We start from the raw sequence: 45,824 nt of genomic DNA on the forward strand, positions 1-45,824 counted from the left end.
ACGTCGTCGATCCTTGCCGTCTGGTTCTCATAATGCTGATTGTCTGAAATAAGCCTGTAATTCTCTTCGTCCAGTCGCATCACGCGCTTGATGTACAGCTCTTGGTGCCAAGTCAGTACGTAGATGCCCTCACCGATGAAGTCCTGCACGCCTTTGTCGACGATCACCAAGTCTTTATCGTTGATGGTTCCTTCCATGCTCTGACCCCAGCCACTGATCATGGCCAGAGCTGTCTTCGAGGTGTAGGTCACACCTTTCTCGCGAAGAATCTCCTCTCTGACAACCAAGTTGCGCACGACCTCATTGTAATCAGGCGGCACCTGTCCGTGACCCATCGCTGCACGTATGTCGTACTGGCGAATGACAATCTCTTCCTGGGTAGGACGAAGGGCGGCGTAATTGGCCGGAAGCACGTCTGTGCTCTGGTCATCCGGGTCGGCAGCCGCCGCCACAATCCGGTCCCGCGCCTCATTTGAAAAGCCTTTCACCTTGGCGAGGGACTGTTTGAGCTGTTCCAGTGCCGAAAGCCCGGCCTTCACTGCTGTCGCGGAAGTCTCGGACGCAGCAGGGCTGACCAGGCTTCCCGAAGGAAGGCCGATCTTCTCTTCCAAATTCGCAGCAGCTTTCTCGCCGAGATTTCTGTGCCCGTTAAGAATCTGGGACAGATACGACGCATCAAGGCCGTGCCTATTGGCGAAATCTTTCTGGGAGGCCCCGGCCATCAGGGCTTTCAGGGCGTCGGCTCTAAGCTTGTTAATGTCCATGTCCCATCATCGCTTCCGGTTAGCATACAGTAAATTACGGTCTGCTATCAGCCACATGATTAGCCTTTGCTAATGCTCACGCAAGCCGGGCAGGATGATCCGAAAGATGAAGATCAAATCCAGCCCAGCGAAAACCAGACCCCGAAAACGAAAAAAGCCCCGCATATGCAGGGCTTTTTACTGTGTTTGGCGGGGAACTAGGGATTCGAACCCTAGAAACGCTATTAACGTTCGCCGGTTTTCAAGACCGGTGCATTCAACCACTCTGCCAATTCCCCGAAGCATTTGGCGTCGAAGGTTTTTCACCCCTCCGTCGCTTTGCGGGCGCCATAATACCGTAATGAAACAAGCTGTCAAACTCTCCGGCTAGCGCGCTGCCTCGCCTCTGTTATGATCTTTGCAACTTGAGGTTTCAAACCCTTCGTTTTCACCACCAGGAGTAGCGCCATGCGCGAACAGGATTACGCAGTCAACAACCGCGTGCAGGTCGAGCAGCTAGAGGTTAGCCGCGTCCTGCGCAACACTTACGGCCTTCTGGCCCTCACCCTCGCCTTCAGCGGCGTTATGGCGTTCGTCTCCCAACAGATGAACTTCCGTTACCCGAACGTCTTCGTTGTGCTGATCGGCTTCTACGGTCTGTTTTTCCTCACCAACAAATTGCGCGATTCGGCGTGGGGTCTGGTCTCGGCGTTCGCGCTGACGGGCTTCATGGGGTTCATCCTCGGCCCGATTCTCAACCGCTACATCGGCATGCAGGGCGGCGCTGAAGTCGTTGCCTCCGCGTTCGCGATGACGGCCCTGGTCTTCGGTGGTCTGTCGGCCTATGTGCTGATCACGCGCAAGGACATGAGCTTCCTCGGCGGCTTCATCACCGCAGGCTTTTTCGTGTTGCTCGGGGCCGTAGTAGCCAGCATGTTCTTCCAGATCAGCGGCCTGCAACTGGCGATCAGCGCCGGCTTCGTGCTGTTCTCGTCGGTCTGCATTCTGTTCCAGACCAGCGCGATCATCCACGGCGGTGAACGCAACTACATCATGGCGACCATCAGCCTGTATGTATCGATCTACAATCTGTTCATCAGCCTGTTGCAGATCTTCGGCATCATGGGCAGCAAAGACTGATCCGTTTGCCCGCTTTAACAAAAAGCCCGCTTCTGCGGGCTTTTTGCTGTCCGGCGTTCGTGAATTCTTTATCATTGCGCCCATGTTCCCTGTCAGCGCCCGACCGAGCCGCCCATGAAGTTCGCCATTGCCCTGCATTCGCCCGCCCACGCGCCCTCCTCCCGGCGTGCATTGCTTTTCGCCAAAGCGGTTTTGGCGCAGGGCCATGAAATCGTGCGCCTGTTCTTCTATCAGGACGGCGTGCACAGCGCGTCCGGCAATGTGGTGTCGCCCCAGGACGAGTCGGACACCGCCGCGCAATGGCGCGATTTCGTCAGCACCCACCAGCTTGATGGCGTGGTGTGCATCGCAGCCGCCCTGCGCCGGGGGGTGTTGAATGCTGAAGAGGCGGAGCGTTATTCGCGACCTGCGGCGAACCTGTCGGCACCCTGGGAATTGTCGGGGCTGGGTCAGCTGCACGACGCAGTACAGACGGCCGATCGCTTGATCTGTTTTGGAGGGCCGTAACGTGGCGAAGTCGTTATTGATCATCAGCCGTCAGGCGCCCTGGTCGGGTCCGGATGCCCGCGAGGCCTTGGACATTGCCCTGGCCGGCGGCGCGTTCGATCTGCCGGTCGCCATGCTGTTCATGGACGACGGTGTGCTTCAGTTGGCCACGGCGCAGAACGCCAGCCAGGTGCAGCAGAAAGACCTGAGCGCCAACCTGCAGGCGTTGTCGATGTTCGGCGTGGAAGACCTGTTCGCCTGCCGCACCAGCCTGAATCAGCGCGGGATGCCGCCAACCGGGTTAAGCGTCGAACCGCTTCGGGTGCTGGACGACCCGCAGATCGCCGCGCTCATTGACCGTTACGACCAAGTGATTACGATCTGATGGCTACCCTGCACGTACTCTCTCATTCCCCTTTCACCGACTCGCGCCTGAGCAGTTGCCTGCGCGTGCTAGGAAGCGAAGACGCGATCCTGCTCTGCGGCGACGCAACCTATGCGTTGCGCGCAGACACCGCTGCCGCCCAGTCGCTGAACGCGAAAACCGGCAGCCTGAAGGTGTTCGTGCTCGATGAAGACGCCACCGCTCGACACATCGCGCTGCCTGACTGGGCACAAAGCGTCGACTATGCCGGCTTCGTGACGCTCTCGGTGCACTACGACAAGGTCAACACGTGGCTATGAAACAGCTCATCGTCGACGGGCGCGGTATTCAGCTGGACAAAGACGGCTATCTAGAGGACCTAAACGACTGGTCCAACGAAGTCGCCGAAGCCCTGGCCCTTGAGGAAGACATCGCCCTCACGCCCGATCACTGGGAAATTCTTGAACTGCTGCGCGGGTTCTATGCAGAATTTCAGCTGTCCCCGGCCACACGGCCGCTGGTCAAGTACACCGCGCTGAAACTGGGCGCCGACAAAGGCAACAGCTTGCACCTGAATCGTCTGTTCAACGGCACTCCCGCCAAACTTGCCGCCAAGCTGGCGGGCCTGCCCAAGCCGACCAATTGCCTATGACTGACTTCACCCCCCTCGTCACCGAAACCCCTGCCGAGCATCCCTTCGCGCCCTTCGTTCGTATTCTCGGCAAGGGCAAGCGTGGTGCGCGCAACATGACCCGCGCCGAAGCCCGGGAAGCCATGGGCATGGTGCTCGATGAAAAAGTCGAAGACACCCAGCTCGGCGCTTTCCTGATGCTGCTGCGGCACAAGGAAGAGAGCCCGGATGAGCTCGCAGGCTTCACCGAAGCGGTGCGCCAGCGTCTGCATGCGCCGGAACTGACGGTCGATATCGACTGGCCGACCTACGCCGGCAAGAAGCGTCACCTGCCGTGGTACCTGCTGGCCGCCAAGTGCCTGGCGCAGAACGGCGTGCGCGTATTGATGCACGGCGGCGGCGCCCATACCGCCGGCCGGTTGTACAGCGAGCAGTTGCTGGAGTTGTTGGGGATTCCGCTGTGTCGCAACTGGCAAGCGGTGGGTCAAGCGCTGGAGCAGCAGAACATTGCGTTCTCCCCCCTCGGCGACTGGGCGCCGCAGCTTCAGCGCATGATCGATCTGCGCAACACGCTGGGGCTGCGCTCGCCGATCCATTCGCTGGCGCGCATCCTCAACCCACTGGGCGCGCGGTGCGGGCTGCAGAGTATTTTCCATCCTGGCTATCAGGGCGTGCACCGCGACGCCAGCAGCCTGCTCGGCGACCACGCCATCGTGATCAAGGGCGACGGTGGTGAGGTCGAGATCAATCCCGACACCATCAGCCATTTGTACGGCACCACCGATGGCCAGCCGTGGGATGAGGAATGGCCGGCATTGTCGGACCGTCGCCACGTGAAGCCTGCCACCCTCGACCCGCTGCATCTGGTCGCGATCTGGAAAGGCGATATCGAGGACAGCTACCCGCAGCTGGCGCTGATCGCAACCATGGCGCTGGCACTGCGGGGCCTCGGGATGCCGCGGGCTGAAGCCTTCGCCCAGGCGGAGCAGTATTGGGCAAACCGGAACAGATCGATTTAGCCGATAGCTACTCCCCAGTCTTTGCGCCATTCGTTCGAACGATTGCCTTTAGACTGATCTCCAACGTACTTCGGTACAGCTCAATTTGGAGTCAGGCATGGGCCTTCTCGTTGAAGGACGCTGGCAAGACCAGTGGTACGAAAGCAGCAAAGACGGCGCGTTTCAGCGCGAGCAAGCCAAGCGCCGGAGCTGGGTGACTGCTGATGGCAGCCCCGGCCCGTCCGGTGAAGGCGGCTTCAAGGCGGAAGCCGGTCGCTACCATTTGTACGTTTCCCTGGCCTGCCCGTGGGCCCATCGCACGTTGATCGTGCGCAAGCTCAAGGGTCTGGAAAGCCTGATCGACGTCTCGGTGGTCAGTTGGCTGATGCGCGAGAACGGCTGGACATTCGACAAGCAGACCGGTTCTACCGGCGATGCGCTGGATGGCCATACCTTTATGTACCAGCGCTACCTCGCCGACACCGCCGATTACACCGGTCGGGTTACGGTACCGGTGCTGTGGGACAAGCAGCTGAATCGCATTGTCAGCAATGAGTCGTCGGAAATCATCCGGATGTTCAATTCGGCGTTCGACGAACTGACCGGCAATCACCTGGATCTCTATCCAGAGCCGCTGCGCAACGAGATCGACCGGCTGAACGACCGGATTTACCCGGCCGTGAACAACGGCGTCTATCGCGCCGGATTCGCGACGTCGCAAGGTGCGTACGAAGAGGCTTTCGATGGAGTGTTCGCCGAGCTGGATGCACTGGAAACGCTGCTCCGCGAGAAACGCTATCTGGCGGGCGAGTACCTGACTGAAGCGGACGTGCGCCTGTTCACCACGCTGATTCGCTTTGACGCGGTGTACCACGGGCACTTCAAGTGCAACCTGCGACGCATTGCCGACTACCCGAACCTGAGCAACTGGGTGCGCGAGATGTATCAGCTGCCGGGTGTTGCCGAGACGGTGGACTTCGTGCACATCAAGCATCACTACTACGGGAGCCACGCCACCATCAACCCGACCGGTATCGTGCCAAAAGGGCCGCAGCAGGACTTCAGCGGCGAGCATGATCGGGGGCGTTTGAACGGGAAAGGGATCTTGCACAACGGCTGAAGGGTTTCAGTTAACACTGAAACCCCACCTGGCTCTCCACCGCATAAACTTTGAAAGACTGCGGTGGAATCAGACGCTCGCCTGAGCCCCTTCGAACCATGCCAGTTTCTCCCGCAACTTCACCACTTCGCCCACAATCACCAGGGTCGGCGCATGGACTTCGTGCTCGGCGACTAACTGCGGCAGATTGGCCAGCGTGCCGGTGAAGACGCGCTGGTTAACCGTGGTGCCCTGCTGGATCAGCGCAGCCGGGGTATCGGCAGAGCGACCGTGCCGGATCAACTGCTCGCAAATAACCGGCAGCCCGATCAGGCCCATGTAGAGCACCAACGTCTGCGATGGCGACACCAGATCCTTCCACGGCAGGTCGGTAGAGCCGTTCTTCAGGTGGCCGGTCACGAAACGCACGGACTGCGCGTGATCGCGATGGGTCAGCGGAATACCGGCGTAGGCCGCGCAACCACTGGCCGCGGTGATACCCGGCACGACCTGGAACGGAATGCCATGGGCGGCCAGCTCTTCGATTTCTTCGCCGCCACGGCCGAAGATGAACGGATCGCCGCCCTTGAGGCGCACCACGCGTTTGCCCTGCTTGGCCAGGTCCACCAACTGCTGGTTGATCTGATCCTGGGGCAAGGCGTGGTCGGCGCGCTGCTTGCCGACGTAGACCCGGTCAGCGTCGCGTCGGCACAAGTCCAGGATCGCTGGCGCTACGAGGCGGTCGTAAAGCACCACGTCCGCCTGTTGCATCAGACGCAGTGCGCGAAAGGTCAGCAGATCAGGATCGCCCGGCCCCGCGCCGACGAGGTACACCTCACCGGTCGTGGGCGGCGCCTCGCCGTCGATCTTCGCTTGCAGCAAGCGCTCGGCTTCGGCGCCCTGTCCGGCCAGCTGCCGATCAGCGATGGGCCCCTGAAATACATCCTCCCAGAACGCCCGACGCTGCTGAACGTTAGGAAACAGCCCTTTCACCTGATGACGAAAGCGCGCGGCCAGACCGGCCAGATGCCCGTAGGTGGGCGGAATCCAGGTTTCCAGCTTGGCGCGGATCAGACGCGCCAGCACTGGCGCATCGCCACCGCTGGACACCGCGATCACTAACGGCGACCGGTCGACAATCGCCGGGAAGATCACGCTGCACAGCGCAGGCGCATCCACCACGTTGACCGGCACACCGCGCTGGCGGGCATCGGCTGACACCTGCGCATTGAGCGGCTCATCGTCGGTGGCGGCGATAATCAGCACGCAGCCGTTGAGGTCCGACTCGGTGTAGCCACGCAGAATCTGCTCGCCACCGCTGCGCTCGATCAGCTCGCGCACTTCCGCCCCGATCTCGGGAGCAACCACGCGCAGCACCGCACCGGAATCAGCCAGCAGGCGAGACTTGCGCAAGGCAATCTCGCCGCCGCCGACCACCAGCACCCGAGCGCCCCGAAGGTTATGGAACAGTGGCAGAAATTCCATTTAGCCGATGACCTCGATGCCGCCCATCCATGGCTTGAGAACGTCCGGCACGCGGATCGAGCCGTCGGCCTGCTGGTAGTTTTCCAGTACCGCCACCAGCGTGCGACCCACCGCAAGACCCGAACCGTTCAGCGTGTGAACCAGTTCCGGCTTGCCGGTTTCCGGGTTGCGCCAGCGCGCCTGCATGCGACGCGCCTGGAAGTCGCCGCAGTTGGAGCACGACGAGATTTCCCGGTATTTGTCCTGGCTCGGAATCCACACTTCCAGATCGTAGGTTTTCACCGCACTGAAACCCATGTCGCCTGTGCACAAAGCCAGTACGCGGTACGGCAATTCGAGCAGTTGCAGAACGCGCTCGGCGTGACCGGTCAGGCTCTCCAGCGCTTCCATGGATTTTTCCGGCTCGACGATCTGCACCATCTCGACCTTGTCGAACTGGTGCTGACGGATCATGCCGCGGGTATCGCGACCCGACGCGCCGGCTTCGCTGCGGAAGCACGGGGTGTGGGCGACGAACTTCAGCGGCAGCTGCTTGGCGTCGATGATTTCGCCAGAGACGATGTTGGTCAGCGACACTTCGGCGGTCGGGATCAGGTACAGATCGGCCTCGCCTTCGCGGGAGATCTTGAACAGGTCTTCTTCGAATTTCGGCAGCTGGCCGGTGCCCTGTAGCGCGGGCGCCTGGACCAGATACGGCGTGTAGGTCTCTTCGTAACCATGCTCATTGATGTGCAGCGTGATCATGAACTGCGCCAACGCACGGTGCAGGCGCGCAATCGGGCCACGCAACAACGCGAAACGGGCGCCGGACAGCTTGGCGGCGGTTTCGAAGTCCAGCCAGCCGAACTTCTCGCCCAGGGCGACATGATCCTGAACCGCGAAGTCGAATGAAGCCGGTGTGCCCCAGGTACGCACTTCGACGTTTTGTTCTTCGTCAGCGCCCACCGGCACCGATTCGTGGGGCAGGTTCGGCATGCTCAGGGCCATGGCATCGAGCTCGGACTGAATGGCGTCCAGTTCTTTCTTGCCAGTGCTCAGCTCTTCGGCCATGCGATCGATGTCAGCCATCAGCGGCGCGATGTCTTCGCCGCGCTGCTTGGCCTGACCGATGGATTTGGAACGGGCGTTACGCTCGGCCTGAAGCTGTTCGGTGCGGGTCTGCACCGTCTTGCGCTGGGCTTCCAGCGCTTCGATGCGGGCCACGTCCAGTGTGAAGCCACGGGAAGCCAGGCGATCCGCTACGTCCTGAAGTTGGGTACGTAACAGTTTGGAGTCGAGCATATCGGTCTCTCGTATATTAAATTCGGGTCAAAGACAGGCCAGCCCACGTTGCGAGCAGCCCGCCCAGTACGCTGATGAAGGCGTAGCCAATGGCCAGAGGAGCCTGGCCGCTCTCAAGCAGACGAATCGTGTCCAGTGAGAAAGACGAAAACGTCGTCAAACCACCGAGGAATCCCACCATCAATCCGGCGCGCAACTCGATCGGGACTTCCGGGCGAATCAGAAACAGCCCGTAGAGCAGACCGATCAGCAGGCAGCCGACCAGATTCACCGCCAGCGTTGCTGTGTAAAAGTAGCGCGGCCAGTTCGCGCCCACGACGTTAGCCGTGGCGAAACGCAGTAATGTACCAGCGACGCCACCGGCGGACACGGCAAGAATCAACTGAATCACTATTTTCTCCGTTGACGAGGGCTGGCGCGGTCGAGCGCCGACAGGTGTTTGAGTTTTTCGCCGATCTTCAGCTCAAGGCCGCGGGGGACCGGCTGGTAATACTGACGCGGTTCGAGTTCGTCGGGGAAGTAGTCTTCGCCGGCCGCGTAGGCATCCGGCTCATCATGGGCGTAGCGGTACTCTTCGCCGTAGCCGAGCTGTTTCATCAGCTTGGTCGGCGCGTTGCGCAGGTGCAAGGGCACTTCCAGCGAACCGTGCTCGGTGGCTTCGCGCATGGCCATTTTAAAGCCCATGTACACGGCGTTGCTCTTCGGCGCGCAAGCCAGATACACGATGGCCTGGGCGACGGCCAACTCGCCTTCCGGGCTGCCGAGGCGTTCCTGCACATCCCACGCCGACATGCACAGCGGCAAGGCGCGCGGATCGGCGTTACCGATGTCTTCGCTGGCCATGCGCACTACGCGCCGCGCCAGGTATAACGGATCACAGCCACCGTCGATCATTCGCGCGAACCAGTACAGCGCGGCGTCGGGGTTGGAGCCGCGAATGGATTTGTGCAGCGCGGAAATCTGGTCGTAGAACGCTTCGCCACCCTTGTCGAAGCGACGGCGACTGTCACCCAGCAGGCTTTGCAGCAACTCGGGATCGATTTCGCTGCCGTCTTCCGCCAGGTCCGAGGCGTTCTCCAGCAGATTGAGCATCCGCCGGCCGTCGCCATCCGCTGCAGCCAGAAGCGTCTTGAACGCCTCGTCACCCAAGGTCAGATGGCGATTGCCCAGCCCGCGTTCTTCGTTCAGCGCGCGGTTGACCAACTGGCGCAGCGCCCCTTCGTCCAGGCTCTTGAGCACATAGACCCGGGCGCGAGACAACAGCGCGTTGTTGAGTTCGAAAGAAGGGTTTTCGGTGGTGGCGCCGATGAAGATCAGCGTGCCGTCTTCCACGTAGGGCAGAAACGCATCCTGCTGGGACTTGTTGAAACGGTGCACTTCGTCGACGAACAGAATGGTGCGGCGGCCGTACTGACCCGCCTGCTGCTTGGCGACCTCCACCGCCTGGCGGATCTCTTTGACCCCCGCCAGCACCGCCGACACCGTTTCAAAATGCGCGTCGGAGACTTTCGCCAGCAACCGCGCCAGCGTGGTTTTGCCCACGCCGGGCGGTCCCCAGAAAATCATCGAATGCAGCGCACCCTGCTCAAGCGCTTCACGCAGGGGCTTGCCGTGGGCGAGCAGGTGCTGCTGGCCGACGTACTCGTCCAGATTGGTCGCTCGCAGGCGCGCGGCCAACGGTTGCGCAATCGGTTCAGTGCTGAACAGGTCCATGAAACAGGCGAACCCCTTTTATTCCTGAATGACGTCAGCGCCCTTCGGGATCTGGAACTGGAATTTGCTCGCGGCGACAGGCTCGTTGGCCTTGACGCCGGTGAACAGGATATTGGTGCGCTGGCCGACACTGTCGATCAGTTGCATGTCGTTGATCATGCCGTTGCGAAAGGACAGGCGCAGGCTGTCGAACAGGGTGTCCCGAGACTTGGGCTTGAGCACGAAGTCGATCACGCCGCCCGCCTCCTTGGCACTGATGTCGAAGCTCTCGCTGATTTTCGACACGTCGCCGGACAGCAGCAGCGCCGGGGTCTGGGTCAGGCGCTGGTCGAGGGTCTTGATGGTGACCTGCTCCAGGTCAGGGTCCCACAGGGAAACCTTCTTGCCATCGGACACCATCAGTTGCTCTTGCGGCGCGTCGGTGTGCCAGTAGAACAGGCCCGGGCGCTGCAAAGTCATTTGACCGGAAGTTTCCTGCAACTGCGTGCCGCCACCGTCGAGGGTGAGCTGGGAGAAGCGCCCGCTCAGGGTTTTCGAGTTTTCCAGCAGTTGGGTCAGGCGTGCCACGTCCTTGCTGTCGGCGTGGGCCGAGACAGCAGAAAAAGCCAGTGCAGATACCAACAGCATGCGGATAAGACGCATGGGATTCCTCTTTGAGTGTGGTTGAAGCCGGGCGCCGTCGCGATGGCGACGCCCGGTAACGCGTGGCCGGGAAGTGTCAGTCACGCACAGGGGCTGGCGCAATCACTTCGCGCGAGCCGTTGGTGTTCATGGGTGTCACGACGCCGGCGTTTTCCATGGTTTCGATCATCCGCGCGGCGCGGTTGTAACCAATCTTCAGCTTGCGCTGTACCGCAGAGATCGACGCGCGACGGCTTTCCAGCACGAACTTGACCGCTTCGTCATACAGCGCATCGCTTTCGCTGTCTTCGCCATCACCGCCGCCACCGCCACCGTCGAAGCCGCTGCCCGGCTCTTCAACGCCGGCCAGGATGTCGTCGTTGTAGTTCGGCGTACCCCGCAGCTTCCACGCCTCAACGACGCGGTGAACCTCTTCGTCCGAGACGAACGCGCCGTGCACACGAATCGGCAGGCTGGTGCCCGGCGGCATGTAGAGCATGTCGCCGTGACCGAGCAGTTGTTCGGCGCCACCCTGGTCGATGATGGTCCGGGAGTCGATCTTGCTCGACACCTGGAACGCCATGCGCGTCGGGATGTTGGCCTTGATCAGACCGGTGATCACGTCCACCGACGGTCGCTGGGTCGCGAGAATCAGGTGGATACCTGCCGCACGGGCCTTCTGGGCGATACGGGCGATGAGTTCTTCGACCTTCTTGCCGACGATCATCATCATGTCCGCGAATTCGTCGACCACCACAACGATGGTCGGCAGCTTGGTCAGCAGCGGCGCTTCGTCGTGAATGCTTTCGCGGTGGTACAGCGGATCGGACAGCGGCGTGCCGGCCTCCTCCGCTTCACGCACCTTCTGGTTGAAGCCCGACAGGTTACGCACGCCCATCTTGGCCATCAGTTTGTAGCGGCGTTCCATTTCAGCCACCGACCAGCGCAAGGCGTTGGCGGCGTCCTTCATGTCGGTCACCACCGGACACAGCAAATGCGGGATGCCTTCGTAGATCGACAGCTCGAGCATTTTCGGGTCGATCATGATCAGCTTGGCGTCTTCCGGGCCGGACTTGAACAGGATCGACAGGATCATGGCGTTCACGCCCACCGACTTACCGGAACCGGTGGTACCGGCGACCAGCAGGTGCGGCATCTTGGCGAGGTCGGTGATGACCGGTTTGCCGCCAATGTCGTGACCCAGCGCCAGGGTGACCGGCGATTTCGCGTCGTCGTATTCCGGCGTCGACAGGACCTCGGAGAAGCGCACGATCTGGCGATCTTCGTTGGGAATTTCGATACCGACGGTGGTCTTGCCGGGAATGACCTCGACCACACGGACGCTGGTCACTGCCAGGGAACGCGCAAGGTCTTTGGCCAGGTTCGAGATACGGCTGACTTTCACGCCGGCAGCCGGCTGGATTTCGTAGCGGGTGATCACCGGCCCTGGATGAATCGAGTCCACGGTGACTTCGACGCCGAATTCCTTGAGCTTGATCTCCAGCAGATGCCCCACCGCCGCCAGGGATTCAGGCGAATAGTTGAGCTGCTTTTTCTCAGCCGGATCGAGGATCGAGATGGGTGGCAAGGTGCCTTCCACGGCGCTGTCGACGAACAACGGCGCCTGCTTCTCTTTCTGCACGCGCTTGCTCGGCTCAGGTGCGCGTGGCGGTGCAGGCGCGATGACGGCGGGCACGTGCTTCTCACGGGCGACCATGTGCTCAGTCAGCGCCTGCTCGCGCTCGATGAGGCGTTCTTTGGCCTTGGCCTGCTCACGTCGATCCGGGGCCACCGGCGCGACCACTTCGTCGACACGCATGTCGACTTCACGCAACTGAGCCACCATCTGCTTGCGCTCATTGCGGGCGGCCCACCAGCGATTGAGGGAGCCGGTGAAGAGTTCGATCAGATCCAGGGTGATCTTGCCGGTGTTGTCCATCACCTTGAACCAGGACAGATCGGTGAACACGGTCAGGCCGAACAGAAACAAGGCGATGAACAGCAGCGTGCTGCCCTGAACGTTCAGCGCACGCTTGGCCAGATCGCCCAGCACTTCGCCCAGCACGCCACCGGCCGAACCCGGCAGGCCCGACGCCGAATGAAAGTGCAAGTGCGCCAGCGAAGCGCCAGCCAGCACGAGAAACACCAGCCCGATCATGCGCCAGGAAAACAGCCAGCCGCTCCATTGCCATGGCTCATGGCGCTGGCGGAACACCTGATAGGCCTTGACGCCCAGCAGCAACGGGAAGATGTAGGCGAAGTAGCCGAGGATCATGAACAGGATGTCGGCAGAATAAGCACCGGCGAAGCCTGCGGCGTTCTGGATCTGCGCCGAATTGCTCGAGCTGCTCGTGTGGCTCCAGCCCGGATCGGCCTGATCGTAGGTCAACAGCGCCATGATCAGATACAGACACAGCGCGCCGAACGCGATCAGTGCACCTTCCTTGAGCCGGTAGTGCAGGTGCTGCCGCCAGAGCGGAACGGGGGTGGGTGCTATGGTGGATTTCTTCAAAACGCTTCAATTCCTGCGCGCAAGCGCGAACATCTGATGATTGACTGTGTACGACTGCCTGGGCGAAATGGCAGTGGCTTTCCCGAACATCGGCCAGAAGAGCATCCTGGCAACAGGGAAAACCGCGCCTGCGATAACGCATGCTCGACAGGTGACTTGAAATGAGGTTAAACAACATCGGCATTGTACGGATTTGCGCGCCGCGCGCTACGTTAGTCTGGCGCGGTGCTTGCAGATGTTCAAGCTTCGCCGGCCGCTGACAATTTGAGCACGCATTTTCTTTGCCGACAAAGGCTTATGACGGGTTTTTGCGACTCGCTTGAACTATCAAAAGGCCATGTCTGGATGAAAAAGCCAACTGCTCCACTTTCCAGGCGCGATCAAGCGGCTTGTGACCGCATTTGCACTACGGAGTTGCACACCGCGTTGACTCCCCTCCCCTCTCGTAAAGTCTGGATGCCATGCTGACCTGGTTACAACGCGACACCTTCGATTTCCCTCCGCTGGAAAAAGCCATGCGCGAGCCCAACGGACTGCTGGCCGGCGGCGGCGATTTGTCCGCTGATCGCCTGATCGCTGCGTACCGGCATGGCTGCTTTCCGTGGTATCAGCAGGGCCAGCCTATTCTCTGGTGGTCGCCGGACCCGCGCACCGTGCTGTTTCCGGAAGAGCTGCATGTATCCCGCAGCCTGGCCAAGTTGCTGCGTCAGGGGCGTTATCGGGTCACCTTCGACCAGGATTTCGCGGCGGTCATTCAAGCGTGCGCCGAACCCCGGGCCTACGCCGACGGCACGTGGATCACCGGCTCCATGCAGGCAGCCTACATTGAACTGCACGCCCGCGGCTTCGCCCACAGCGTCGAAGTCTGGAACGGCGACGCGCTGGTGGGCGGCCTGTACGGATTGGCAATGGGCCAGCTGTTCTTCGGCGAATCGATGTTCAGCCGCGCCGACAACGCTTCCAAGGTCGGCTTCGCAACGTTGGTCGAATACCTGAAAGAATCGGGTTTTGTTCTCATTGATTGCCAGATGCCTACCGAGCACCTGCTAAGCCTTGGCGCGCGCTCGATTGCGCGCCAGACCTTCGCCGACTATCTGCACAAACACCTCGACGGGAGCCATTCAGCCAATTGGTCACCTAGGCGAGTTTGATTGGCCTGGCATACACTCATGTCTACAGTTTTTCTCGAGGGTTGATCATGACCGAGCTGGCGCGGCTGAAGTTCTATGCCACTCAACCCCACTCCTGTAGCTACCTGCCCGAGGAACAAGCCACTACGCTGTTTCTCGACCCCAGCCAGCCAATGGATGTCCAGGTCTATGCCGATCTCTCGGACATGGGGTTTCGCCGAAGTGGCGATCATCTTTACCGTCCGCACTGCCAGAACTGCAGCGCTTGTGTGCCTGCGCGCATTCCTGTGGGACTGTTCGTGCCCGATCGTCAGCAAAAACGTATTTTCAAAAGGAACGCCGACCTCGAAGTGACGAGCACTAAGCCGCATTTCAGTGAGGAGTACTTCGATCTGTATCAGCGCTACATCGAACAGCGCCATGCCGATGGGGATATGTTTCCGCCGAGCCGCGACCAGTTTTCCACCTTCCTGGTCCGGGACCTGCCGTTTTCGCGTTTTTACGAATTCCGTCTGGAAGGCCGGCTGCTCGCCGTGGCCGTCACCGACCTGCTGCCCAATGGTCTTTCTGCCGTTTACACCTTCTACGAGCCATCGGAGGAGCGCCGCAGCCTTGGGCGGTTCGCGATTCTCTGGCAGATCGCCGAAGCCGCACGCATGCAATTGCATGCGGTATACCTCGGCTACTGGATAAAGAACTGCAAAAAGATGAATTACAAGACCCAATATCGCCCCATCGAACTGCTCACCAATCAAAGATGGGTCACTCTTTACTGAAGCCCTTGGCTTAAACCTCAGTTTTCGGGCACAATGCAGCCCGCTTTTGCCTGGCTGCCGTTTGCACCGGGCCATTCATTGGATACCGAGGGCTTTACTGCATGTCGAAAGAAGACAGCTTCGAAATGGAAGGCACTGTCGTCGACACCCTGCCCAACACCATGTTCCGTGTGGAGTTGGAAAATGGGCACGTCGTAACCGCGCACATCTCCGGCAAGATGCGCAAGAACTACATCCGCATTCTTACCGGCGACAAGGTCCGCGTTGAGCTGACGCCCTACGACTTGAGCAAAGGTCGCATCACTTACCGCGCCCGCTAACAGGTCTTAACAAAAACGCCCGGCACATGCCGGGCGTTTTTGTGTGCGCGGGTTTAGTCCCGAGCCAGCCAGACACAAAAAAAGGCGCCTTTCGGCGCCTTTGAGGGTTATTGCGATAGCCAAAACCTCAGGCCATTTCAGCCGTGGTCTCGTAATCGAACGTGATCTCGCCGTCCTTGAAGTCGATGTGTACCACACCGCCATGCTCGGACAACTCGCCAAAGAGGATTTCCTCGGCCAGCGGACGCTTGATCTTGTCCTGGATCAGTCGTGCCATCGGACGTGCGCCCATCGCCGCGTCGTAACCACCTTCGGCCAGATAACCTCTCGCCGCTTCGGTCACTTCCAGCAGTACGCGCTTGTCTTCCAGCTGCGCCTGAAGCTCGGTAAGGAACTTGTCCACCACGCTCTTGATAACCTCATGGCTGAGGCGACCGAATTGAATGATGGTGTCCAGACGGTTGCGGAATTCCGGCGTAAAGCTCTTCTTGATCACTTCCATCGCATCAGAGGAGTGATCCTGATGGGTGAAACCGATCGAGGCCCGCGCCGCCGTTTCAGCACCGGCGTTGGTGGTCATGATCACGATCACATTGCGGAAGTCAGCCTTGCGTCCGTTGTTGTCGGTCAGCGTCCCGTGGTCCATCACCTGCAGCAGCAGGTTGAAGACTTCCGGGTGCGCCTTCTCGATTTCATCGAGCAGCAGCACGCAATGCGGTTGCTTGGTGACGGCTTCAGTGAGCAGGCCGCCCTGATCAAAACCGACATAGCCCGGCGGCGCACCGATCAGACGCGATACGGTGTGACGCTCCATGTACTCGGACATGTCGAAACGCACCAGCTCGATACCCAGCGCCTTGGCCAACTGACGCGCAGCCTCGGTCTTGCCGACACCGGTGGGACCTGCGAACAGGAACGAACCGACAGGCTTGTCCGGCGACTTGAGGCCGGCACGGGACAGCTTGATCGCGGTCGACAGCGAGTCGATGGCGGCATCCTGACCGAACACGGTCAGCTTCAGGTCGCGCTCCAGGTTACGCAGCAACTCCTTGTCGGAGCTGTTGACGTGTTTTGGCGGAATCCGCGCGATCTTCGCCACGATGTCTTCGACCTGTGGCACTTCAATGCGCTTGACGCGCATTTCCACAGGCTGCAGCCGCTGATAGGCGCCGGCCTCGTCAATCACGTCAATGGCCTTGTCGGGCATATGACGATCATTGATGTAGCGCGATGCCAGCTCGGCAGCGGCACGCAGGGCTTCGTCGCTGTACTCGATATTGTGATGCTGTTCGAAACGACCTTTCAGGCCACGCAGAATGCCGATGGTGTCTTCGACGGAGGGCTCGGACACGTCGACTTTCTGGAAGCGGCGGGCCAGCGCACGGTCTTTCTCGAAGATGCCGCGGAATTCCTGGAACGTGGTCGAGCCGATGCAACGGATATCACCCGAAGACAGCAGCGGCTTGAGCAGGTTGGAAGCGTCCATCACGCCACCTGACGCAGCGCCCGCACCAATGATGGTGTGGATTTCGTCGATGAACAAAATAGCGTGGGGACGTTTCTTCAACTCGCCGAGCAACGCCTTGAAGCGCTTCTCGAAATCGCCACGGTACTTGGTACCGGCCAGCAGTGCACCCAGGTCGAGGGAGTAGACGACGCTGTTGGCAAGCAGATCCGGCACCTGGTTGTCGACGATGCGTTTGGCCAGGCCTTCGGCAATGGCGGTTTTACCCACCCCGGCCTCGCCCACCAGCAGCGGGTTGTTCTTGCGACGCCGCGCGAGAATCTGAGCGACGCGCTCGACTTCCATCTCGCGCCCTACCAGCGGATCGATGCGGCCTTGACGGGCCAGCTCATTCAGGTTGCTCGCATAGGCATCCAGAGGATTGCCTGAGGAAGAAGACTCACCGCCCTCGTCATCCTGCATATCTTGCTCACCTTCAGATTGATCGCCATGCCCGGGCACTTTCGAAATACCGTGGGCGATGTAGTTGACTACATCGATACGGGCAACGCTCTGCTGCTTGAGCAGGAACACTGCCTGGCTCTCCTGCTCGCTGAAAATGGCCACCAGCACGTTTGCGCCCGTGACTTCCCGCTTGCCGGAACTCTGCACATGAAAAACCGCACGCTGTAGAACGCGCTGGAAGCCGAGTGTAGGTTGGGTCTCGCGATCCTCGTCGTGGACGGGAATCAGCGGCGTGGTGGAGTCGATGAACTCCTGGAGGTCGTGTTTGAGTTTGTCGAGGTTTGCGCCGCAGGCACGCAGTACGGTGGCGGCAGCCTCATTGTCCAATAAGGCCAGCAGGAGGTGCTCGACGGTCATGAACTCATGACGTTTCGAGCGGGCCTCCTTGAAAGCCAGATTGAGGGTGACTTCGAGCTCACGGTTTAACATAGCTTCACCTCATACCCAAGTGTCCGGCGGTTAACCGTCCTTCTCGATTTCACAGAGTAGCGGATGCTGGCTTTCCCTGGCGTACTGGTTGACCTGCATAGCCTTGGTCTCGGCGATGTCGCGGGTAAACAATCCGCAAACGGCCCGTCCCTCTGTATGGACGGCCAGCATGACCTTGGTCGCCAGCTCACGATTCAGGTTGAAAAACACCTCGAGTACTTCGACAACGAAATCCATCGGGGTGTAGTCATCATTGAACAAAACCACCTTATACATAGGCGGCACCTGCAATGTCGGCTTGGCTTCTTGTACAGCGATGCCCGACGCATCGTCCTCATGGGGCTGCGGGTCATCCTGATTGAATGTTAGTCGAATCTTGCTGAATGCATGCATGGTAAAGAAGGTTCACAGAGGACGTGATTGAAATAAGTGGTGGCGGTGATACCGGTTTTCAACTGGACCGCCGCTTGACCTTGACTATCGGCCAATCGGTGTTACAAACAATAGAACCCACATTGGGTAAAAAGGGTCCGCGCAGTCAACCAAAATTTTTTAGGTCCGGCGGATGAGAGGTGATGATACTCCCATCGGAGTCCTTTGCAGAGGGATGTGACTATGCACAGCGGTAAGGTCAAGTGGTTCAACAACGCCAAGGGGTATGGCTTCATCGTTGAAGACGGCAAGTCTGAAGACCTGTTCGCTCATTACTCGGCGATCGCTATGGACGGCTATAAAACGCTGAAGGCCGGACAGCCGGTCGAGTTCGAGATCATCCAGGGTCCAAAAGGTCTTCACGCCGTGGGGATCATTGCGCAGGTCCCCGCTGCTGCCCATGAAGCCGTCACTCAACACCAGAGACAGGAAGAGAAGCAGCGGGCATAGCGTAACAATCACGCCTGAGCCGGACCGTTCAAGCGCGAGATTCGAAAAGCCGGTCAATCCGTTCAGGGTTGACCGGCTTTTTTTTGTGCCGCTCCCCTCTCGCGACGTGCATCTATATAGCCGTGAGAAACGCTGCCGTGATGGGGATGCGCCTTTAGTCGAAATCCCTTGAGCGACCGAACCGGGTACATCGCCTTCAGACCACTGCGACAGCTTGCCGCAGGCCCCGCTGTACAAGGGCTGAAGGGTTTTCCGGGGAAATCATGACGCTTGCCTGAATCCGCGCGACCGCCCCGGGCACCGCAAAGCCGTCACACGAGTACCGTAGTAATGGCCGGGTGCAGTGATATACTCAGCGCCGGTGACCGTTGGGTCATTGAGGGCCGAACCACCTGAGACCAGGCTTTCAGCCCTCGACAGGCCAGACCGCTACCCGGGTCCGACCGTTTGACGCTCGACTGATGCACCCCCTATCACGCGACGAAATTCTCGACTTTCGGCTCATCGATACCTTGGGCGAAAGTGCCTACCCTGCGCATCTCGAAATTTTGTGTACGCTCAGCAAAGAAGAGAGTTATCCCGAATATGTCCAACCGCTCGAAGATCATCTACACCTTCACTGACGAAGCGCCAGCCCTCGCCACCTACTCACTGCTGCCTATCATCGAAGCGTTCACCGCCTCCGCTGACATCGCCGTTGAAACCCGCGACATCTCGCTTGCAGCCCGCATCCTCGCCAGCTTTCCCGAGCGCCTGGGTGACAAGAAGGTGTCCGACGATCTGGCAGAGCTGGGCCAACTGGCGACCACGCCGGAAGCCAACATCATCAAGCTGCCGAACATCAGCGCCTCGGTTCCACAACTGAAGGCCGCGATCAAGGAACTGCAAGCCAAGGGCTACGACATCCCGAACTACCCCGATGAAGTCGTGACCGAAGCCGACAAGGTTGCCCAGGCGGGCTACGACAAAGTGAAAGGCAGCGCCGTGAACCCGGTTCTGCGTGAAGGTAACTCTGATCGTCGAGCGCCGCTCTCCGTCAAGAACTACGCGCGCAAGCACCCGCACAAGATGGGCGCCTGGTCGGCGGACTCCAAGTCCCACGTGGCGCACATGGACAACGGCGACTTCTACGGCAGCGAAAAATCCTCGCTGATCGAAGCCGCTGGCGCCGTGAAGATCGAGCTGATCGGCAAAGACGGCAGCACCACCGTGCTGAAGGACAAGACCTCGGTACTGGCCGGCGAGATCATCGACTGCGCGGTCATGAGCAAGAAAGCCCTGCGCGCTTTCGTGGCCCGTGAAATCGAAGACGCCAAGAAGCTCGGCGTGCTGTTCTCCGTGCACTTGAAAGCCACCATGATGAAGGTCTCGGACCCAATCATGTTTGGTGAGTTCGTCGCTGAGTACTATCAGGAAGCGCTGAGCAAGCACGCTGACGTCCTGAAGGAAATCGGCTTCAACCTGCACAACGGCATTGGCGACCTGTACGCCCGCATCAAAGACCTGCCGGCCGACCAGCAAGCGCAGATCGAAGCGGACGTCAAAGCCGTTTACGCGACCCGCCCTGCTCTGGCGATGGTCAACTCCGACAAAGGCATCACCAACCTGCACGTGCCGAGCGACGTCATTGTCGACGCCTCGATGCCGGCGATGATTCGTGATTCCGGCAAGATGTGGAACAACGACGGCGTTCTGCAGGACACCAAGGCCGTGATCCCGGATCGTTGCTACGCGACCATTTACCAGGCAGTAATCGAAGACTGCAAGCAGCACGGCGCCTTCGACCCGACCACCATGGGCAGCGTGCCAAACGTTGGCCTGATGGCGCAGAAAGCCGAAGAGTACGGCTCGCACAACAAAACCTTCCAGATCGACACCGATGGCGTGGTCCGTGTGACCGACGACAAAGGTCAGGTCTTGATGGAGCAGACCGTTGAAGCCGGCGACATCTGGCGCATGTGCCAGACCAAAGACGCGCCGATTCAGGACTGGGTCAAACTGGCCGTCAACCGTTCGCGCCTGAGCGGCACCCCGGCCATTTTCTGGCTGGACCCTGAGCGCGCCCACGACGCGGCGATGATCAAGAAGGTCGAGCACTACCTGAAGGATCACGACACGGCAGGCCTGGACATCAGCATCCAGTCGCCCGTCGACGCGATGAAGGTTTCGTTGGAGCGTATCCGCGCGGGCAAGGACACCATTTCGGTGACCGGCAACGTGCTGCGCGACTACCTGACCGACCTGTTCCCGATCATGGAACTGGGCACCAGCGCCAAGATGCTGTCCATCGTGCCGCTGATGAGCGGCGGTGGTCTGTTCGAAACCGGCGCAGGCGGTTCGGCGCCCAAGCACGTTCAACAGCTGAACGAAGAGAACTTCCTGCGCTGGGATTCGCTGGGTGAATTCCTGGCGCTGGCCGCGTCTCTCGAGCACCTGGGCAACGTCTACGACAACCCGAAAGCGCTGGTACTTGCCACCGCCCTGGACAAGGCCACCGGCCAGTTCCTGGACAACAACAAGTCGCCATCGCGCAAGGTCGGCGGTATCGACAACCGTGGCAGCCACTTCTACCTGGCCACCTACTGGGCTCAGGCTCTGGCGGCACAGACCGAAGATACGGCGCTGCAAGCCAAGTTCACCGAGCTTGCAAAAACCCTGGCTGACAATGAAGCGACCATCGTCGCCGAGCTGAACAGCGTACAGGGCAAGCCATTGGACATCGGCGGCTACTACTTCCCTACCCCGGAACTGGCCAGCAACGCCATGCGCCCAAGCAAGACCCTGAACGACGCGATCGACGCGTTGAAGTAAGGCACGGCGACCGGCGGCTGAAAAGCTGTCTAGTGCGATAAGAAAGCCCTGGCCATTGCGCCGGGGCTTTTTTTGCTGACTGACACCGCTCCATGTAGGAGCCATCGGAGGTTACGACGGTCGCGAATGCGGTTCACCTGACACTCCGCATCGCGACCCTCGTAAACTCGGATGGCTCCTACAGATAACGAGAAGCCCCAATGACCTGGCACCCCCACATCACCGTCGCAACCGTCATCGAAGACAACGGCCGTTTCCTGTTCGTTGAAGAACTGAAAAACGGCAAGCTGGTGCTCAATCAGCCGGCCGGGCACCTGGAGCCTGATGAGACGTTGCGTGAAGCGGCCATCCGCGAAACCCTTGAAGAAACCGGCTGGGACGTCGAGCTGACGGGCGTCGTCGGCATCTACCTGTACACTGCGCCAAGCAATGGCGTGACCTATCAGCGTGTGTGTTTTTCGGCCAAAGCGACGCGACACCACCCCGAGCGTGCGCTGGACACCGGCATCGTCGGCGCCCCCTGGTTCAGCCGCGACGAACTCGCCAGCCAACCGGAGCGCTGGCGCAGCGAGCTGGTATTGCGCTGCGTGGACGACTACCTGACAGGTCCGATTCACAGCATCGAGGTTGTGCGCGACTGACCGGCCGCCCAGCGCAACTGAATAGCTTTTAGCCTTGGCGCCGACTCCCTGTTAGAATCGCGCCCTTTCCTGCTGCTACCCAATCGAATTCCTATGTCTGATTCAGCCTTTTCCGATACAGAAAAGAAGCGCGTCATTGTCGGCATGTCCGGCGGCGTGGATTCTTCGGTCTCCGCCCTTCTGCTCATGGAGCAGGGGTACCAGGTGGAAGGCCTGTTCATGAAGAACTGGGAAGAAGACGACGGAACGGAATACTGCACCGCCATGGACGACCTCGCGGACGCCCAGGCCGTGTGCGACAAGATCGGTATCAAACTGCACACCGTGAACTTCGCGGCCGAGTACTGGGACCACGTCTTCGAACACTTCCTCGAGGAATACAAAGCCGGGCGCACGCCGAACCCGGACATCCTGTGCAACCGCGAAATCAAGTTCAAAGCCTTCCTCGACTACGCCTTCATGCTCGGCGCCGACCTGATCGCGACCGGTCACTACGTGCGTCGCCGCGACATCGACGGCCGCACCGAACTGCTCAAGGGCCTGGACCCGAACAAGGACCAGAGCTACTTCCTGCATGCCGTCGGCGGCGAGCAGATCGCCAAGACGCTGTTCCCGGTCGGCGAACTGGAGAAGCCCCAGGTGCGCGCCATCGCCGAGAAATACCAGCTGGCGACCGCGAAGAAGAAGGACTCGACCGGCATTTGCTTCATCGGCGAGCGTCGCTTCACCGACTTCCTCAAGCAATATCTGCCTGCGCAGCCCGGCGAAATCAAGACCACCGAAGGCGAAGTCATCGGTCGCCACGCCGGCCTGATGTACCACACCATCGGCCAGCGCCAGGGCCTGGGCATCGGCGGGCTGAAAGATGCCGGTGATGAGCCGTGGTACGTACTGGTCAAGGACCTGGAGCACAACGAGCTGATCGTCGGCCAGGGCAACGAGCATCCGTGGCTGTTTTCCCGCGCCCTGCTCGCCTCGGAGATCTACTGGGTCAACCCGATCGACCTGAGCAGTCCGCGCCAGCTGACCGCCAAAGTGCGGTACCGCCAAAGCGACCAGCGCTGCACCCTGGAACGCACTGAAACCGGTTACCGCGCCACCTTCGACGAGCCGCAACGCGCGGTCACGCCCGGCCAGTCCGTGGTGTTTTACGACGGCGAGGTTTGCCTGGGCGGCGGCGTCATCGAAATCGCCGAGCCGTGGCACACCAGGGACGCACGTTGATGACCCCGATTCAGGAACAACTCGTCGCCCTGGCGGGGGTCTTTCAGGCCGCCGTGCTGGTCGATCGCATCGCCAAGACCGGTCAGGCCAGTGAAGCCGCCGTGGGCTGTATGATGGGCACCCTGCTGGTCATGGACCCGAAAGACACGCTGGACGTGTTCGGTGGCGACGACCTGAATCTGCACGAGGGCTATCGCGCCCTCGCCAGCGCCCTGGAACGCGATCCGGCCACGTTGCAACGGGAACCATTGCGTTATGCCCTGGCGATGCTGGGCCTGGAGCGTCAACTGTCCAAGCGCGACGACATGCTCGACACCATCGGCAAGCGCCTGCCGCAGATCAAATCCCAGGTTGAGCATTTCGGTATCGCTCATGAGAACGTCATTGCGGCCAGCGGCGCGCTGTATCAGGACACCCTGAGCACCTTGCGTCAGCGGATTCAGGTCCACGGCGACATGCGTAATCTGCAGCAACCTAACAATGCGTCGAAAATCCGCGCGCTTTTGCTGGCCGGGATTCGTTGCGCGCGACTGTGGCGACAAGTGGGCGGTCACCGCTGGCAACTGGTCATCAGCCGCCGCAAGTTATTGAAAGAACTGTATCCATTGCTTCACCGCTGAGGGGCCAACGCCCTTCAGCTCGCTTCCGACCCGACATCGCGCGACTCATAACGGTCAGCCAGCCTCGGCTGACCGGAATTTTCATGTATGATACGCGCCCCTTTTCGTTGCCCGACAGTCCGAGAACACCCTATGCAGCTTTCTTCGCTCACTGCGGTTTCCCCTGTAGATGGCCGCTACGCCGGCAAAACCCAGGCCCTGCGCCCGATTTTCAGCGAATACGGCCTGATCCGTTTCCGCGCCCTGGTGGAAGTACGCTGGCTGCAACGCCTGGCGGCTCACCCGCAAATCCCTGAAGTCCCGGCCTTCTCCGCCGAAGCCAACGCCATCCTCGATGCCATGGCCAACGATTTCGCTCTCGAGCACGCCGAGCGTGTCAAAGAGATCGAGCGCACCACCAATCACGACGTCAAGGCCATCGAGTACCTGCTCAAGGAGCAGGCTGCCAAGTTGCCGGAGCTGGCCAAGGTCAGCGAGTTCATCCACTTCGCGTGCACCAGCGAAGACATCAACAACCTGTCCCACGCGCTGATGCTGCGCGAAGGCCGTGACACCGTGCTGCTGCCGCTGATGCGCCAGATCGCCGAGTCCATCCGCGAGCTGGCGATCCGTTTCGCCGCCGTGCCGATGCTGTCGCGCACCCACGGGCAGCCGGCCTCGCCGACCACCCTGGGCAAAGAACTGGCGAACGTCGTCTACCGCCTGGAGCGTCAGATCGCTCAAGTCGCTGCCGTGCCGCTGCTGGGCAAGATCAACGGCGCCGTCGGCAACTACAACGCGCACCTGTCGGCCTACCCGGACATTGACTGGGAAGCCAACGCCCGCGCCTTCATCGAAGACGAGCTGGGTCTGGGTTTCAACCCCTACACCACGCAGATCGAACCCCACGACTACATCGCCGAGCTGTTCGACGCGATCGCCCGCTACAACACGATCCTGATCGACTTCGACCGCGACATCTGGGGCTACATCTCCCTGGGCTATTTCAAGCAGCGCACCATCGCCGGTGAAATCGGTTCGTCGACCATGCCGCACAAGGTCAACCCGATCGACTTCGAAAACTCCGAAGGCAACCTCGGCATCGCCAACGCGCTGTTCCAGCATCTGGCCAGCAAGTTGCCGATCTCCCGCTGGCAGCGTGACCTGACCGACTCCACCGTGCTGCGCAACCTCGGCGTGGGCTTTGCTCACAGCGTGATTGCCTACGAAGCGAGCCTCAAAGGCATCGGCAAGCTGGAGCTCAACGAGCAGAAGATCGCCGCCGATCTGGACGCTTGCTGGGAAGTCCTGGCCGAGCCGATCCAGACGGTCATGCGTCGCTACGACATCGAAAACCCGTACGAGAAGCTCAAGGAATTGACGCGCGGCAAGGGCATCGGCCCTGAAGCGCTGCTGACCTTCATCGACGGCCTGGACATGCCTGCCGAAGCCAAGGCCGAGCTGAAGAAGCTCACGCCGGCGAACTACATCGGCAACGCCGTGGCGCAAGCCAAGCGCATCTGACCGCACTGCACCCGCTCTGAACGCCCGGCTGAGCCGGGCGTTTTTATTCCCGTCGTAAAAATCCGTTTTTTCAATAGGTTACACATGAATCCTGACATCCCTCTTCAGCTCCTAGGTGGCATCACAGCGCGCGAGTTCCTGCGTGACTACTGGCAGAAGAAACCTTTGCTGATCCGTCAGGCCATTCCGGATTTCCAGAGCCCGATCGACGCTGACGAATTGGCCGGCCTGGCACTGGAAGAAGAAGTTGAATCGCGCCTGGTCCTCGAGAAAGGCGAGCGCCCGTGGGAGCTGCGTCGCGGCCCGTTCGCCGAGGACGACTTCAGCACCTTGCCAGAGCGCGAGTGGACCCTGCTGGTCCAGGCGGTTGATCAGTTCGTTCCCGAAGTCAGCGAATTGTTGGAAAACTTCCGCTTCCTGCCGAGCTGGCGCATCGATGACGTGATGATCAGCTACGCCGCGCCGGGCGGCAGCGTGGGTCCGCATTTCGACAACTACGACGTGTTCCTGCTGCAGGGCCATGGTAAGCGTCACTGGCAGATCGGCCAGATGTGCGACTCCGAAAGCAAGCTACTCGAGCACGCCGACCTGCGCATCCTTGCCGACTTCCAGGGTACCGACGAGTGGACGCTGGAACCGGGCGACATGCTCTACCTGCCGCCGCGCCTCGCCCACTGCGGCGTCGCGGTGGATGAGTGCCTGACCTACTCGGTCGGGTTCCGCGCGCCAAGCGCCGCCGAAGTGCTGACCCACTTCACGGACTTCCTCAGCCAGTTCATGCCTGAAGAAGAGCGTTACACCGACGCCGACGCGCAACCGGTCAGCGATCCGCACCAGATTCAACACGACGCCCTTGACCGCCTGAAGGGCTTGCTCGCCGAGCACATGGGTGACGAGCGCCTGCTGTTGACCTGGTTCGGCCAGTTCATGACCGAACCGCGCTATCCTGAACTGGTGGTCGGCCCGGAACTGGCCGAGAGCGAGTTACTCGACAGCCTGGAACAGGGCGCCGTGCTGATCCGCAACCCGAGCGCGCGACTGGCGTGGTCGGAAGTCGACGACGACCTGCTGCTGTTCGCCAGCGGTCAGAGCCGTCTGTTGCCGGGCCATCTGCGTGAACTGCTGAAAATGATCTGCGCGGCCGATGCGCTGCACATCGACAATCTGGGCCAATGGCTGGCAGATGATGATGGACGTAACCTGCTCTGTGAGCTGGTCAAACAAGGAAGTCTGGGGTTTGCTGATGAATAAGATCCACGTACGGGTAGCCGACTGGCAGAAAGACAACGCCGACATTCGGCGAATTCGTGACGCCGTGTTCGTGTTTGAACAGTCGGTTCCGCCCGAACTGGAATGGGACTCGGAAGATGCAGGCGCCCTGCACTTTCTGGCGCTTGAAGGGGATTACGCCGTGGGCACCGCGCGCTTGCTGCCCGATGGTGAATTCGGCCGATTGTCCGTGCTCAAGGACTGGCGCGGCCTGAACGTGGGTGAGGCGTTGATCACCGCGATCCTCGCCGAAGCAGAGCGCCGCGACCTGAAACAGACGCGGCTCAGCGCACAGGTTCATGCCACGGCGCTGTATGAGCGCTTTGGCTTTACCGTGGTGAGCGACGAGTTTCTTGAAGCCGGCCTGCCCCACGTGGACATGGTGCGCAACTCGCACTGACTGCACCTGGCGACATTTGCGCCCCGGCGTTCGCGCTTCAGCTGCCTAAGCTGAAACAAAAGCACCGGGGCGTTTTGCTGTCTGCGATTCAACTTGGTGCTGCCCAGGCCGACAAACTGGCAAACTCGTCGTTCAGACGCGCCCCTCGCGGAGACCACACCGATGTCATTACGCACCCTGCTCGCTTCACTGCTGTTGGCTTGCAGCTTCACGGCCGCGGCCGCCACTGAAGTCATCCCCCTGAATTACCGCACCAGCGACGATTTGCTGCCCACCGTGAAGTCGTTCCTGGGCAACGAAGGCAGCGTCAATGCCTATGGCAACAAACTGATCGTCAACGCCGAGCCGGACAAGATCAGCGAACTGCGCGACCTCCTCGGCCAGCTCGACACTGCGCCCAAGCGTCTGATGATCAGCGTCGACACCAGCGACAGCACGGTGCAGAGCGACCAGGGCTACTCGGTCAACGGCACCGTGCGTTCGCAGGACGGACGCCTCAGCGCCGACGGCCGGACGCGCATCCAGAATTACGGCACCGCGAGCCGCGACGGCGGCGTGCAGCAGGTTCAGGCCAGCGAAGGGACGCCGGCTCTGATCCAGATGGGCCAGAGCATACCGATCACCTCGGTGCAGTCCGATGGCTATGGCTACCCGCAGACCAATACTCAATACCGCAACGTGACCCAGGGCTTCTATGTCACGGCGACGGTCACCGGCGATATCGTCCATCTGAGCATCAGCACCAACAACGACCGCATGAGCCAGCAACAGGCTGACGCGATCAAGGTGCAGAGCACCGACACGCAAGTCAGTGGTCGGCTGGGCGAGTGGATCACGCTGGCCGGCGCCAGCGGTCAGTCCCGCGCCGATGAGCACGGCGTGGCTCGGCGCTACTCGACTCAGGGCAGCAACGACATGCAACTGCGGGTGAAGGTCGACAGCCTGGATTGACATGATGTGATCGCCAGTTACTGCACACACCTTGTGAGAGTGAGCTTGCTCACGAAGGCTCTATCTCAGCCAATGAAGATTCGGCGGATGTACTGGCCTCTTCGCGAGCAAGGTGGAGCGCCATCCCTGTCGCTCCCACACGGACCGTGTCCATCTGTGCCGCTTCGGTTATACCGCTAATTATGTAGTGCCCGATCCGGGACTACATAACGCCGCAAACCCGTGACCACCCAGTGTCCACGGTGACTTCCCCTTCCCAGCACCCGCACGCCTGAAACTGACCGACAAGTCCCATTAGACGAAAGATGTAGTGCAGCCAGAAAAGCACTACAAAGTGTTTGACGAGGCAAAATTGCCGAGGCATGATGGCCTCGCTCCCGCTGATCAGGGGTCGTGCAGAACTCTCCCTGATCGCGCTCGAACTCAACACGTTCGCGCCGATTAGCGTCATTTACGCCCACAAGGCTGTTTCATCGCCTCATCATCTCGATGGCGAATAAATCTGACCGAAACAATGCTCCCCGAATCAGCGAGCAGCCATCCGCGCGCCTTGAAGAAAGACCGGCGCCGGCGAAGCAAGGCACTTCACCTCAAGACCCACAACATCAAGCAACGAGGTTTACCCCATGGCACTGACACGCGAACAACACATTGCAGCCATCGAGAAAGACTGGGCCGAGAATCCACGCTGGAAAGGCGTCACCCGCACCTACTCCGCTGCTGACGTCGTCCGCCTGCGTGGCTCGGTTCAGCCTGAACACACGTTTGCAAAGCTGGGCGCTGAAAAGCTGTGGAACCTGGTGACCCAGGGCGCCAAGCCGTCCTTTCGTCCCGACAAGGATTTCGTCAACTGCATGGGCGCTCTCACTGGCGGTCAGGCCGTGCAACAAGTCAAAGCCGGTATCCAGGCGATCTACCTGTCTGGCTGGCAAGTCGCGGCGGACAACAACTCCGCCGAATCGATGTACCCCGATCAGTCGCTGTACCCGGTGGATTCGGTGCCGACCGTGGTCAAGCGCATCAATAACTCGTTTCGCCGCGCGGACCAGATCCAGTGGAAAGCCGGCAAGAACCCGGGCGACGAAGGCTATATCGATTATTTCGCGCCGATCGTGGCCGACGCCGAAGCCGGTTTCGGCGGCGTGCTCAATGCCTACGAGCTGATGAAGAGCATGATCGAGGCAGGCGCTGCCGGCGTGCACTTCGAAGACCAACTGGCGTCCGTGAAAAAATGCGGTCACATGGGCGGCAAGGTTCTGGTCCCCACCCAGGAGGCGGTACAGAAACTGGTGGCCGCACGTCTGGCGGCTGACGTTGCCGGCGTGCCGACCATCATTCTGGCGCGCACCGACGCCAACGCGGCGGACCTGCTGACGTCGGACTGCGATCCGTACGACCAGCCGTTCGTCACCGGCACCCGCACGCCGGAAGGCTTCTACAAAGTACGTGCCGGCCTGGACCAGGCCATTGCCCGCGGCCTGGCGTACGCGCCGTATGCCGATCTCATCTGGTGTGAAACCGCCAAGCCGGATCTGGACGAGGCCCGTCGCTTCGCCGAAGCGATCAAGAAGGAATACCCGGATCAGCTGCTGTCGTACAACTGCTCGCCTTCCTTCAACTGGAAGAAGAACCTGGACGACGCGACCATCGCGAAATTTCAGCGCGAGCTGTCAGCAATGGGCTACAAGCATCAGTTCATCACCCTGGCCGGCATCCACAATATGTGGCACAGCATGTTCAACCTGGCCCATGACTACGCCCGCAACGACATGACTGCCTACGTGAAGCTGCAAGAACAGGAGTTCGCCGACGCCGCCAAGGGCTACACGTTCGTGGCGCACCAGCAGGAAGTGGGCACCGGGTACTTTGATGACATGACCACGGTCATTCAGGGCGGCAAGTCTTCGGTGACCGCATTGACTGGCTCGACGGAAGAAGAACAGTTCCACTGACGCTTTTCGAACCGCCCTCTTCCCGGCGAAAGCCGCCGCCACAGAATACAGGAGCCGCCTTCGGGCGGCTTTCTGCTGACTGCCCGGAATTAACCTACGTTGACAGTCAACTATTAACGATAGACAACTCTCATCAGCCGATAAAAGTTAATTAATCAGGCCATCAATAACCGGATAACTTCCCCGCGATAATTAACGGGAACTTCGTCACGTCGCAGTGACACATGATAATCACCCTCTCCAAATGATATTTATTATCATTTAAGCCGTGGCTAATTGCCGGCCTGCCCTACGATACATATTTCTCCAAAGCGCCTTCGACGCCCGCCCCTGCTGGGGCTAAGCATGAAAACCGTGACCTATCTCATTAATCCTGCGAATAAATTTGATGCAGAAAATTTACTTGCCCTCCTTTTGCACATAAAATCCCGGGATTGATCGCACTGCGACATATCGTCACTGCTTCTACTTCTTTCAAGCCCAGAGACCTTTGCTCTCTGTTAAGGACTGCCAGCATGCCCGACTCGACAGGATTGATTGCCCACAATTGGGGCTTCGCCGTGTTTCTCCTTGGTGTCGTCGGCCTCTGCGCCTTCATGCTCGGCCTTTCCAGCCTGCTGGGTTCCAAAGCCTGGGGCCGCAGCAAAAACGAACCGTTTGAATCCGGCATGCTGCCCACCGGCGGCGCCCGTCTGCGGCTCTCGGCAAAATTCTATCTGGTCGCGATGCTGTTCGTGATTTTCGACATTGAAGCCCTCTTTCTTTACGCCTGGTCTGTGTCCGTCCGCGAAAGCGGCTGGACCGGCTTCGCCGAAGCGCTCGTTTTCATAGCAATTCTGTTGGCAGGTCTTGTCTACCTATGGCGGGTAGGGGCGCTCGATTGGGCTCCCGTTGGTCGTCGTAACCGGCAGGCGAAGCTAAAACAATGAGGCTTTGGCAATGCAATATAATCTCACCAGGATCGACCCGGATGCTCCTAACGAGCAGTACCCCATCGGCGAACGCGAAGTCGTTTCCGATCCGTTAGAAGATCAAGTCCACAAAAACATTTACATGGGCAAGCTCGAAGACGTGCTGAATGGTGCCGTCAACTGGGGTCGCAAGAACTCCCTTTGGCCGTACAACTTCGGTCTGTCGTGCTGCTATGTGGAAATGACCACCGCCTTCACTGCCCCCCACGACATCGCGCGCTTCGGCGCTGAAGTCATCCGGGCATCGCCGCGTCAGGCGGATTTCATGGTGATCGCCGGTACACCGTTTCTGAAGATGGCCCCGATCATCCAGCGCCTCTACGAGCAGATGCTGGAGCCCAAGTGGGTGATCTCCATGGGCGCCTGTGCCAACTCCGGTGGCATGTACGACATCTACTCCGTGGTTCAGGGCGTGGATAAATTCCTCCCCGTGGATGTTTACGTGCCCGGCTGCCCGCCCCGCCCAGAGGCATTTCTGCAAGGCTTGATGCTGTTGCAGGAATCCATTGGACAGGAGCGTCGTCCTCTTTCCTGGGTCGTCGGTGACCAGGGCGTTTATCGCGCCGAGATGCCGTCGCAGAAGGAACAGCGCCGCGAACAGCGTATTGCGGTGACCAACCTGCGCAGCCCCGACGAAGTCTGATCCAGTTTTTCTTTTACAAAAAGAAGCCTGAACCTGGGTTCATTCTGTACGTTGACCGATAGCGATCGAGACCTATGACTGCAGACACCGCTCTGTACATCCCGCCTCACAAGGCTGACGACCAAGAGGTCGTCGTTGAACTCCATAACCGTTTTGGCGCTGAAGCCTTCAGCGCCCAGTCCACTGTCACCGGCATGCCCGTGCTGTGGGTGCAACGCGCCCGGCTGATCGAGATCCTGACCTTCCTGCGTCAGATGCCCAAGCCGTACGTGATGCTGTACGACCTGCACGGCGTCGACGAACGCCTGCGGACCAAGCGACGTGGCCTGCCGGATGCTGACTTCACCGTGTTCTATCACCTGATGTCGATAGAACGTAACAGTGACGTGATGATCAAGGTTGCGCTTTCCGAAAGCGACCTGAGCATGCCGACCGTGACCGGCATCTGGCCAAACGCCAACTGGTACGAGCGTGAAGTGTGGGACATGTTCGGGATCGACTTCCCGGGCCACCCGCACCTGACCCGCATCATGATGCCGCCGACCTGGGAAGGTCACCCGCTGCGCAAGGATTTCCCGGCCCGTGCCACCGAATTCGACCCCTACAGCCTGACCCTCGCCAAGCAGCAGCTGGAAGAGGAAGCCGCGCGCTTTCGTCCGGAAGACTGGGGCATGAAGCGTTCCGGCACCAACGAGGACTACATGTTCCTCAACCTGGGCCCGAACCACCCTTCGGCCCACGGTGCATTCCGCATCATCCTGCAGCTGGACGGCGAAGAGATCGTCGACTGCGTGCCGGACATCGGTTACCACCACCGTGGCGCCGAGAAGATGGCCGAGCGCCAGTCCTGGCACAGCTACATTCCGTACACCGACCGCATCGATTACCTCGGCGGCGTGATGAACAACCTGCCGTACGTGCTCTCGGTCGAGAAACTGGCCGGCATCACCGTGCCGGATCGGGTCAACGTCATCCGCATCATGATGTCCGAGTTCTTCCGCATCACCAGCCACCTGCTGTTCCTGGGGACCTACATCCAGGACGTCGGCGCCATGACCCCGGTATTCTTCACGTTCACTGACCGTCAGCGCGCCTACACCGTGATCGAAGCCGTCACCGGTTTCCGCCTGCACCCGGCCTGGTTCCGTATCGGCGGCGTTGCCCACGACCTGCCCCGCGGCTGGGAGAAACTGGTCAAGGACTTCATCGACTGGATGCCCAAGCGTCTGGACGAGTACACCAAAGCGGCACTGCAAAACAGCATCCTCAAAGGTCGTACCGTCGGCGTTGCCGCGTACAACACCAAGGAAGCGCTGGAATGGGGCGTCACCGGACCTAGCCTGCGGGCGACCGGTCTGGACTTCGACCTGCGCAAGGCGCGTCCGTATTCGGGTTACGAGAACTTCGAGTTCGAAGTGCCCCTGGCCCACGATGGCGACGCCTACGATCGCTGCATCGTGCGTGTCGAAGAGATGCGCCAGAGCCTGAAGATCATCGAGCAGTGCATGCGCAACATGCCGGCCGGGCCGTACAAGGCGGATCACCCGCTGACCACGCCGCCGCCGAAAGAACGCACCCTGCAGCACATTGAAACCCTGATCACGCACTTCCTGCAGGTTTCGTGGGGCCCGGTCATGCCGGCCAACGAATCCTTCCAGATGATCGAGGCGACCAAGGGCATCAACAGTTATTACCTGACGAGCGACGGCGGCACCATGAGCTACCGTACCCGGATTCGCACCCCAAGCTACCCGCACCTGCAGCAGATCCCTTCGGTGATCAAAGGAAGCATGGTCGCGGACTTGATCGCGTACCTGGGTAGTATCGATTTCGTTATGGCCGACGTGGACCGCTAAGCATGAACAGCACGCTTATCCAGACAGACCGTTTCGCCCTGAGCGAATCCGAGCGCTCGGCCATCGAGCACGAAATGCATCACTACGAGGACCCGCGTGCGGCGTCCATCGAAGCCCTGAAAATCGTCCAGAAAGAACGCGGCTGGGTGCCGGACGGCGCCATCTACGCCATCGGTGAAGTGCTGGGCATCCCTGCCAGCGACGTTGAAGGCGTGGCGACATTCTATAGCCAGATCTTCCGTCAGCCGGTGGGCCGCCACATTATTCGCGTCTGCAACAGCATGGTCTGTTTCATCGCCGGTCACGAAGACATCGTCAGCGAGATTCAGAGCAAGCTGGGCATCGGCCTGGGTCAGACCACCGCCGACGGCCGCTTCACGCTGTTGCCGGCCTGCTGCCTGGGCAACTGTGACAAGGCGCCGGCGGTCATGATCGACGACGATACTTTCGGCAATCTGCAGCCCGCGGGCGTCGCCCCGCTGCTGGAGGGTTACGTATGACCATCACTTCCTTCGGCCCCGCCAACCTCATCACTCGCGCCCCGGAAACCCATCCGCTGACCTGGCGTCTGCGCGATGACGGCGAGCCGGTATGGCTCGATGAATACCAGAAGAAAGACGGCTACGCCGCGGCGCGCAAAGCGTTTGCGACGCTGTCGCCTGACGAAATCGTCCAGGCCGTCAAAGACTCCGGCCTCAAGGGTCGCGGCGGTGCAGGCTTCCCCACGGGCGTGAAGTGGGGGCTGATGCCCAAAGACGAATCCATGAACATCCGTTACCTGCTGTGTAACGCCGATGAGATGGAGCCGAACACCTGGAAAGACCGCATGCTGATGGAGCAACAGCCCCATCTGCTGATCGAGGGCATGCTGATCAGTGCGCGCGCGCTGAAGGCCTACCGCGGTTACATCTTCCTGCGCGGCGAATACACCACTGCGGCGGTGCACCTGCGCCGCGCGGTGAAAGAAGCCGAAGCCGCCGGCCTGCTGGGCAAGAACATCCTCGGCAGCGGGTTTGATTTCGAGCTGATCGTGCACACCGGTGCAGGGCGTTACATCTGCGGTGAAGAAACCGCGCTGATCAACTCCCTCGAAGGCCGTCGCGCCAATCCGCGCTCCAAGCCGCCCTTCCCCGCTGCGGTGGGCGTATGGGGCAAGCCGACCTGCGTGAACAACGTCGAAACCCTGTGCAACGTCCCGGCCATCGTTAACAACGGTAACGACTGGTACAAGTCCCTCGCCCGCGAAGGCAGCGAAGACCACGGCACCAAGCTGATGGGCTTCTCCGGCAAGGTGAAGAACCCTGGCCTGTGGGAACTGCCGTTCGGCCTCCCCGCTCGCGAGCTGTTCGAAGACTACGCCGGTGGCATGCGCGACGGCTTCAAGCTCAAGTGCTGGCAGCCCGGCGGCGCCGGTACCGGTTTCCTGTTGCCGGAACACCTCGATTGCCAGTTCTACGCCGGCGGCGTGGCAAAGGTCGGCACCCGGATGGGTACCGGTCTGGCGATGGCGGTGGACGACAAGGTCAACATGGTTTCGCTGCTGCGCAACATGGAAGAGTTCTTCGCCCAGGAGTCGTGCGGTTTCTGCACGCCGTGCCGCGATGGCTTGCCGTGGAGCGTGAAAATGCTGCGCGCCCTCGAGAATGGCCAGGGTCAACCGGGCGATATCGAGACGCTGCTGGGGTTGGTCAACTTCCTCGGCCCAGGCAAAACCTTCTGCGCCCACGCACCGGGCGCCGTGGAACCTCTGGGCAGCGCGATCAAGTATTTCCGGCCGGAATTCGAGGCAGGCATCGCACCGGCACGTGCGGGCGACCTCAATCAGGTCATCAGTCCGACCGTGGTCGGCGCATAACACGATAAACGGTTGGCGGCTCACAAGGTCGCCTTCCCTGCATCCGACGACGCCGCGAGGCTGTTTGAGTCGGATGGCACCGAGATTCCATTAGCCACGCCCGCTGACACCGGGCCAACGAAGAACTTTGAACCATGGCCACTATCCACGTAGACGGCAAAGCGCTCGAAGTCGATGGCGCAGACAACCTGTTACAGGCGTGTCTGTCGCTGGGCCTCGACATCCCTTATTTCTGCTGGCATCCGGCACTTGGCAGTGTTGGCGCCTGTCGCCAGTGCGCGGTCAAGCAGTACACCGACGAGAACGACACCCGTGGTCGTATCGTCATGTCCTGCATGACGCCCGCCACTGACAACACCTGGATCTCCATCGAAGACGACGAATCCAAGGCGTTTCGCGCCAGCGTCGTCGAATGGCTGATGACAAACCACCCGCACGACTGCCCGGTCTGCGAGGAAGGCGGTCACTGTCATTTGCAGGACATGACGGTGATGACCGGCCACAACGAGCGCCGCTATCGCTTCACCAAACGGACCCACCAGAATCAGGAACTGGGGCCGTTCATCGCACACGAGATGAACCGCTGCATCGCCTGCTATCGCTGCGTGCGCTTCTATAAGGACTACGCCGGCGGTACTGACCTCGGCGTGTTCGGCGCCCATGACAACGTGTACTTCGGTCGCGTTGAAGACGGCACCCTGGAAAGCGAGTTCTCAGGCAACCTGACCGAGGTCTGCCCGACCGGTGTGTTCACCGACAAGACCCACTCCGAGCGCTACAACCGGAAATGGGACATGCAGTTCTCGCCGAGCATCTGCCACGGCTGCTCAAGCGGCTGCAATATCAGCCCGGGCGAACGTTATGGTGAAATCCGCCGTATCGAGAACCGCTACAACGGTTCGGTGAACCAGTATTTCCTCTGCGACCGCGGCCGTTTCGGTTATGGCTACGTCAACCGCACGGACCGTCCACGCCAGCCGCTGGCTGAAGGCATCAAGCTGGGCCTGGACGCTGCGCTGGACAAGGCCGCTGACCTGCTGCGCGGGCGCAACATCGTCGGCATCGGTTCGCCGCGCGCCAGCCTGGAAAGCAACTTCGCCCTGCGCGAGCTGGTCGGTGCCGAGCACTTCTACTCGGGCATCGAAGCCGGTGAGCTGGAGCGTCTGCGCCTGATCGCTCAGGTGCTGAAAGACAGCCCGCTGCCGATCCCGACGCTGCGTGAAGTCGAAGAGCACGACGCCGTGTTCATTCTCGGTGAAGACGTCACCCAGACCGCTGCGCGCATGGCCCTCGGGCTGCGTCAGTCGGTGAAGAACAAAGCCGAAGACATGGCCGCTGCGATGAAAGTCCAACCGTGGCTGGACGCTGCGGTCAAAAACATCGGTCAGCACGAGCTGAACCCGCTGTTCATCGCCAGCCTGACCGACACCCGCCTCGACGACATCGCCGAAGAGTGCGTGCACGCGGCGCCCGATGATCTGGCCCGCATCGGTTTCGCCGTGGCCCACGCCATCGACCCGAGTGCCCCGGCCGTTGTCGGTCTGGACAGCGAAGCGCTGGAACTGGCCGAGCGCATTGCTGCTGCGTTGCTTGAAGCCAAGCGCCCACTGATCGTGTCCGGCGCCTCGCTGGGCTCGAACGCGCTGATCGAAGCGGCGGCGAACATCGCCAAGGCCTTGAAGCTGCGCGACAAGCAGGGTTCGCTGAGCCTGATCGTGCCGGAAGCCAACAGCATGGGCTTGACCCTGTTCGGTGGCGACTCGGTCGACGCTGCGCTGCAGGCCGTGATTTCGGGCCAGGCCGACGCCATCGTCGTGCTGGAAAACGATCTGTTCACCCGCGTTGACGCTGCGACGGTCGAGGCTGCACTGAAGGCCGCCAAAGTGGTGATCGTTGCCGATCATCAGAAGACCGCGACCACCGACCGCGCGCACCTGGTACTGCCGGCGGCAAGCTTCGCCGAAGGCGACGGTACGCTGGTCAGCCAGGAAGGCCGCGCCCAGCGCTTCTTCCAGGTCTTTGATCCGACGTATCTGGACGCGAGCATTCTGGTTCACGAAGGCTGGCGCTGGCTGCATGCCCTGCGCGCCACCCTGTTGAATCAGCCGGTTGACTGGACCCAGCTCGACCACGTCACCGCTGCCTGCGCCGCGAGCAATCCGCAACTGGCGGGCATCGTCGGTGCCGCGCCGTCTGCCGCGTTCCGCATCAAGGGCCTGAAACTGGCTCGCGAGCCGCTGCGTTACAGCGGCCGGACCGCCATGCGCGCCAACATCAGCGTGCACGAACCCCGTATGCCGCAGGACATCGACACCGCGTTCGCCTTCTCGATGGAAGGTTATTCGGGCTCTGCCGAACCGCGTTCCCAGGTGCCGTTTGCCTGGTCGCCGGGCTGGAACTCGCCGCAGGCCTGGAACAAGTTCCAGGATGAGGTCGGTGGTCACCTGCGTGCTGGCGATCCGGGCGTACGCCTGATCGAAAGCAGCGGCGACAAGCTGGGCTGGTTCGCCAACGTGCCGCGTGCCTTCTCCCCGGCACAAGGGACTTGGCAGGTCGTGCCGTTCTACCACCTTTTCGGCAGCGAAGAGACCTCTTCAAAAGCCGCACCGGTTCAAGAGCGCATTCCTCAACCGTATGTAGCCTTGGCCAAGTCCGAAGCGGACCGTCTGGGTGTCAACGAAGGTGCCTTGCTCAGCCTGAGCATTGCCGGCCAGACCCTGAGTCTGCCGCTGCGCATCAGCGAAGAACTGGGCGCAGGCCTGGTGGCGCTGCCGTCCGGTCTGGCCGGTATTCCTCCGGCGCTGTTCGGCAAAACCGTTGATGCTGTGCAGGAGGCCGCTCAATGACCTGGTTCACCCCTGAAGTGATCGACTCGATCATCGCTGTCGTCAAGGCCATCGTGGTGCTGCTCGCCGTGGTGGTCTGCGGCGCGCTGCTCAGTTTCGTCGAACGCCGTCTGCTGGGCTGGTGGCAGGACCGTTACGGGCCGAACCGAGTGGGTCCGTTCGGCATGTTCCAGATTGCTGCCGACATGCTGAAGATGTTCTTTAAAGAGGACTGGAACCCGCCCTTCGTCGACCGGGTGATCTTCACCCTGGCGCCGGTGGTGGCCATGAGCGCGCTGTTGATCGCGTTCTCGGTCATCCCGGTGACCCAGACCTGGGTCGTCGCCGACCTGAACATCGGCCTGCTGTTCTTCTTCGCCATGGCCGGTCTGTCGGTCTATGCGGTGCTGTTCGCCGGTTGGTCATCGAACAACAAGTACGCCCTGCTCGGCAGCTTGCGTGCCTCGGCACAGACTGTGTCGTACGAAGTGTTCCTCGGCCTGTCGCTGATGGGCATCGTGGTGCAGGTCGGTTCGTTCAACATGGGCGACATCGTCAAGTACCAGGCCGATCACCTGTGGTTCATCATTCCGCAGTTCTTCGGCTTCTGTACCTTCTTCATCGCTGGCGTCGCCGTGACTCACCGTCACCCGTTCGACCAGCCGGAAGCGGAACAGGAACTGGCCGACGGTTACCACATTGAATACGCCGGCATGAAATGGGGCATGTTCTTCGTCGGTGAGTACATCGGCATCATCCTGATCTCGGCGCTGCTGGTGACCCTGTTCTTCGGTGGCTGGCATGGCCCGTTCGATATCCTGCCGCAACTGTCGTTCATGTGGTTTGCCCTGAAAACCGCGTTCTTCATCATGCTGTTCATCCTGTTGCGTGCTTCGATCCCTCGTCCGCGGTATGACCAGGTGATGGATTTCAGCTGGAAGTTCTGCTTGCCACTGACCCTGATCAATTTGCTGGTGACCGCTGCGGTCGTCCTGGCGGCTCAGTGAGGATTTGACCCATGTTCAAATATATTGGCGACATCGTTAAGGGTACGGGTACCCAGCTGCGCAGCCTGATCATGGTCTTCGGCCATGGCTTCCGTAAGCGTGACACCCTGCAATATCCGGAAGAGCAGGTCTATCTGCCGCCACGTTACCGTGGCCGCATCGTCCTGACCCGCGACCCCGACGGCGAAGAGCGCTGCGTGGCCTGCAACCTGTGCGCCGTAGCATGCCCGGTGGGTTGCATCTCGCTGCAGAAGGCCGAGAGCGACGACGGTCGTTGGTACCCGGAGTTCTTCCGCATCAATTTCTCGCGTTGCATCTTCTGCGGCATGTGTGAGGAAGCTTGCCCGACCACCGCGATCCAGCTGACACCGGATTTCGAGATGGCCGAGTTCAAACGTCAGGATCTGGTGTACGAGAAGGAAGATCTGCTGATCTCCGGCCCCGGCAAGAACCCTGATTACAACTTCTACCGCGTTGCGGGGATGGCCATCGCCGGCAAGCCGAAAGGCGATGCACAGAACGAAGCCCAGCCCATCAACGTCAAGAGCTTGCTGCCTTAAGGAAGAAAGATGGAATTCGCTTTCTATTTCGCATCCGGCATCGCTGTGGTGGCCACCCTCCGGGTGATCACCAACACGAACCCGGTGCACGCCCTGCTCTACCTGATCATTTCGCTGATCGCCGTGGCCATGACCTTCTTCAGCCTCGGCGCGCCGTTCGCCGGTGCCCTTGAAGTCATCGCCTATGCTGGCGCCATCATGGTGCTGTTCGTCTTCGTGGTGATGATGCTGAACCTGGGCCCGGCCTCGGTTCAACAAGAACGCGCCTGGCTCAAACCCGGCATCTGGCTCGGCCCGATTCTGCTGGGCGGCCTGCTGTTGGCGGAGTTGATCTACGTGCTGTTTGCCAACTCCACCGGCGCCTCCATCGGTCACACCACGGTGGACGCCAAAGCCGTCGGCATCAGCCTGTTTGGCCCTTACCTGCTGGTTGTCGAACTCGCCTCGATGCTGCTGCTTGCGGCAGCCGTGACGGCGTTCCATGTCGGCCGTAACGAGGCGAAGGAGTAAAGCCATGAACTCAGCAATCCCTCTGGAACATGGTCTGGCGGTCGCCGGCATCCTGTTCTGCCTCGGCCTGGCGGGCCTGTTGGTACGCCGCAACATTCTGTTCGTGTTAATGAGCCTGGAAATCATGATGAACGCAGCCGCGCTGGCCTTTGTGGTCGCGGGCAGCCGCTGGGCACAGCCTGACGGCCAGATCATGTTCATTCTGGTGATCAGCCTTGCCGCAGCCGAGGCCAGTATTGGCCTGGCGATCCTGCTGCAACTGTATCGCCGCTTCCACACGCTCGATATCGACGCTGCCAGCGAGATGCGCGGATGAACCTACTCTTTCTGACTTTCGTATTCCCCCTGATCGGTTTCCTGCTGCTGTCGTTCTCGCGCGGCAAATGGTCGGAAAACCTTTCAGCCCTGATCGGCGTAGGTTCCATTGGCCTGTCAGCCATCGTTGCCGCGTACGTGATCTGGCAATTCAACGTCTCACCACCGGAAGGCGGTCATCTGACCATGGTGCTGTGGCGCTGGATGTCGGTGGACGGCTTCGAGCCCAACTTCGCCCTGTATGTCGATGGCCTGTCCATCACCATGCTCGGTGTGGTGGTCGGCGTCGGCTTCCTCATTCACCTGTTCGCCTCGTGGTACATGCGCGGTGAAGACGGCTACTCGCGCTTCTTCGCCTACACCAACCTGTTCATTGCCAGCATGTTGTTCCTGATCTTGGGCGACAACCTGCTGTTCATCTACTTCGGTTGGGAAGGCGTGGGCCTGTGCTCGTACCTGTTGATCGGTTTCTATTACAGCAACCGCAACAACGGCAACGCCGCACTAAAAGCCTTCATCGTGACCCGCATCGGCGACGTGTTCATGGCCATCGGCCTGTTCATTCTGTTCCAACAACTGGGCACGCTGAACATTCAGGAATTGCTGGTTCGTGCGCCACAGCACTTCAAGGTCGGTGATTTCTGGATCGTGCTGGCCACGCTGATGCTGCTGGGCGGTGCGGTCGGTAAATCCGCGCAACTGCCGCTGCAAACCTGGCTAGCAGACGCAATGGCCGGTCCTACCCCGGTGTCGGCACTGATCCACGCCGCGACCATGGTAACCGCAGGCGTTTACCTGATCGCACGGACCCACGGCCTGTTCATCCTCGCTCCGGACATCCTGCATCTGGTCGGGATTGTCGGCGGCGTGACCCTGGTACTGGCGGGTTTCGCCGCACTGGTGCAGACCGACATCAAACGTATCCTCGCCTACTCGACCATGAGCCAGATTGGCTACATGTTCCTGGCGTTGGGCGTGGGCGCCTGGGACGGCGCGATTTTCCACCTGATGACCCACGCCTTCTTCAAGGCGCTGCTGTTCCTCGCGTCCGGTGCGGTGATCGTTGCGTGCCACCACGAGCAGAACATCTTCAAGATGGGCGGCCTGTGGAAGAAACTGCCACTGGCCTACGCCAGCTTCATCGTCGGCGGCGCTGCGCTGTCGGCCTTGCCGCTGGTCACCGCGGGCTTCTACTCCAAGGACGAAATCCTCTGGGAAGCCTTCGCCAGCGGCCATCAGTACCTGCTGTATGCAGGTCTGGTCGGTGCGTTCATGACCTCGCTTTACACTTTCCGCCTGATCTTCATCGCCTTCCACGGCGAAGCGAAGACCGAAGCCCACGCCGGCCACGGGATTTCCCACTGGTTACCGCTGGGTGTGTTGATCGTACTGTCGACGTTCATCGGCGCCTGGATTCATCCGCCACTGGCCGGCGTGCTGCCGGAAAGCGCGGGCCATGCGGGCGGCGAAGCCAAGCACAGTCTGGAAATCGCCTCGGGCGCCATCGCTCTGGCCGGTATTCTTCTGGCGGCGGTGCTGTTCCTCGGCAAGCGTCGTCTGGCCACTGCCATCGCCAACAGCGGTCCGGGTCGTTTCCTGTCGGCATGGTGGTTTGCGGCCTGGGGCTTCGACTGGGTATACGACGTGCTGTTCGTCAAACCTTACCTGGCAATCAGTCGCCTCCTGCGTGCCGACCCGCTCGACCACACAATCGGCCTGATTCCGCGTCTGGTCAAAGCCGGTAACGGCTTGATGACCCGCACCGAAACCGGTCAGCTCCGTTGGTACGCCGCTTCGATCGCCGCAGGTGCCGTACTGGTACTCGGCGCGATTGTGCTGGTCTGATGAGTCGATCTGACATGAACCTTGCGACTTACGAAAAGGAATTGAGCCCGTCATGATTCTGCCTTGGCTAATCCTGATCCCCTTCATTGGCGGCCTGCTGTGCTGGCAAGGTGAGCGCTTCGGCCCTACCCTGCCGCGCTGGATTGCGCTGTTGACCATGTCTCTCGAGACGATTCTTGGGCTGTGGGTCTGGAGCACCGGTACGTTTACCTATGCTCCCGCTCCGGGCGCCGATCCGACCTGGGCCCTTGAATTCAAGCTTCAGTGGATCCAGCGCTTCGGCATCAGCGTGCACCTGGCGCTCGATGGCCTGTCCCTGCTGATGATTCTGCTGACCGGCCTGCTGGGTATCCTCTCGGTACTCTGCTCGTGGAAAGAGATTCAACGTAACGTCGGCTTCTTCCACCTGAACCTGATGTGGATCCTGGGCGGCGTCGTTGGCGTGTTCCTCGCCATCGACCTGTTCATGTTCTTCTTCTTCTGGGAAATGATGCTGGTGCCGATGTACTTCCTCATCGCACTCTGGGGTCACAGCTCGGCAGACGGCAAGAAGACCCGGATCTACGCAGCGACCAAGTTCTTCATCTTCACTCAGGCCAGCGGCCTGATCATGTTGGTGGCGATCCTGGGTCTGGTGCTGGTGCACTTCAACCAGACGGGCGTGATCACCTTCGGTTACGCGGACCTGCTGAAAACCAAGCTGTCCCACGGCACCGAATACATCCTGATGCTGGGCTTCTTCATCGCTTTCGCGGTCAAGCTGCCGATCGTGCCGCTGCACTCCTGGTTGCCTGACGCTCACGCCCAGGCGCCGACCGCAGGTTCCGTGGACCTGGCGGGCATCCTGCTGAAGACCGCTGCGTATGGTCTGCTGCGTTTTGCCCTGCCACTGTTCCCGAATGCTTCGGCCGAGTTCGCACCAATCGCGATGGTGCTGGGCCTGATCGGTATCTTCTACGGTGCCTTCCTGGCCTTCGCCCAGACCGACATCAAGCGCCTGATCGCGTTTTCCAGCGTTTCCCACATGGGCTTCGTGCTGATCGGCATCTACTCCGGCAGCCAGCAGGCGTTGCAAGGTGTCGTCGTTCAGATGCTCGCTCACGGTCTGTCGGCTGCCGCGCTGTTTATCCTCAGCGGCCAGCTGTACGAGCGCCTGCACACCCGCGACATGCGCGAAATGGGTGGTCTCTGGAACAAGATCGCGTACCTGCCGGCCATCAGCCTGTTCTTCGCTGCCGCCTCGCTGGGCCTGCCAGGGACCGGTAACTTCGTTGGCGAATTCCTGATCCTGATTGGCAGCTTTGTCAGCTCGCCATGGATCACCGCCATCGCCACCTCCGGCCTGGTGTTCGGTTCTGTCTACTCGCTGATCATGATCCACCGTGCGTACTTCGGCCCGGCCAAATCCGACGCGGTCTACAAAGGCATGGACGGTCGGGAATTGATCATGGTGCTGGGTCTGGCGGTGTTGTTGATTCTGCTGGGCGTCTACCCGCAACCGATCCTCGACACCTCCTCGGCGACCATGCATGGCGTGCAGCAATGGCTCGGCACCGCCTTCACTCAACTCGCTTCGGCCCGGTAAGAGCGCTATGGACCTGACGATTCAACACTTTATTGCGCTGGCGCCGCTGCTGATTACCAGCATCACCATTGTGGTGGTGATGCTGGGCATCGCATGGCGTCGCAATCACTCGCAATCATTCCTGCTGACGGTAGCGGGACTCAACCTGGCTTTGCTGTCCATCTACCCGGCGCTGAAAGTTGCGCCGCTGGTGGTCACGCCATTGCTGCAAATCGACAGCTTCGCCTGCCTCTACATGGGCATCATCCTGGTGTCCACGCTGGCTTGCGTCACCCTGGCTCACGCCTACCTGGGTGAAGGCAAGGCGGGCTATCCGGGTAACCGCGAAGAACTTTACCTGCTGATCCTGATGGCTGCGGCCGGTGGCTTGGTACTGGTCGCTGCACAACACTTGGCAAGCCTGTTCATCGGTCTGGAACTGCTGTCGGTGCCGGTCTACGGTCTAGTGGCTTACGCCTTCTTCAACAAGCGTTCGCTGGAAGGCGGCATCAAGTACATGGTGCTGTCAGCCGCCGGTTCGGCTTTCTTGCTGTTCGGTATGGCGCTGCTGTATGCCGAATCCGGCAGCCTGGGTTTCAGCGAGATCGGCAAGGCTATCGCGGCCACCGGTATGCCAAGCCCGATCGCCAGCCTGGGTCTGGGCATGATGCTGGTGGGTCTGGGCTTCAAGCTGTCGCTGGTGCCGTTCCACTTGTGGACACCGGACGTGTACGAAGGCGCCCCTGCCCCGGTGGCGGCTTTCCTTGCCACGGCCAGTAAGGTCGCGGTGTTCGGTGTGCTGGTTCGCCTGTTCCAGATCTCCCCGGCGGCCACCAGTGGTGTGCTGACCGACGTGATGTCGGTCATTGCCGTGGCGTCGATCCTGGTCGGTAACCTGCTGGCCCTGACGCAGAACAACCTCAAGCGTCTGCTGGGCTATTCGTCGATTGCGCACTTCGGTTACCTGATGATCGCGATGGTGGCGAGCAAAGGCATGGCCGTCGAGGCGATCAACGTTTATCTGGTGACGTACGTGCTGACCAGCCTGGGCGCGTTCGGCGTGGTCACGTTGATGTCGTCACCGTACAGCGGCCGCGATGCCGATGCGATGTTCGAATACCGCGGCCTGTTCTGGCGTCGTCCGTACCTGACGGCGGTGCTGACCGTGATGATGCTGTCCCTGGCCGGTATCCCGCTGACGACTGGCTTCATCGGCAAGTTCTACATCATCGCGACGGGCGTCGAAGCACACCTGTGGTGGCTGACCGGTTCGCTGGTCGTGGGCAGCGCCATTGGTGTCTTCTATTACCTGCGTGTGATGGTGACGTTGTATCTGCAAGACTCGAAGATCCAGCGCCACGACGCCCCGTTCAACTGGGCGCAGCGTGCAGGTGGCGTGATGCTGTTGGGGATCACGCTGCTGGCGTTCTTCCTGGGCGTGTACCCGCAACCGCTACTGACCCTGGTGGGCCATGCGGGTTTGTGATGAGTGAGTGATGCAAAAAAAACCCTGCTCTAGAGCAGGGTTTTTTTATGGCTTTGGCTTTAGTACTTTGGAAGAGCCGAGGATCAAGAGCGTCGGCCTAACGGCCTAACGGCCTCGGTTTCGCCTTCGGCGAGTTACTTGGAAAAGCACCCCAAGTAACCAAGGGTGCTTGCTCTCGGTTAGGCCCTTCCTTCGTCAGGGTTCCCTCACTTCGACGACGCTCCGTGGGCCCGCGCCGAACGGACATCCATGTCCTAACGGCGCTCTCGCGGCATCCATGCCGCTCGGCCCGCTCCGCGTCGTCTGCGTTCGGCCTGCACCCAAGTCGCGATGGATGTCGTCTGGACTGGCTTTGTATGAAGATCAAGATCAACAGCTTCCCGGCTAAAGCCGGTCCTACTGACCGTGCGCGAATACCTGTAGGACTGGCTTTAGCC

42 protein-coding genes and 1 tRNA gene (1 of these 43 cut by a window edge) are annotated in these 45,824 nt (G+C 60.5%); 33 read left to right on the plus strand and 10 right to left on the minus strand.

The window, feature by feature from the left end; genetic code table 11:
• Together IFT99_RS19870 and IFT99_RS19875 are read right to left on the minus strand one after the other, a co-directional pair.
• A protein-coding gene (locus IFT99_RS19870) for an XRE family transcriptional regulator (protein WP_192134562.1) crosses the window boundary here: on the minus strand, window positions 1–764 show its 5' portion. Its footprint begins 49 nt before the window's first position; the window shows 764 of its 813 coding nt (coding positions 1–764); it begins with the start codon at window positions 762–764; its stop codon lies off the left edge, out of view.
• 187 nt (window positions 765–951) lie between these two features.
• Window positions 952–1,042, minus strand: a tRNA-Ser gene (locus IFT99_RS19875).
• A 169-nt stretch (window positions 1,043–1,211) separates the two neighbouring features.
• On the opposite strand from IFT99_RS19875, the gene IFT99_RS19880 reads away from it, so the two are divergent.
• From IFT99_RS19880 to IFT99_RS19910, 7 genes are all read left to right on the plus strand, one after another.
• A complete protein-coding gene (locus IFT99_RS19880) occupies window positions 1,212–1,883 on the plus strand; it encodes a Bax inhibitor-1/YccA family protein (protein ID WP_065989182.1) in 672 nt (223 codons plus the stop codon).
• A 114-nt stretch (window positions 1,884–1,997) separates the two neighbouring features.
• Complete coding sequence (gene tusD / locus IFT99_RS19885; RefSeq protein ID WP_192134564.1) at window positions 1,998–2,390, plus strand: sulfurtransferase complex subunit TusD; 393 nt, start codon at window positions 1,998–2,000, stop codon at window positions 2,388–2,390.
• Between the two features lies 1 nt (window position 2,391).
• Window positions 2,392–2,754: a sulfurtransferase complex subunit TusC gene (gene tusC / locus IFT99_RS19890; protein ID WP_192134566.1), complete on the plus strand. Its 363-nt coding sequence runs from the start codon at window positions 2,392–2,394 to the stop codon at window positions 2,752–2,754.
• Window positions 2,754–3,053 carry a sulfurtransferase complex subunit TusB gene (tusB, locus tag IFT99_RS19895; protein WP_192134568.1) on the plus strand — a complete coding sequence of 100 codons (300 nt, stop codon included), beginning with the start codon at window positions 2,754–2,756 and terminating at the stop codon, window positions 3,051–3,053. Before tusC ends, tusB begins: the two co-directional genes overlap by 1 nt.
• Window positions 3,050–3,385, plus strand: a complete 336-nt coding sequence (locus IFT99_RS19900; RefSeq protein ID WP_192134570.1) for a TusE/DsrC/DsvC family sulfur relay protein — start codon at window positions 3,050–3,052, stop codon at window positions 3,383–3,385. The genes tusB and IFT99_RS19900 overlap by 4 nt, the downstream gene beginning before the upstream one ends.
• On the plus strand, window positions 3,382–4,383 hold the full coding sequence (locus IFT99_RS19905) for a glycosyl transferase family protein (RefSeq protein WP_192134572.1): 1,002 nt from the start codon (window positions 3,382–3,384) through the stop codon (window positions 4,381–4,383). Before IFT99_RS19900 ends, IFT99_RS19905 begins: the two co-directional genes overlap by 4 nt.
• Before the next feature lie 97 nt (window positions 4,384–4,480).
• Window positions 4,481–5,482, plus strand: coding sequence for a glutathione S-transferase family protein (locus IFT99_RS19910; protein ID WP_192134574.1), 1,002 nt, complete (start codon window positions 4,481–4,483; stop codon window positions 5,480–5,482).
• Window positions 5,483–5,551: 69 nt separating this feature from the next.
• On the opposite strand, the gene cysG is transcribed toward IFT99_RS19910, so the two are convergent.
• From cysG to IFT99_RS19940, 6 genes are all read right to left on the minus strand, one after another.
• Window positions 5,552–6,946 (minus strand): siroheme synthase CysG, encoded by a 1,395-nt coding sequence (gene cysG / locus IFT99_RS19915; protein ID WP_065989167.1) that lies wholly within the window; start codon window positions 6,944–6,946, stop codon window positions 5,552–5,554.
• Window positions 6,947–8,227, minus strand: a complete 1,281-nt coding sequence (serS, locus tag IFT99_RS19920) for a serine--tRNA ligase (RefSeq protein ID WP_065989165.1) — start codon at window positions 8,225–8,227, stop codon at window positions 6,947–6,949.
• Window positions 8,228–8,243: 16 nt separating this feature from the next.
• Window positions 8,244–8,618 carry a fluoride efflux transporter CrcB gene (crcB, locus tag IFT99_RS19925; protein WP_192134576.1) on the minus strand — a complete coding sequence of 125 codons (375 nt, stop codon included), beginning with the start codon at window positions 8,616–8,618 and terminating at the stop codon, window positions 8,244–8,246.
• Entirely contained in the window at window positions 8,618–9,940 is a 1,323-nt protein-coding gene (locus tag IFT99_RS19930; protein WP_065989161.1) for a replication-associated recombination protein A, read from the minus strand. The genes crcB and IFT99_RS19930 overlap by 1 nt, the downstream gene beginning before the upstream one ends.
• A gap of 18 nt (window positions 9,941–9,958) precedes the next feature.
• On the minus strand, window positions 9,959–10,582 hold the full coding sequence (gene lolA / locus IFT99_RS19935; protein ID WP_065989159.1) for an outer membrane lipoprotein chaperone LolA: 624 nt from the start codon (window positions 10,580–10,582) through the stop codon (window positions 9,959–9,961).
• A gap of 76 nt (window positions 10,583–10,658) precedes the next feature.
• Window positions 10,659–13,073, minus strand: coding sequence for a DNA translocase FtsK (locus IFT99_RS19940; RefSeq protein ID WP_065989157.1), 2,415 nt, complete (start codon window positions 13,071–13,073; stop codon window positions 10,659–10,661).
• 461 nt (window positions 13,074–13,534) lie between these two features.
• Between IFT99_RS19940 and aat the strand changes: the two genes are divergently transcribed.
• From aat to infA, 3 genes are all read left to right on the plus strand, one after another.
• Window positions 13,535–14,224 carry a leucyl/phenylalanyl-tRNA--protein transferase gene (gene aat, locus IFT99_RS19945; protein ID WP_192134578.1) on the plus strand — a complete coding sequence of 230 codons (690 nt, stop codon included), beginning with the start codon at window positions 13,535–13,537 and terminating at the stop codon, window positions 14,222–14,224.
• A 47-nt stretch (window positions 14,225–14,271) separates the two neighbouring features.
• Window positions 14,272–14,979 (plus strand): arginyltransferase, encoded by a 708-nt coding sequence (locus tag IFT99_RS19950; RefSeq protein ID WP_192134580.1) that lies wholly within the window; start codon window positions 14,272–14,274, stop codon window positions 14,977–14,979.
• 101 nt (window positions 14,980–15,080) lie between these two features.
• Window positions 15,081–15,299, plus strand: coding sequence for a translation initiation factor IF-1 (gene infA / locus IFT99_RS19955; protein ID WP_002553999.1), 219 nt, complete (start codon window positions 15,081–15,083; stop codon window positions 15,297–15,299).
• Between the two features lie 127 nt (window positions 15,300–15,426).
• On the opposite strand, the gene clpA is transcribed toward infA, so the two are convergent.
• Window positions 15,427–17,697: an ATP-dependent Clp protease ATP-binding subunit ClpA gene (gene clpA / locus IFT99_RS19960; protein WP_065989148.1), complete on the minus strand. Its 2,271-nt coding sequence runs from the start codon at window positions 17,695–17,697 to the stop codon at window positions 15,427–15,429.
• Window positions 17,698–17,727: 30 nt separating this feature from the next.
• A complete protein-coding gene (gene clpS, locus IFT99_RS19965; protein WP_065989146.1) occupies window positions 17,728–18,090 on the minus strand; it encodes an ATP-dependent Clp protease adapter ClpS in 363 nt (120 codons plus the stop codon).
• A gap of 222 nt (window positions 18,091–18,312) precedes the next feature.
• On the opposite strand from clpS, the gene cspD reads away from it, so the two are divergent.
• The 23 genes from cspD (at window position 18,313) to nuoN (ending at window position 45,387) form a co-directional block, all read left to right on the plus strand.
• Window positions 18,313–18,579 carry a cold shock domain-containing protein CspD gene (cspD, locus tag IFT99_RS19970; RefSeq protein ID WP_065989145.1) on the plus strand — a complete coding sequence of 89 codons (267 nt, stop codon included), beginning with the start codon at window positions 18,313–18,315 and terminating at the stop codon, window positions 18,577–18,579.
• A 585-nt stretch (window positions 18,580–19,164) separates the two neighbouring features.
• Window positions 19,165–21,390, plus strand: coding sequence for an NADP-dependent isocitrate dehydrogenase (locus IFT99_RS19975; protein WP_192134582.1), 2,226 nt, complete (start codon window positions 19,165–19,167; stop codon window positions 21,388–21,390).
• A 200-nt stretch (window positions 21,391–21,590) separates the two neighbouring features.
• A complete protein-coding gene (locus IFT99_RS19980) occupies window positions 21,591–22,031 on the plus strand; it encodes an NUDIX hydrolase (protein ID WP_065989143.1) in 441 nt (146 codons plus the stop codon).
• A gap of 93 nt (window positions 22,032–22,124) precedes the next feature.
• A complete protein-coding gene (gene mnmA / locus IFT99_RS19985) occupies window positions 22,125–23,255 on the plus strand; it encodes a tRNA 2-thiouridine(34) synthase MnmA (protein WP_192134584.1) in 1,131 nt (376 codons plus the stop codon).
• Window positions 23,255–23,875 (plus strand): high frequency lysogenization protein HflD, encoded by a 621-nt coding sequence (gene hflD / locus IFT99_RS19990; RefSeq protein WP_192134586.1) that lies wholly within the window; start codon window positions 23,255–23,257, stop codon window positions 23,873–23,875. Before mnmA ends, hflD begins: the two co-directional genes overlap by 1 nt.
• 132 nt (window positions 23,876–24,007) lie before the next feature.
• Entirely contained in the window at window positions 24,008–25,378 is a 1,371-nt protein-coding gene (gene purB / locus IFT99_RS19995; RefSeq protein ID WP_065989138.1) for an adenylosuccinate lyase, read from the plus strand.
• An 84-nt stretch (window positions 25,379–25,462) separates the two neighbouring features.
• Window positions 25,463–26,629: a ribosomal protein uL16 3-hydroxylase gene (locus IFT99_RS20000; protein ID WP_192134588.1), complete on the plus strand. Its 1,167-nt coding sequence runs from the start codon at window positions 25,463–25,465 to the stop codon at window positions 26,627–26,629.
• Window positions 26,622–27,047 carry a GNAT family N-acetyltransferase gene (locus IFT99_RS20005; RefSeq protein ID WP_065989671.1) on the plus strand — a complete coding sequence of 142 codons (426 nt, stop codon included), beginning with the start codon at window positions 26,622–26,624 and terminating at the stop codon, window positions 27,045–27,047. The genes IFT99_RS20000 and IFT99_RS20005 overlap by 8 nt, the downstream gene beginning before the upstream one ends.
• Before the next feature lie 162 nt (window positions 27,048–27,209).
• Complete coding sequence (locus IFT99_RS20010; protein ID WP_065989135.1) at window positions 27,210–27,998, plus strand: secretin N-terminal domain-containing protein; 789 nt, start codon at window positions 27,210–27,212, stop codon at window positions 27,996–27,998.
• Between the two features lie 626 nt (window positions 27,999–28,624).
• Window positions 28,625–29,950, plus strand: a complete 1,326-nt coding sequence (gene aceA, locus IFT99_RS20015) for an isocitrate lyase (RefSeq protein ID WP_065989127.1) — start codon at window positions 28,625–28,627, stop codon at window positions 29,948–29,950.
• Between the two features lie 515 nt (window positions 29,951–30,465).
• Window positions 30,466–30,879, plus strand: coding sequence for an NADH-quinone oxidoreductase subunit A (locus IFT99_RS20020; protein ID WP_037008823.1), 414 nt, complete (start codon window positions 30,466–30,468; stop codon window positions 30,877–30,879).
• A 10-nt stretch (window positions 30,880–30,889) separates the two neighbouring features.
• On the plus strand, window positions 30,890–31,564 hold the full coding sequence (locus IFT99_RS20025) for a NuoB/complex I 20 kDa subunit family protein (protein ID WP_065989126.1): 675 nt from the start codon (window positions 30,890–30,892) through the stop codon (window positions 31,562–31,564).
• A gap of 74 nt (window positions 31,565–31,638) precedes the next feature.
• The gene (gene nuoC, locus IFT99_RS20030) at window positions 31,639–33,420 is read left to right on the plus strand and encodes an NADH-quinone oxidoreductase subunit C/D (protein WP_108122805.1); all 1,782 of its coding nucleotides are present in this window, start codon (window positions 31,639–31,641) and stop codon (window positions 33,418–33,420) included.
• Window positions 33,421–33,422: 2 nt separating this feature from the next.
• Window positions 33,423–33,920, plus strand: a complete 498-nt coding sequence (gene nuoE / locus IFT99_RS20035; RefSeq protein WP_065989124.1) for an NADH-quinone oxidoreductase subunit NuoE — start codon at window positions 33,423–33,425, stop codon at window positions 33,918–33,920.
• Window positions 33,917–35,275, plus strand: coding sequence for an NADH-quinone oxidoreductase subunit NuoF (gene nuoF / locus IFT99_RS20040; protein ID WP_065989122.1), 1,359 nt, complete (start codon window positions 33,917–33,919; stop codon window positions 35,273–35,275). Before nuoE ends, nuoF begins: the two co-directional genes overlap by 4 nt.
• Window positions 35,276–35,409: 134 nt before the next feature.
• Complete coding sequence (gene nuoG, locus IFT99_RS20045; RefSeq protein ID WP_192134590.1) at window positions 35,410–38,121, plus strand: NADH-quinone oxidoreductase subunit NuoG; 2,712 nt, start codon at window positions 35,410–35,412, stop codon at window positions 38,119–38,121.
• The gene (gene nuoH, locus IFT99_RS20050) at window positions 38,118–39,107 is read left to right on the plus strand and encodes an NADH-quinone oxidoreductase subunit NuoH (RefSeq protein WP_037008811.1); all 990 of its coding nucleotides are present in this window, start codon (window positions 38,118–38,120) and stop codon (window positions 39,105–39,107) included. Before nuoG ends, nuoH begins: the two co-directional genes overlap by 4 nt.
• 11 nt (window positions 39,108–39,118) lie before the next feature.
• The gene (gene nuoI / locus IFT99_RS20055) at window positions 39,119–39,667 is read left to right on the plus strand and encodes an NADH-quinone oxidoreductase subunit NuoI (protein ID WP_065989118.1); all 549 of its coding nucleotides are present in this window, start codon (window positions 39,119–39,121) and stop codon (window positions 39,665–39,667) included.
• A 9-nt stretch (window positions 39,668–39,676) separates the two neighbouring features.
• Window positions 39,677–40,177 (plus strand): NADH-quinone oxidoreductase subunit J, encoded by a 501-nt coding sequence (gene nuoJ / locus IFT99_RS20060; protein ID WP_037008804.1) that lies wholly within the window; start codon window positions 39,677–39,679, stop codon window positions 40,175–40,177.
• Window positions 40,178–40,181: 4 nt separating this feature from the next.
• Complete coding sequence (gene nuoK / locus IFT99_RS20065; RefSeq protein ID WP_065989117.1) at window positions 40,182–40,493, plus strand: NADH-quinone oxidoreductase subunit NuoK; 312 nt, start codon at window positions 40,182–40,184, stop codon at window positions 40,491–40,493.
• A complete protein-coding gene (gene nuoL / locus IFT99_RS20070; RefSeq protein WP_108122801.1) occupies window positions 40,490–42,337 on the plus strand; it encodes an NADH-quinone oxidoreductase subunit L in 1,848 nt (615 codons plus the stop codon). The genes nuoK and nuoL overlap by 4 nt, the downstream gene beginning before the upstream one ends.
• Before the next feature lie 52 nt (window positions 42,338–42,389).
• A complete protein-coding gene (gene nuoM / locus IFT99_RS20075; RefSeq protein WP_065989114.1) occupies window positions 42,390–43,922 on the plus strand; it encodes an NADH-quinone oxidoreductase subunit M in 1,533 nt (510 codons plus the stop codon).
• Between the two features lie 7 nt (window positions 43,923–43,929).
• Window positions 43,930–45,387 carry an NADH-quinone oxidoreductase subunit NuoN gene (gene nuoN / locus IFT99_RS20080; RefSeq protein ID WP_074892029.1) on the plus strand — a complete coding sequence of 486 codons (1,458 nt, stop codon included), beginning with the start codon at window positions 43,930–43,932 and terminating at the stop codon, window positions 45,385–45,387.
• Window positions 45,388–45,824: the final 437 nt, after the last annotated feature.

The organism is Pseudomonas sp. CFBP 8772, from assembly GCF_014841665.1.
GTDB classification, from domain to species: Bacteria; Pseudomonadota; Gammaproteobacteria; order Pseudomonadales; family Pseudomonadaceae; genus Aquipseudomonas; species Aquipseudomonas graminis_B.

What these genes read in the sequence shown, in the direction of transcription:
- IFT99_RS19880 (WP_065989182.1), top strand. Translation starts at nt 1,212, where the DNA reads ATGCGCGAACAGGATTACGCAGTCAACAACCGCGTGCAGGTCGAGCAG.
- tusD (WP_192134564.1), top strand. Translation starts at nt 1,998, where the DNA reads ATGAAGTTCGCCATTGCCCTGCATTCGCCCGCCCACGCGCCCTCCTCC.
- tusB (WP_192134568.1), top strand. Translation starts at nt 2,754, where the DNA reads ATGGCTACCCTGCACGTACTCTCTCATTCCCCTTTCACCGACTCGCGC.
- IFT99_RS19900 (WP_192134570.1), top strand. Translation starts at nt 3,050, where the DNA reads ATGAAACAGCTCATCGTCGACGGGCGCGGTATTCAGCTGGACAAAGAC.
- IFT99_RS19905 (WP_192134572.1), top strand. Translation starts at nt 3,382, where the DNA reads ATGACTGACTTCACCCCCCTCGTCACCGAAACCCCTGCCGAGCATCCC.
- IFT99_RS19910 (WP_192134574.1), top strand. Translation starts at nt 4,481, where the DNA reads ATGGGCCTTCTCGTTGAAGGACGCTGGCAAGACCAGTGGTACGAAAGC.
- cysG (WP_065989167.1), bottom strand. Translation starts at nt 6,946, where the DNA reads ATGGAATTTCTGCCACTGTTCCATAACCTTCGGGGCGCTCGGGTGCTG.
- serS (WP_065989165.1), bottom strand. Translation starts at nt 8,227, where the DNA reads ATGCTCGACTCCAAACTGTTACGTACCCAACTTCAGGACGTAGCGGAT.
- IFT99_RS19930 (WP_065989161.1), bottom strand. Translation starts at nt 9,940, where the DNA reads ATGGACCTGTTCAGCACTGAACCGATTGCGCAACCGTTGGCCGCGCGC.
- lolA (WP_065989159.1), bottom strand. Translation starts at nt 10,582, where the DNA reads ATGCGTCTTATCCGCATGCTGTTGGTATCTGCACTGGCTTTTTCTGCT.
- aat (WP_192134578.1), top strand. Translation starts at nt 13,535, where the DNA reads ATGCTGACCTGGTTACAACGCGACACCTTCGATTTCCCTCCGCTGGAA.
- IFT99_RS19950 (WP_192134580.1), top strand. Translation starts at nt 14,272, where the DNA reads ATGACCGAGCTGGCGCGGCTGAAGTTCTATGCCACTCAACCCCACTCC.
- infA (WP_002553999.1), top strand. Translation starts at nt 15,081, where the DNA reads ATGTCGAAAGAAGACAGCTTCGAAATGGAAGGCACTGTCGTCGACACC.
- clpA (WP_065989148.1), bottom strand. Translation starts at nt 17,697, where the DNA reads ATGTTAAACCGTGAGCTCGAAGTCACCCTCAATCTGGCTTTCAAGGAG.
- clpS (WP_065989146.1), bottom strand. Translation starts at nt 18,090, where the DNA reads ATGCATGCATTCAGCAAGATTCGACTAACATTCAATCAGGATGACCCG.
- cspD (WP_065989145.1), top strand. Translation starts at nt 18,313, where the DNA reads ATGCACAGCGGTAAGGTCAAGTGGTTCAACAACGCCAAGGGGTATGGC.
- IFT99_RS19975 (WP_192134582.1), top strand. Translation starts at nt 19,165, where the DNA reads ATGTCCAACCGCTCGAAGATCATCTACACCTTCACTGACGAAGCGCCA.
- IFT99_RS19980 (WP_065989143.1), top strand. Translation starts at nt 21,591, where the DNA reads ATGACCTGGCACCCCCACATCACCGTCGCAACCGTCATCGAAGACAAC.
- mnmA (WP_192134584.1), top strand. Translation starts at nt 22,125, where the DNA reads ATGTCTGATTCAGCCTTTTCCGATACAGAAAAGAAGCGCGTCATTGTC.
- hflD (WP_192134586.1), top strand. Translation starts at nt 23,255, where the DNA reads ATGACCCCGATTCAGGAACAACTCGTCGCCCTGGCGGGGGTCTTTCAG.
- purB (WP_065989138.1), top strand. Translation starts at nt 24,008, where the DNA reads ATGCAGCTTTCTTCGCTCACTGCGGTTTCCCCTGTAGATGGCCGCTAC.
- IFT99_RS20000 (WP_192134588.1), top strand. Translation starts at nt 25,463, where the DNA reads ATGAATCCTGACATCCCTCTTCAGCTCCTAGGTGGCATCACAGCGCGC.
- IFT99_RS20005 (WP_065989671.1), top strand. Translation starts at nt 26,622, where the DNA reads ATGAATAAGATCCACGTACGGGTAGCCGACTGGCAGAAAGACAACGCC.
- IFT99_RS20010 (WP_065989135.1), top strand. Translation starts at nt 27,210, where the DNA reads ATGTCATTACGCACCCTGCTCGCTTCACTGCTGTTGGCTTGCAGCTTC.
- aceA (WP_065989127.1), top strand. Translation starts at nt 28,625, where the DNA reads ATGGCACTGACACGCGAACAACACATTGCAGCCATCGAGAAAGACTGG.
- IFT99_RS20020 (WP_037008823.1), top strand. Translation starts at nt 30,466, where the DNA reads ATGCCCGACTCGACAGGATTGATTGCCCACAATTGGGGCTTCGCCGTG.
- IFT99_RS20025 (WP_065989126.1), top strand. Translation starts at nt 30,890, where the DNA reads ATGCAATATAATCTCACCAGGATCGACCCGGATGCTCCTAACGAGCAG.
- nuoC (WP_108122805.1), top strand. Translation starts at nt 31,639, where the DNA reads ATGACTGCAGACACCGCTCTGTACATCCCGCCTCACAAGGCTGACGAC.
- nuoE (WP_065989124.1), top strand. Translation starts at nt 33,423, where the DNA reads ATGAACAGCACGCTTATCCAGACAGACCGTTTCGCCCTGAGCGAATCC.
- nuoF (WP_065989122.1), top strand. Translation starts at nt 33,917, where the DNA reads ATGACCATCACTTCCTTCGGCCCCGCCAACCTCATCACTCGCGCCCCG.
- nuoG (WP_192134590.1), top strand. Translation starts at nt 35,410, where the DNA reads ATGGCCACTATCCACGTAGACGGCAAAGCGCTCGAAGTCGATGGCGCA.
- nuoH (WP_037008811.1), top strand. Translation starts at nt 38,118, where the DNA reads ATGACCTGGTTCACCCCTGAAGTGATCGACTCGATCATCGCTGTCGTC.
- nuoI (WP_065989118.1), top strand. Translation starts at nt 39,119, where the DNA reads ATGTTCAAATATATTGGCGACATCGTTAAGGGTACGGGTACCCAGCTG.
- nuoJ (WP_037008804.1), top strand. Translation starts at nt 39,677, where the DNA reads ATGGAATTCGCTTTCTATTTCGCATCCGGCATCGCTGTGGTGGCCACC.
- nuoK (WP_065989117.1), top strand. Translation starts at nt 40,182, where the DNA reads ATGAACTCAGCAATCCCTCTGGAACATGGTCTGGCGGTCGCCGGCATC.
- nuoL (WP_108122801.1), top strand. Translation starts at nt 40,490, where the DNA reads ATGAACCTACTCTTTCTGACTTTCGTATTCCCCCTGATCGGTTTCCTG.
- nuoM (WP_065989114.1), top strand. Translation starts at nt 42,390, where the DNA reads ATGATTCTGCCTTGGCTAATCCTGATCCCCTTCATTGGCGGCCTGCTG.
- nuoN (WP_074892029.1), top strand. Translation starts at nt 43,930, where the DNA reads ATGGACCTGACGATTCAACACTTTATTGCGCTGGCGCCGCTGCTGATT.